The organism is Nocardia sp. CDC160, from assembly GCF_035818795.1.
In the GTDB taxonomy this organism is placed as follows: Bacteria; Actinomycetota; Actinomycetes; order Mycobacteriales; family Mycobacteriaceae; genus Nocardia.
In genome coordinates, this window is the sequence record NZ_JAYKYT010000004.1 from 959,266 (window position 1) to 1,014,938 (window position 55,673).

At 68.5% G+C, this 55,673-nt stretch carries 58 protein-coding genes (2 of these 58 only partly in view); 28 read left to right on the forward strand and 30 right to left on the reverse strand.

Annotated elements, in window-relative coordinates:
* The 5 genes in view from nagB to VMT40_RS25765 are tightly spaced (each overlapping or abutting the next) and all read right to left on the reverse strand, a layout consistent with a single transcriptional unit that may run on beyond the window.
* A protein-coding gene (gene nagB, locus VMT40_RS25745) for a glucosamine-6-phosphate deaminase (protein ID WP_326361362.1) crosses the window boundary here: on the reverse strand, positions 1-126 show its beginning. The gene continues 657 nt to the left of window position 1, outside the view; only the first 126 of its 783 coding nucleotides appear in the window; its start codon is at positions 124-126; the stop codon falls past the left edge of the window.
* Complete coding sequence (nagA, locus tag VMT40_RS25750) at positions 114-1,280, reverse strand: N-acetylglucosamine-6-phosphate deacetylase (RefSeq protein WP_326361363.1); 1,167 nt, start codon at positions 1,278-1,280, stop codon at positions 114-116. The genes nagB and nagA overlap by 13 nt, the downstream gene beginning before the upstream one ends.
* Entirely contained in the window at positions 1,277-2,932 is a 1,656-nt protein-coding gene (gene ptsP, locus VMT40_RS25755; protein ID WP_326361364.1) for a phosphoenolpyruvate--protein phosphotransferase, read from the reverse strand. Before ptsP ends, nagA begins: the two co-directional genes overlap by 4 nt.
* Positions 2,922-3,185, reverse strand: a complete 264-nt coding sequence (locus tag VMT40_RS25760; protein WP_326361365.1) for an HPr family phosphocarrier protein — start codon at positions 3,183-3,185, stop codon at positions 2,922-2,924. Before VMT40_RS25760 ends, ptsP begins: the two co-directional genes overlap by 11 nt.
* Positions 3,182-4,417 (reverse strand): PTS transporter subunit EIIC, encoded by a 1,236-nt coding sequence (locus VMT40_RS25765; protein ID WP_326361366.1) that lies wholly within the window; start codon positions 4,415-4,417, stop codon positions 3,182-3,184. Before VMT40_RS25765 ends, VMT40_RS25760 begins: the two co-directional genes overlap by 4 nt.
* A gap of 124 nt (positions 4,418-4,541) precedes the next feature.
* On the opposite strand from VMT40_RS25765, the gene VMT40_RS25770 reads away from it, so the two are divergent.
* Positions 4,542-4,772 (forward strand): PTS glucose/sucrose transporter subunit IIB, encoded by a 231-nt coding sequence (locus VMT40_RS25770; protein ID WP_326361367.1) that lies wholly within the window; start codon positions 4,542-4,544, stop codon positions 4,770-4,772.
* A gap of 5 nt (positions 4,773-4,777) precedes the next feature.
* Positions 4,778-5,227 (forward strand): PTS sugar transporter subunit IIA, encoded by a 450-nt coding sequence (locus tag VMT40_RS25775; protein ID WP_326361368.1) that lies wholly within the window; start codon positions 4,778-4,780, stop codon positions 5,225-5,227.
* Positions 5,228-5,299: 72 nt separating this feature from the next.
* Here the strand turns inward: VMT40_RS25775 and VMT40_RS25780 are convergent, their stop codons facing one another.
* Positions 5,300-5,998 carry a GntR family transcriptional regulator gene (locus VMT40_RS25780; RefSeq protein WP_326361369.1) on the reverse strand — a complete coding sequence of 233 codons (699 nt, stop codon included), beginning with the start codon at positions 5,996-5,998 and terminating at the stop codon, positions 5,300-5,302.
* A 53-nt stretch (positions 5,999-6,051) separates the two neighbouring features.
* Positions 6,052-6,402, reverse strand: coding sequence for a hypothetical protein (locus VMT40_RS25785; RefSeq protein WP_326361370.1), 351 nt, complete (start codon positions 6,400-6,402; stop codon positions 6,052-6,054).
* A gap of 109 nt (positions 6,403-6,511) precedes the next feature.
* Here VMT40_RS25785 and VMT40_RS25790 point away from each other — a divergent pair, with 109 nt between their 5' ends.
* Positions 6,512-7,477: a quinone oxidoreductase family protein gene (locus VMT40_RS25790; RefSeq protein ID WP_326361371.1), complete on the forward strand. Its 966-nt coding sequence runs from the start codon at positions 6,512-6,514 to the stop codon at positions 7,475-7,477.
* Positions 7,478-7,537: 60 nt separating this feature from the next.
* On the opposite strand, the gene VMT40_RS25795 is transcribed toward VMT40_RS25790, so the two are convergent.
* Complete coding sequence (locus tag VMT40_RS25795) at positions 7,538-8,146, reverse strand: TetR/AcrR family transcriptional regulator (RefSeq protein ID WP_326361372.1); 609 nt, start codon at positions 8,144-8,146, stop codon at positions 7,538-7,540.
* Between the two features lie 80 nt (positions 8,147-8,226).
* Between VMT40_RS25795 and VMT40_RS25800 the strand changes: the two genes are divergently transcribed.
* Complete coding sequence (locus tag VMT40_RS25800; RefSeq protein ID WP_326361373.1) at positions 8,227-9,681, forward strand: FAD-dependent monooxygenase; 1,455 nt, start codon at positions 8,227-8,229, stop codon at positions 9,679-9,681.
* 299 nt (positions 9,682-9,980) lie between these two features.
* Complete coding sequence (locus VMT40_RS25805) at positions 9,981-11,405, forward strand: hypothetical protein (protein WP_326361374.1); 1,425 nt, start codon at positions 9,981-9,983, stop codon at positions 11,403-11,405.
* Between the two features lie 19 nt (positions 11,406-11,424).
* Here VMT40_RS25805 and VMT40_RS25810 read toward each other — a convergent pair whose 3' ends face one another.
* Positions 11,425-12,693, reverse strand: coding sequence for an outer membrane protein assembly factor BamB family protein (locus VMT40_RS25810; protein ID WP_326361375.1), 1,269 nt, complete (start codon positions 12,691-12,693; stop codon positions 11,425-11,427).
* Positions 12,694-12,782: 89 nt separating this feature from the next.
* Between VMT40_RS25810 and VMT40_RS25815 the strand changes: the two genes are divergently transcribed.
* Positions 12,783-13,649, forward strand: coding sequence for an alpha/beta fold hydrolase (locus tag VMT40_RS25815; protein WP_326361376.1), 867 nt, complete (start codon positions 12,783-12,785; stop codon positions 13,647-13,649).
* A 196-nt stretch (positions 13,650-13,845) separates the two neighbouring features.
* On the forward strand, positions 13,846-14,706 hold the full coding sequence (locus tag VMT40_RS25820; protein ID WP_326361377.1) for a P1 family peptidase: 861 nt from the start codon (positions 13,846-13,848) through the stop codon (positions 14,704-14,706).
* Between the two features lie 4 nt (positions 14,707-14,710).
* On the opposite strand, the gene VMT40_RS25825 is transcribed toward VMT40_RS25820, so the two are convergent.
* Positions 14,711-15,352: a dihydrofolate reductase family protein gene (locus VMT40_RS25825; RefSeq protein ID WP_326361378.1), complete on the reverse strand. Its 642-nt coding sequence runs from the start codon at positions 15,350-15,352 to the stop codon at positions 14,711-14,713.
* Positions 15,353-15,433: 81 nt separating this feature from the next.
* A complete protein-coding gene (locus tag VMT40_RS25830; protein ID WP_442790044.1) occupies positions 15,434-16,426 on the reverse strand; it encodes a heme o synthase in 993 nt (330 codons plus the stop codon).
* A 401-nt stretch (positions 16,427-16,827) separates the two neighbouring features.
* Between VMT40_RS25830 and tkt the strand changes: the two genes are divergently transcribed.
* The 6 genes from tkt to VMT40_RS25860 all read left to right on the forward strand — a co-directional run bounded on the left by tkt (position 16,828) and on the right by VMT40_RS25860 (position 24,289).
* Positions 16,828-18,972, forward strand: a complete 2,145-nt coding sequence (gene tkt / locus VMT40_RS25835; RefSeq protein ID WP_326361379.1) for a transketolase — start codon at positions 16,828-16,830, stop codon at positions 18,970-18,972.
* A 5-nt stretch (positions 18,973-18,977) separates the two neighbouring features.
* Positions 18,978-20,111 carry a transaldolase gene (gene tal, locus VMT40_RS25840; protein ID WP_326361380.1) on the forward strand — a complete coding sequence of 378 codons (1,134 nt, stop codon included), beginning with the start codon at positions 18,978-18,980 and terminating at the stop codon, positions 20,109-20,111.
* Positions 20,112-20,113: 2 nt separating this feature from the next.
* Entirely contained in the window at positions 20,114-21,676 is a 1,563-nt protein-coding gene (zwf, locus tag VMT40_RS25845; RefSeq protein WP_326361381.1) for a glucose-6-phosphate dehydrogenase, read from the forward strand.
* Positions 21,677-21,701: 25 nt separating this feature from the next.
* The gene (gene opcA / locus VMT40_RS25850) at positions 21,702-22,610 is read left to right on the forward strand and encodes a glucose-6-phosphate dehydrogenase assembly protein OpcA (protein ID WP_326361382.1); all 909 of its coding nucleotides are present in this window, start codon (positions 21,702-21,704) and stop codon (positions 22,608-22,610) included.
* Entirely contained in the window at positions 22,603-23,337 is a 735-nt protein-coding gene (gene pgl, locus VMT40_RS25855; RefSeq protein WP_326361383.1) for a 6-phosphogluconolactonase, read from the forward strand. The genes opcA and pgl overlap by 8 nt, the downstream gene beginning before the upstream one ends.
* A gap of 157 nt (positions 23,338-23,494) precedes the next feature.
* Positions 23,495-24,289, forward strand: coding sequence for a hypothetical protein (locus VMT40_RS25860; RefSeq protein ID WP_326361384.1), 795 nt, complete (start codon positions 23,495-23,497; stop codon positions 24,287-24,289).
* 20 nt (positions 24,290-24,309) lie between these two features.
* Here VMT40_RS25860 and VMT40_RS25865 read toward each other — a convergent pair whose 3' ends face one another.
* Together VMT40_RS25865 and VMT40_RS25870 are read right to left on the reverse strand one after the other, a co-directional pair.
* On the reverse strand, positions 24,310-24,477 hold the full coding sequence (locus VMT40_RS25865) for a hypothetical protein (RefSeq protein WP_326361385.1): 168 nt from the start codon (positions 24,475-24,477) through the stop codon (positions 24,310-24,312).
* Between the two features lie 35 nt (positions 24,478-24,512).
* Positions 24,513-25,553, reverse strand: a complete 1,041-nt coding sequence (locus VMT40_RS25870) for an Lrp/AsnC family transcriptional regulator (protein ID WP_326361386.1) — start codon at positions 25,551-25,553, stop codon at positions 24,513-24,515.
* Positions 25,554-25,658: 105 nt separating this feature from the next.
* On the opposite strand from VMT40_RS25870, the gene VMT40_RS25875 reads away from it, so the two are divergent.
* Entirely contained in the window at positions 25,659-26,822 is a 1,164-nt protein-coding gene (locus VMT40_RS25875) for a lactate 2-monooxygenase (RefSeq protein WP_326361387.1), read from the forward strand.
* Between the two features lie 23 nt (positions 26,823-26,845).
* Here the strand turns inward: VMT40_RS25875 and VMT40_RS25880 are convergent, their stop codons facing one another.
* Both VMT40_RS25880 and VMT40_RS25885 read right to left on the reverse strand, forming a co-directional pair.
* Positions 26,846-27,274: an SRPBCC family protein gene (locus VMT40_RS25880; RefSeq protein WP_326361388.1), complete on the reverse strand. Its 429-nt coding sequence runs from the start codon at positions 27,272-27,274 to the stop codon at positions 26,846-26,848.
* Between the two features lie 24 nt (positions 27,275-27,298).
* The gene (locus VMT40_RS25885) at positions 27,299-27,709 is read right to left on the reverse strand and encodes a DUF732 domain-containing protein (RefSeq protein ID WP_326361389.1); all 411 of its coding nucleotides are present in this window, start codon (positions 27,707-27,709) and stop codon (positions 27,299-27,301) included.
* 199 nt (positions 27,710-27,908) lie between these two features.
* Here VMT40_RS25885 and VMT40_RS25890 point away from each other — a divergent pair, with 199 nt between their 5' ends.
* The gene (locus tag VMT40_RS25890; protein ID WP_326361390.1) at positions 27,909-29,054 is read left to right on the forward strand and encodes an FG-GAP repeat domain-containing protein; all 1,146 of its coding nucleotides are present in this window, start codon (positions 27,909-27,911) and stop codon (positions 29,052-29,054) included.
* Here VMT40_RS25890 and VMT40_RS25895 read toward each other — a convergent pair.
* On the reverse strand, positions 29,051-30,460 hold the full coding sequence (locus tag VMT40_RS25895; RefSeq protein WP_326361391.1) for an amidase: 1,410 nt from the start codon (positions 30,458-30,460) through the stop codon (positions 29,051-29,053). The genes VMT40_RS25890 and VMT40_RS25895 overlap by 4 nt on opposite strands.
* A gap of 140 nt (positions 30,461-30,600) precedes the next feature.
* Between VMT40_RS25895 and VMT40_RS25900 the strand changes: the two genes are divergently transcribed.
* A complete protein-coding gene (locus VMT40_RS25900; protein ID WP_326361392.1) occupies positions 30,601-31,725 on the forward strand; it encodes a serine/threonine-protein kinase in 1,125 nt (374 codons plus the stop codon).
* 72 nt (positions 31,726-31,797) lie between these two features.
* Entirely contained in the window at positions 31,798-32,697 is a 900-nt protein-coding gene (locus tag VMT40_RS25905; protein WP_326361393.1) for a hypothetical protein, read from the forward strand.
* Between the two features lie 36 nt (positions 32,698-32,733).
* On the opposite strand, the gene VMT40_RS25910 is transcribed toward VMT40_RS25905, so the two are convergent.
* A complete protein-coding gene (locus VMT40_RS25910) occupies positions 32,734-33,699 on the reverse strand; it encodes an alpha/beta fold hydrolase (RefSeq protein WP_326361394.1) in 966 nt (321 codons plus the stop codon).
* 53 nt (positions 33,700-33,752) lie between these two features.
* Between VMT40_RS25910 and VMT40_RS25915 the strand changes: the two genes are divergently transcribed.
* The 3 genes from VMT40_RS25915 to fadD8 are packed head-to-tail and all read left to right on the forward strand — an operon-like array spanning position 33,753 to position 37,471.
* Positions 33,753-34,601, forward strand: coding sequence for an SDR family NAD(P)-dependent oxidoreductase (locus VMT40_RS25915; RefSeq protein ID WP_326361395.1), 849 nt, complete (start codon positions 33,753-33,755; stop codon positions 34,599-34,601).
* A 41-nt stretch (positions 34,602-34,642) separates the two neighbouring features.
* Positions 34,643-35,836, forward strand: a complete 1,194-nt coding sequence (locus tag VMT40_RS25920) for a thiolase C-terminal domain-containing protein (protein WP_326361396.1) — start codon at positions 34,643-34,645, stop codon at positions 35,834-35,836.
* A gap of 24 nt (positions 35,837-35,860) precedes the next feature.
* The gene (gene fadD8, locus VMT40_RS25925; protein ID WP_326361397.1) at positions 35,861-37,471 is read left to right on the forward strand and encodes a fatty-acid--CoA ligase FadD8; all 1,611 of its coding nucleotides are present in this window, start codon (positions 35,861-35,863) and stop codon (positions 37,469-37,471) included.
* Between the two features lie 18 nt (positions 37,472-37,489).
* Here the strand turns inward: fadD8 and VMT40_RS25930 are convergent, their stop codons facing one another.
* The gene (locus VMT40_RS25930; RefSeq protein ID WP_326361398.1) at positions 37,490-38,155 is read right to left on the reverse strand and encodes a DUF1361 domain-containing protein; all 666 of its coding nucleotides are present in this window, start codon (positions 38,153-38,155) and stop codon (positions 37,490-37,492) included.
* Between the two features lie 149 nt (positions 38,156-38,304).
* Between VMT40_RS25930 and VMT40_RS25935 the strand changes: the two genes are divergently transcribed.
* Both VMT40_RS25935 and VMT40_RS25940 read left to right on the forward strand, forming a co-directional pair.
* Positions 38,305-38,592 (forward strand): hypothetical protein, encoded by a 288-nt coding sequence (locus VMT40_RS25935; protein WP_326361399.1) that lies wholly within the window; start codon positions 38,305-38,307, stop codon positions 38,590-38,592.
* Positions 38,585-38,926, forward strand: coding sequence for a hypothetical protein (locus VMT40_RS25940; protein ID WP_326361400.1), 342 nt, complete (start codon positions 38,585-38,587; stop codon positions 38,924-38,926). The genes VMT40_RS25935 and VMT40_RS25940 overlap by 8 nt, the downstream gene beginning before the upstream one ends.
* Positions 38,927-38,999: 73 nt before the next feature.
* Here the strand turns inward: VMT40_RS25940 and secG are convergent, their stop codons facing one another.
* The 4 genes from secG to VMT40_RS25960 all read right to left on the reverse strand — a co-directional run bounded on the left by secG (position 39,000) and on the right by VMT40_RS25960 (position 41,263).
* A complete protein-coding gene (gene secG / locus VMT40_RS25945) occupies positions 39,000-39,233 on the reverse strand; it encodes a preprotein translocase subunit SecG (RefSeq protein WP_040858416.1) in 234 nt (77 codons plus the stop codon).
* 114 nt (positions 39,234-39,347) lie between these two features.
* Positions 39,348-40,103 carry a MerR family transcriptional regulator gene (locus VMT40_RS25950; protein ID WP_326361401.1) on the reverse strand — a complete coding sequence of 252 codons (756 nt, stop codon included), beginning with the start codon at positions 40,101-40,103 and terminating at the stop codon, positions 39,348-39,350.
* Between the two features lie 19 nt (positions 40,104-40,122).
* Positions 40,123-40,593, reverse strand: coding sequence for a VOC family protein (locus tag VMT40_RS25955; RefSeq protein ID WP_326361402.1), 471 nt, complete (start codon positions 40,591-40,593; stop codon positions 40,123-40,125).
* Positions 40,594-40,627: 34 nt separating this feature from the next.
* Positions 40,628-41,263 carry a TetR/AcrR family transcriptional regulator gene (locus VMT40_RS25960; RefSeq protein ID WP_326361403.1) on the reverse strand — a complete coding sequence of 212 codons (636 nt, stop codon included), beginning with the start codon at positions 41,261-41,263 and terminating at the stop codon, positions 40,628-40,630.
* A 170-nt stretch (positions 41,264-41,433) separates the two neighbouring features.
* Between VMT40_RS25960 and VMT40_RS25965 the strand changes: the two genes are divergently transcribed.
* From VMT40_RS25965 to VMT40_RS25980, 4 genes are all read left to right on the forward strand, one after another.
* Complete coding sequence (locus tag VMT40_RS25965; protein WP_326361404.1) at positions 41,434-42,837, forward strand: lipase family protein; 1,404 nt, start codon at positions 41,434-41,436, stop codon at positions 42,835-42,837.
* 19 nt (positions 42,838-42,856) lie between these two features.
* A complete protein-coding gene (locus VMT40_RS25970; protein ID WP_326361405.1) occupies positions 42,857-43,636 on the forward strand; it encodes an META domain-containing protein in 780 nt (259 codons plus the stop codon).
* Positions 43,637-43,745: 109 nt separating this feature from the next.
* On the forward strand, positions 43,746-46,046 hold the full coding sequence (locus VMT40_RS25975) for a thiamine pyrophosphate-dependent enzyme (RefSeq protein ID WP_442790061.1): 2,301 nt from the start codon (positions 43,746-43,748) through the stop codon (positions 46,044-46,046).
* A gap of 288 nt (positions 46,047-46,334) precedes the next feature.
* Complete coding sequence (locus tag VMT40_RS25980) at positions 46,335-47,276, forward strand: M56 family metallopeptidase (protein WP_326361406.1); 942 nt, start codon at positions 46,335-46,337, stop codon at positions 47,274-47,276.
* 28 nt (positions 47,277-47,304) lie between these two features.
* Here the strand turns inward: VMT40_RS25980 and VMT40_RS25985 are convergent, their stop codons facing one another.
* Both VMT40_RS25985 and VMT40_RS25990 read right to left on the reverse strand, forming a co-directional pair.
* Positions 47,305-47,679 (reverse strand): BlaI/MecI/CopY family transcriptional regulator, encoded by a 375-nt coding sequence (locus VMT40_RS25985; protein WP_326361407.1) that lies wholly within the window; start codon positions 47,677-47,679, stop codon positions 47,305-47,307.
* Positions 47,680-47,736: 57 nt separating this feature from the next.
* Positions 47,737-48,099 carry an ACT domain-containing protein gene (locus VMT40_RS25990; RefSeq protein ID WP_326361408.1) on the reverse strand — a complete coding sequence of 121 codons (363 nt, stop codon included), beginning with the start codon at positions 48,097-48,099 and terminating at the stop codon, positions 47,737-47,739.
* Between the two features lie 118 nt (positions 48,100-48,217).
* Between VMT40_RS25990 and VMT40_RS25995 the strand changes: the two genes are divergently transcribed.
* Positions 48,218-49,042, forward strand: coding sequence for a TIGR02452 family protein (locus VMT40_RS25995; protein WP_326361409.1), 825 nt, complete (start codon positions 48,218-48,220; stop codon positions 49,040-49,042).
* A gap of 143 nt (positions 49,043-49,185) precedes the next feature.
* On the opposite strand, the gene VMT40_RS26000 is transcribed toward VMT40_RS25995, so the two are convergent.
* The 5 genes from VMT40_RS26000 to VMT40_RS26020 form a co-directional block, all read right to left on the reverse strand.
* Positions 49,186-49,842: a response regulator transcription factor gene (locus VMT40_RS26000; protein WP_326361410.1), complete on the reverse strand. Its 657-nt coding sequence runs from the start codon at positions 49,840-49,842 to the stop codon at positions 49,186-49,188.
* Complete coding sequence (locus VMT40_RS26005) at positions 49,809-50,924, reverse strand: histidine kinase (RefSeq protein ID WP_326361411.1); 1,116 nt, start codon at positions 50,922-50,924, stop codon at positions 49,809-49,811. Before VMT40_RS26005 ends, VMT40_RS26000 begins: the two co-directional genes overlap by 34 nt.
* Positions 50,925-50,929: 5 nt before the next feature.
* Positions 50,930-51,418, reverse strand: a complete 489-nt coding sequence (locus tag VMT40_RS26010; RefSeq protein ID WP_326361412.1) for a hypothetical protein — start codon at positions 51,416-51,418, stop codon at positions 50,930-50,932.
* Between the two features lie 63 nt (positions 51,419-51,481).
* The gene (locus VMT40_RS26015) at positions 51,482-52,255 is read right to left on the reverse strand and encodes an enoyl-CoA hydratase-related protein (RefSeq protein WP_326361413.1); all 774 of its coding nucleotides are present in this window, start codon (positions 52,253-52,255) and stop codon (positions 51,482-51,484) included.
* 64 nt (positions 52,256-52,319) lie between these two features.
* Positions 52,320-54,671 (reverse strand): galactose oxidase-like domain-containing protein, encoded by a 2,352-nt coding sequence (locus VMT40_RS26020; protein ID WP_326361414.1) that lies wholly within the window; start codon positions 54,669-54,671, stop codon positions 52,320-52,322.
* Positions 54,672-54,825: 154 nt separating this feature from the next.
* Between VMT40_RS26020 and VMT40_RS26025 the strand changes: the two genes are divergently transcribed.
* Positions 54,826-55,251 carry a hypothetical protein gene (locus VMT40_RS26025; protein WP_326361415.1) on the forward strand — a complete coding sequence of 142 codons (426 nt, stop codon included), beginning with the start codon at positions 54,826-54,828 and terminating at the stop codon, positions 55,249-55,251.
* A 110-nt stretch (positions 55,252-55,361) separates the two neighbouring features.
* On the opposite strand, the gene VMT40_RS26030 is transcribed toward VMT40_RS26025, so the two are convergent.
* Positions 55,362-55,673, reverse strand: the final stretch of a protein-coding gene (locus VMT40_RS26030) for a DUF5685 family protein (protein WP_326361416.1). The gene runs 792 nt beyond the window's last position; only the last 312 of its 1,104 coding nucleotides appear in the window; the start codon falls outside the window, past its right edge — the gene reads right to left on this strand; the stop codon is at positions 55,362-55,364.

Here is a 55,673-nt window from a genome sequence, read left to right on the forward strand (position 1 = left end):
CGCCCCCAGCGGCGAGGACCCCGTGGCCAACCCGATGGCGCGGGCACCCCGGCGCACATGGTCGGCCATGATGCGACCGGCCAGTACACCGGCCTCGGCCGCGTTATCGGTGATCACGAGTTCCATTGGGCTCCATCCTTGTAGACGTTCACGGGATTCAGGTGGTGGTCGGTGACGAGCACGTCGGCCCGCATCCCCGCGTGCAACGCGCCGATCTCGTCGGCCATGCCCAGCAGGCGCGCGGGGGTGGCGCAGGCGGCGGTGGCGGCGGAGGTCAGGTCGACTCCGGCGTGGAAGACGGTGCGCCGCAGCACATCCACGGCCGTGGCGGTGCCACCGGCGATGGGGCCCTCGCCGTGCGGGTCGTAGATGCGCGAGACACCGTCGGTGACCACGACGTCGAGGCTACCGAGCTGGTAGCGGCCGTCGGGTTGCCCGGCGGCGGCCATGGCGTCGGTAATGAGGGCCAGGTTGTCGGGGCCGAGGGTGTCGAAGACCATGCGCACGGTGCCGTCGGCCAGGTGCACGCCGTCGGCAATGACCTCGGCCACCACGTCGCCGCGCCCGGCGGCGGCCATGGCGGCGGTGAGGAAGTTGGCGTCGCGGTGGGCCAGTTCGGGCATGGCGTTGAACAGGTGGGTGATCGACACCCGCCAGCCGCGGCGCATGGCGTGCACGGACCGTTCATAGTCGGCGACCGTGTGTCCCAGGGACAGAATCACATTCGCCTCGGCGAGCACATCGGCGAGGGCATCGAAATTGGCGGTTTCCGGGGCGATGGTCACCGACACGATGCGTCCGCCCGCATAGTCGATGAGACGCTCCAGCAAATCCGGATCGCCGGGCAGGATGCGTTCGGGGTCGTGGGCGCCGCGCCGGTGCTCGCTGATGAACGGGCCTTCGAGGTGGATACCTGCCAGCAGACCGTCATCGATGGCCTTGCCCAAGACGTCTATCCGCTCGCGCAATTCGGCCTCGGTGGCCGAGACCAGGGAGGCGAGCAGGGTGGTGGTGCCGTGCGCGCGATGGAATTTCGCGGCAATCGCCACCCCCTCGGGATCGGTTTCGGGGAAGCCGTATCCGCCGCCGCCGTGGCAGTGCACATCGATCAGACCGGGCAGGATGATCGGCGGCGGCCCGACCACTTCGGGCAGTTCACCACCGAATTCGCTTGCCGGGCCGACATAGTCGAGTCGCGGGCCGTCGAACGAAACCACCCCGTCGGCGAGTTCGCCCGCCTCGGTGAGGGTGACGACCCGGCCGCGCAGGGTGATCGTCACTTATCTCGCCCCAACGCTTGTCGTGCCGCGCGCAGCGCGTCGTCCGCGGTGCGGGCCGACAGCACCGCGGCCGCGGCGGCCTTGCACTGCTCGAGGGTCACCTCGGCGAGCTGGGCTCGCACTCCGGCAATCGAACGCGGTGCCATCGACAGCGTCTCGACCCCGAGACCCACCAGCACACAGGCGAATTCGGGATTGGAGGCGGACTCGCCGCACACCCCCACCCTCACCCCGTGCTTGGCTGCCCCCGACACCACCATGGCGATGGCCGCCGCGAGCGCGGGCTGCCACGGATTGTGCAGCGCCGCCAGCGCGGACGACATGCGGTCCGCGCCGAACAGGTACTGCGACAGGTCGTTGGTGCCGATGGAGAAGAAGTCGACTTCCGCACCCATTTGCTCGGAACGGATTGCGGCGGCCGGGATTTCGATCATCACACCGCGGGTGTCGAGTCCGGCCGCGCGGGCCTTGCCCGCGAAGTATCCGGCCTCCTCGACGGTGGCGACCATCGGGGCCATGACCTTGACCGGGGTCCCGGTCTGCCGTGCGGCGTCGGCGATCGCGGTGAGCTGGTCGAGCAGCGTCCCCTCATCGACGCTGCTCAACCGCAGGCCGCGCACTCCCAGCGCCGGATTCTCTTCCTCCGGCAGATTCAGGAACGGCAGCGGCTTGTCCGATCCGGCGTCGAGGGTGCGCACGGTGACCGGGCGCTGCCCCATGACGCGGAAGATCTCGGCGTACTGGTCCGTCTGCTCGGCCACCGTGGGCGCGGATTTGCGGTCCAGGAAAAGGAATTCGGTCCGGAACAGGCCGACGCCCTCGGCACCGAGTTCGACGGCCAGGCGCGCATCGGCCGCGGAGCCCACATTGGCCAGCAGCGGCACGGCGTGCCCATCGGCGGTGCGGCACGGACCGGTCGGGGCGTCGGCCTGGCGTGCGCGCAGGGCGAGCACCTCCTCCCGACGCGCCGGGGTCGGCTCCAGCTCGACCACACCGGCGCTGCCGTCGAGGACCACCTCGGTGTCCTCGGCGATCCCCGCCGCGTCCGGTGCGGCCACGACGGCCGGAATGCCCAGCGCCTTGGCCAGAATCGCGGTGTGCGAGGTCGGTCCGCCCGCCACGGTCAGCAGGCCCACCACCTTCGCCGGATCCAGGGTGGCGGTGTCGGCGGGGGCCAGATCGTGGGCTGCCAGCACGAAAGGTGTTGCGCTGTCCGGGATTCCGGGCGGATCAACACCCAGCAGCTCGGCCACCACCCGCTGCCCAACATCCTTCAGATCCGAGGCGCGTTCGGCCATCATCCCGCCGAGGGCGGCCAGCTGCGCACCGAAGTGCGCCACCGCCTGCGTGACCGCGTGCGCGGTCGGCGTCCCGCCCCGGATCTCGGTGCGCACCTGATCCAGCAGGGCCGGATCGGCGGCCAGCGCCGAGGTCATGAACAGAATGTCGGCCGCGGGCCCGGTGGCGTCGAGCGCCTGGGCCGAGTAGCGCGCGGCGACCGTCTCGAAAGCGGCTTCCGCGCGGGCGATTTCGGCCTCGACGTCGCTCCCGGGGGCGTCGGCGGCGCTGGTGACCGGCGCGGGCGCCAGCCACTTCACCGATCCGAGCGCGATCCCGGGAGCGGCGGCGACACCGCGCACCTCACGCGTCAAGATCTGTCTCCAGCATCCCGACCAGCTTATCGAGGGCCGCGTCCGCGCCGTCCTCGGCGTGCAGGGTGACGGTGTCGCCCTGCTTGGCGCCCAGGGTCATCACCTGCAGCAGGCTGTTGGCGGCGACCGGATCCTTGCCCGCCACCGAGATCTGCACCGGCACACCGGCTTCCCCGGCGGCCTTGGCGAACAGCGCGGCGGGCCGGGCGTGCAAACCGGTCTTGGACGCGACGACTGCGGTGCGGGTGATCATGCGGCGATGTTCTCCTTTTCGGTTTCGGCCTCATCGTCTTCGCGACCGGGGGTCTTCAGGTTCCAGCGCTTGATGATGAAGCTGAAGGTGACGTAGTACAGGGCGGCGTAGCCCAGACCCACCAGAAGCAGCAGCAGCGGATGGGTCGCCTTGCCGAAGTTGAGCAGGTAGTCGATGGCACCGGCGGAGAAGGTGAACCCGTCGTGAATGCCGAGCGCATTGGTCAGCGCCAGCGAGGTGCCGGTGAAGATGGCGTGGATCAGCAGCAGCGGCCAGGCCACGAAGATGAACGAGAATTCCAGCGGCTCGGTGATGCCGGTCAGGAACGCGGTCAGACCGGTCGAGAGCATGATGCCGCCGATCATCTTCTTGTTCTCCGGCTTGGCGTGGCGCCAGATGGCCAGCGCGGCGGCGGGCAGACCGAACATCATGATCGGGAAGAAGCCGGTCATGAAGGTGCCCGCGTGCGGGTCGCCGTGCAGGAACATGGCGATGTCGCCGTGGTAGGTCTGGCCGTTGCTGGTGTAGTCGCCGAGGACGAACCAGACCACCGAGTTGATGATGTGATGCAGGCCCAGCGGCAGCAGCATCCGGTTGGCAAATCCGAAGATTCCGCCACCCACGACCGAGTGGTCGGCGACGAAGTTACCCAGCGAGGTCAGCGCGGAGTTGAAGGCCGGGTAGATGAACGACATCACCACACCGAGGACCACGGCCGCGCAGGCGGTCAGAATCGGCACCAGGCGACGGCCGGAGAAGAAGCCGAGATAGTCCGGCAGTTGGGTGCGGTGGAAGCGCTGCCACAGCATCGCGGCGGTCAGGCCGATGATGATGCCGCCCAGGACACCGAAATTGACCAGCGCCTGAGCGCCTTTCGCGTCGGTCTTGCCCGCGAGCACGACCGGCGCCATGGCCTTGGTGACGCCATTGAAGGCGAGATAGCCGACGACCGCGGCGAGCGCGGTGGAGCCGTCGGCCTTCTTGGCCCAGCCGATGGCGATACCGACGGCGAAGAGCAGGGGCAGGTTGTCGATGAGTGCGCCGCCCGCGCCCGCGAGGACGTCGGCGACGGTCTTCATTGCCGACCAGCGGCCGAGCATGTCGTCCTGTCCTAGTCGCAGCAACAGTCCAGCAGCGGGTAGCGTGGCGATCGGCAGCATCAAGCTGCGGCCGAGCTTCTGCAGTCCGGATAGATCGAGCTTCTTACGGGAGCTCTCGACGGCATCGGCCATGGGTGGTCCTCAGTCTGTGAATGGAGTCACGAGTACTGTTCAGCGTCAGTTACCGTGACTGGTTATAACCAGACATATACTGGTTATAACCAGTTTTGTCTACTCGACACGCTCGGAGGAAATCATGTCGAAAGCGAATCAAATCGTCGCTGGCCTGGGTGGTCTCGACAACATTGTCGAGGTAGAGGGGTGTATCACCCGCCTGCGCTGTGAGATCAAGGACGCAAGCCTGGTCGACGAAAAGGCGCTCAAGGCCGCGGGCGCGCACGGCGTCGTCAAGGCCGGTACCGCGGTCCAGGTCGTGGTCGGGCCGACCGCCGACGCCCTGGCCGAAGACATCAACGACATGCTCTGAACGCCATGAGCATCGATATCCTCGCGCCGCTGGACGGCCGCGCCATGCCCCTGTCCGAAGTCCCCGATCCGGTCTTCTCCGCGGAGATGGTCGGCGCGGGCGTGGCCATCGAACCCCTCGACACCGACGAGGCCACCACCGTGGTCGCCCCGGTCGCCGGGTCCATCGTGAAACTGCACCCGCACGCCGCGGTCATCGTCACCGAGGAGGGCACCGGCGTGCTGCTGCACGTCGGCATCGACACCGTCGGCAAGGCCGACATCTTCGAGCTGAAGGCCGCCGAAGGCGACAAGGTCGCCGCCGGTGATCCGCTGATCACCTTCTCCCCCAACGCCGTTCGCCGTCTCGGCCTGAGCGCGGCGGTGCCGGTGGTGGTCATGGACAGCGCGCCGGGCTCGGCGCAGAACCCGGTGACCGGTTCCGTCACCACCGGTTCGGTGCTGTTCAGCATGTGATCGTCGGGTAGAACGACTTGAGCCGCCGCCCCAATCGGGCGGCGGCTCAATCGTTTTCGAAGTAGAACGAGATCAGCTGTCCTCTGCCGAGACGGTCATGTACACCTGGTACCGGTCGGCGCGATACCAGGACTGCGCGTGCTCAACCGCGCGATCGCGCGAGTAGGAGATGCGGTCGAAAGCCAGGAGCGGCGAACCGGTTTCGGTGCCCAGCCAGCCCGCGTGGCGCTCATCGGCGGCCACGGCGCGCACGCTCTGTTCGGCGCGGTCGATGGGGCAGTCGTATTCGCGCGAGAACAGCGCATACAGCGACTGGGTCAGTTCCTTGTCCAGCAGGTCCGGCAGCAGATCGGCGCGGTACCAGCCATCGTCGATGGACATGGGCAGCCCGTCGGCCAACCGCAGTCGGACCAGGTGAAAGGCCTTGGTATTGGCCGCCAGTCCGAGCGCGGTCACCGAACCCGGCGGCGGCACAGCGTAGTCGGTGTGCAGCACGACGGTGCTGGGGGTGCGGCCCAGGCGGCGCATGTCATCGGAGAACGAGGCCATGTGCAGGCGCGAGCGGGCGACCCGCTCGGCCACGAAGGTGCCCTTGCCGGGAATGCGGGTGATGACGCCCTCGGATTCGAGCTGGCCCAGCACCTCGCGCACGGTCATGCGGCTGACCCGGTAGTCGTCGCACAGTTGGCGTTCGCTGGGCAGCATTTCGCCGGGACGCAGGTTGGCGCACAGGGTGGTCAGCGCAGAACGCAGCTGCGCTTGCTTGGTCACGCGCCCTGACACGTCGATCCGGTCCTTTCCGCCCCCGCCGACTGCGGGCGCGGTCACTTCTCGTTGCGCGCCTTGGGGAATCGCTTCTGGTGCGCCACCCAGCCTGCCATCTTGGCCCAGTGTCCCTTCGCGGGGGTGACCTTCGAGACGAGCTCGCGGTCCCACTCCTCGGTCTCGGCCAGGCCGTCGACGGTCTCGACCAGGGCCTTGGCGGCGGCCAGCGAACCGACCACCCGGTCACCCAGGACGCCGTCGGCGCCGACCAGGGTGACGCGAACACCGACGCGCCCGATGGGCTGCAGCACCGCGGTGGCGGAACCCCCGTGCTCGGCCACGAACCCCTTCACGGAATCCACGACGGACGGCGACACTTTCTCGGATGCCGGGGCGGCAGTAGCGCTCATGGGCAGCAGTTTACCCACGGGTAATTCAGGGTCCATGAACCACGGCACAACTCACAGTCGGTGAGCCGCCCGACACTCGGTCCCGGGGTCGGGTGTAAGACTGGAAGTCATGCGCGCCATCCAGGTTTCCGAGCACGGCGGTCCCGAGGTTCTGCGGTTGGTGGAGGTGCCCGACCCCGAGGTGGGTGCCGGGCAGTTGCTGGTGCAGACCGAGGCCATTGGAATCAACTTCATCGACACCTACATTCGGACCGGTCGGTATCCGACGCAGGTGCCGTACATCCCGGGCTCGGAGGGTAGCGGTGTCGTGACCGCGGTCGGGCCGGACGTCACCGACTTCCAGGTCGGGGATCGGGTGGCGTGGGCGGCGGCTCCCGGCAGCTACGCCGAGCTGGTGGTTGCGCCTGCGGCCGTGGCGATTCCGGTGCCCGACGGGGTGAACGCGCAGATCGCGGCGTCGGCGCTGTTGCAGGGGATGACCGCGCACTATCTGATCGAGTCGATCTACAAGCCGCAGCCGGGTGAGGCGGTGTTGGTGCACGCGGGCGCGGGCGGGGTGGGGCTGATCCTGACGCAGTTGCTGTCCGCGCGCGGGATTCGGGTGATCACCACGGTGTCCACCGATGACAAGGAGAAGCTCTCCCGCGATGCCGGGGCCTCGGAGGTGCTGCGCTACGAGGAGGACATCGCCGCGCGGGTGCGTGAACTGACCGGTGGGGTGGGTGTGGCCGCGGCCTACGACGGCGTCGGCGCGTCGACCTTCGAGGCCAGCCTGGCCTCGACCCGCATTCGCGGCACGGTAGCCCTCTTCGGCGCGGCCAGCGGACCGGTCCCGCCGTTCGACCTGCAACGCCTCAACGCGCTCGGCTCGCTGTTCGTCACCCGCCCGACGCTGGCGCACTACACCCGCGACCGCGCCGAATTGCTGTGGCGCGCAAACGACATCATGAACGCCATCGCCGACGGCACCCTGCACCTGCGCATCGGCGGCAGCTACCCGCTCGCCGACGCCGAGCAGGCCCATCGAGACCTGGAGAGCCGCAAGACCACCGGCTCGATCGTGCTGATGCCCTGAGTTTTTCGGCTCGCTTCCCTGGGCTCGATCTGGTTCGCGCCCAGGGTTTTTCGTCAGCCGTCAGTCGATGTCGCGGCCGGTGAGGCCGCGGTAGGCGAAGCGGGTGATGGCGTCGATGGCCTGCTCGTCGGTCATGTCCAGGCCACCCTCCTCGACGGCCTGCAGCAGTCCGGTGGCCGACTGGAACATCAGGGCGAGGCTCACGTCGGGTGGGCCGGGCAGGCGTAGCCCGGCGGGGCCGAAGCCGTCGAGGTGGTTGGCCACCTCTTCGCGTTGTTCGGTGGCGAAATCCGCTGCGATGCGGGCGAAGTCGTCGTTGACCAGAGCCGCCTGCTGGACGGCGCGCAGGACCGGCCAGTTCTTGCGGGCGAAGTGCCAGTAGGCGGCGATGTGGTAGCGCACCGATTCCGGTTGCGTGAAGTCGGCGATGTGGGCCGGATCCTCAGCGGAGGTGTCGCTTTCGTCGGCAAGGTCTTTCAGCAGGGCCTGGAGTAGTTCTTCCTTGCTGGCGAAGTGGTTGTAGAACGAGCCCGCGGCGCGTCCGGCGGCCGCGGTGATGTCGGTGATCTTGGTATTGAGGTAGCCGCGCTCGGCGAACAATCGCCGGGCGGCGTGCTTGAGCGCCTGTTCGGTCTCGGCCGATTTCTCACTGCGGCGGGCTGCCACCATCCACCTCCTTGACAGCGGAACCTATCACCCACAATACTGAATCCACATTCAGTGAATTTGGATTCAGTTGAGGAGTTGCCATGAATGCGCAGGTCATCGTCGCGGGAGCGGGGCCGACCGGGCTCACACTGGCCATCGATCTGGCGCGTCGCGGCATCGGGGTGCGCATTGTCGATCAGGCCGAGGAGTTCTTCGCCGGGTCGCGCGGGGACGGGCTGCAGCCGCGCACCCTCGAGGTGTTCGAGGACATGGGCGTGCTCGACGCGGTACTGGCCCAGGGGATGCCGCAGAAGCCGCTGCGGGTGCATCTGGACGGGACGTTCGTCATGGAGCGGCGGATGAGTGCCTGGCGCGAGCCGACTTCCGAAGTGCCGCATCCGAATCCGTGGGTGCTCGCCCAGGCCGACACCGAGGCGATCCTGCGCGATCGGTTGGCCGAATTCGGGGTACGGGTCGAATCCGGTACGGCCCTGGTGGAATTCAGCGCCGACGACGCCGGAGTGAGCGTCACCCTCGAGCACGCGGGCGTGACCGAGACCGTGCGGGCGGATTACCTGGTCGGCGCCGATGGCGGACGCAGTACGGTGCGCAAGGCCCTCGGCATCGCGTTCGAGGGCACCACCGACGAGTCGATTCGGATGCTGCTCGGCGATGTGTGCGCCGATGTGCTCGATCATTCGGTGGGCTACTGGTTCGCCGACTCGGCCGCGCCACTGGACGGCATCGCGTTGATGCCGTTGAACGGCGGGCGCAAGTTCCAGTTCGCCACCGGGTTGCAGGCCGATGCCGAGCCGAGTCTGGAAGTCCTGCAGGACTACGTGACCCGCCGCTCGGGCCGCGACGACATCGTGCTCAGCGAGATGACCTGGTCGACGGTGTGGCGGCCGAATATCCGCCTGGCCCAGCGGTTTCGGGAGGGTCGAGTGTTCCTGGCCGGGGACGCCGCGCACGTGCATCCGCCGACCGGCGGGCAGGGCCTCAACACCGGCGTGCAGGACGCCTATAACCTGGGCTGGAAACTCGAAGCCGCACTGCGCAATCCGGGTCCGGCCAGCGAGGCACTGCTCGACAGCTACGAGACCGAACGCCGCGGTGTCGCCGCCCGCATCCTGGGATTGAGCAGCGAACTGCTGGACAAGACAGTCAAGGGTGATCCGGATGCCATGGATCGCGAGGGCACCCATCAGCTCGATATCGGCTACCGCGACAGCGCGAACACCGCGCCCGGGCTCCAGGTCGGCGACCGCGCACCGGATTCGCCGCTGCTGGACGCGCACGGTAAGACGGTGCGACTGTTCGATCTCTTCCGCGGCCCGCACGCCACGGTGCTGTCGTTCGGTCCCGACACCACCACCGATTCGGTTGAATCGGGCGCGGTGGAGACCCGGGCCGTGCGTATCCTGCGCGCGGAATCGGTTTCCGGCCAGGGCGAATTCGCCGATCCGACCGGCACCGTCGCTCGCGCGTACAACGCGGTCGACGGCGCGCGAATCCTGGTTCGCCCGGACGGATATGTCGGCTTCGTCGGGCGCTGAACCGGCCATCGCGCCCCCGCGCAGACCGGCGCGAAGGCCCCGTATTTCGCACGCTGGGACCGAAATGTCGGATCCGCTGGCCGTCGAATACCCGTGTTGTCCCCACTAGGGGTTTCGTGGGAAGCCCTGCCCGTACGGTAGTTGTCCGCGACGTGCAGAATGATCTTGCTGCCGCGCAAGACGATTCGCCCCGACCGAACATTTTCGGCCACGCGATGACGCCGTGACCCCGTAAGGTGGTCGCGGCGACGGGTTCGGGCGGCCTGGCAGGTAGAGGCATCGGTCAGAGGTGGTCTGGGATGTTGGTGAAGGTCCGTAACGACGACCCGTCGCGGCTGTCGAGCACCGAACGCACCGTGGTGAACTGGCTCAAATCCTGGAGCGGACCGCATGCCGTGCCCGGGATCGCGGTGGTGCAGTGCCAGGACGCGGACGTGGTGGTGTGGACGCCGCAGACCTGCGTGGTGGTGGGTGTGCACGGGTTCACCGAGCGGGTCGCCGGGACGCTGTCGTGCGCGCAGGATCAGCCGTGGACCGTGGACGGCAAACCCGCGCCCCTGGACGGTGATGCCGATCCGCTCGAGCGCGTGCGCCGCCAGACCGTCGATTTGGCGGGGCAATTGCGGTCCGCGCCGGGGCGCGAGCATGTGCCGGTGTCGGGGCTGGTGCTGTTGGTGCCGCAGCTGGGCAGTCGCGTGAAGTTGGACAAGGGTGCGTTGCCCGCCGGAATCGATGTGCTCATCGGCGATGGCCCCTCCTCGCTGCGTGCCTATTTCACCAAGCTGGCCGAGGGTGCGGCGCCGTCGTGGAATGCCGCGCAGGTCGGGCAGGCGTTGGGGGCGCTCGGGTTCGCCGCGGCCGCAACCTATTCCGATCTGGTGGCCGAGGGGTTCCCGGTGCCGGACTCGGCACAGGACGCGCCGCTGCCGTTCGCCAGCCGCCAGACCGAGGTGATGGTGCCGTCGGTGCCGACGAGCTATCCGACCGAGGAACTCACCGCTCCGGGCCGACCCGGCCGGTCCGACCAACCGGAGGGCGGTCAAGGCTCGCCGCGACCGGGTGCCGCCGGTTCGACCGAAGAGGGCCGTCCGGTCGCGGTGACACAGGGACCTTCGGTGCCCTCCAAAGGGGCGGGGGCGACGGCGAAGTCGGCGATCCCCGCGGCTTCCTCGGCCGCGGCGGCGGCCGCGGCCTATGCGGCGGTGACCGGGATGTCGTCGCAGGCTCCGAGCTCGCAGGGGCCCGGTCGGGCGGGCCCGCCGCCGCCGACGCCGATTCCGGGCGCGCGCCAACCCCAGCCGAGTACCGCGCCCCTCGGTCCCGCGCAGCGCCCACCCGCGCCCGGATTCGGTCCCGGACCGCAATCCGGCCCGCAATCAAGCCCGCAGTCGGGCGGTTTCGCGCCCGGACCGCAATCGGCCGGTTTCGCGCAGCAGCAGCAACAACCGGGTCCGGGATTCCCGCTGTGGCGGGGCCAGCCCACGACCGTGGCCGGGCGGCCGCGCCGACGCAAGGATGTGCCGATCATCGGCGCGCTCATTCTGATCGTGGTCATCCTGGTGATCGCGATCGCGTGTACCGGCGGGAGCACGCGGGTGCCGAGCAAGGAGTCACCGCAGCACTCGGCGGTCGTAGACACGACCACGACGACACACAGCACCGATCCGACCTTGCCGCACACCACGATTCCGCCCGCCTGCTTCCCCTTGCAACCGTGTAACTGACCTGGGCAGCCCAAGCCCACTAGGGAAGTCGGAAGTACTCGATCCCCGACAGGGTGCCCACGACGAGGACGCCGTTGGCGAGCACCGGTGTGGCGAAGTGCGGGAGTGCGCCGGTCCCGTACTGGGCCAGGACATTTCCGGTCGCGGGATCGAGGGCGTAGAGGGTTCCGGTGTGCCAGTCGGTGGCCCATACGCGCCCGGCGGCCACCAGGGGCGGACCGTTGGCGGGGGCGGTGGTGTGCCAGAGCACCGTGGCCGCGCCGGTGTCGGAGACGCGCACGGCCGTGGTGCCCTTGGTGCAGGGCAGGTAGGCGACATCGGCGTCGACCGCCGCGGGTCCGAAGGCCTTGCAGCCGGTGAATGCCGATGCCCCGCTGGAGATTCCACCCAGGTGCGCGGGGTCGAGAACGTAACCATCGCCGGATTTCCCGGCCATGACGAGATGTCGGTTGACCAGGACCGGGTTCATGGTGCCGAGATCGCGGTCGGCGGCATTGTCCTGGGCCCATGTGGTGGGTGCGAAGAAGTCGGCGCGGCGCAGATCGGGGGTGAGGGCGATCACCGAATCGGTGTCGTCGTAAGGTGATCCGGGTTCGGCGTCGCCGTTGCCGACCGAATAGAACAGCAGCCCATCGACTTCCGCCGCCGGTCCCGGAGCCCAGACTCCGCCCTTGCCGCTGGTCGAGGCGCGATACCAGGTCACGGCGCTGGTGGAAACATCCACGGCCGCAATGGCTCCGGTGTAGTTGCCGCAGTCTCCGTAATTGCCGCCGAAGGCCGCGTACACGTGACCGTCGCGGACGGTGAGCGCGGGCCGTTGCAGGTAGGCGGGCGCGTCACCGAAGGGCGGATCGACCGGTACCCGCAGCGTCACAGACCCGGTGTCGGAGTCGAGTCCGTACAGGGTTTTGTGCGCGCCAGCGGATTCGGCGACGACATAGACGCGGTGCGCGGAGGCGTCGTAGGCGGGCGCGCCGGTGATGCCGACCGGATCGATGTTTCCGCATGGCAGTTGCGATCCGGGCATCGGGTCGGCCACGTGGGTGCGCCAGCGTACGGTGTCCCCGGCAACCGCATAGATCGATCCATTCTCGGTGGCGGCGATCACGGTGTCGCCCACGGCGATCGGACGCCCGTACACGGCTCCGTCCAAGGTGATGACCGTCCCCGACGGCGGCGCCTCGCGCGTGGGCGGCACGTCGGTGGACCCGCCGCATCCACTCATCGCGACGACCACACCGCACGCGCCGATCGCCGCGAGCAGTGTCCGCCTCCCGTGTGCCGTCATTGCCGCCCACCTGCCGGTCGCCCCTCCCCCCGACATGGTGGCACACATCCCACCGATGAATTCAGTTCCGCCGTACCGTCTACGACGTTATGAGCGAACACACCCTGGAAACCCCCGAGGTCGATCTCGTCTACGACGTGCTGGGACCCGCGCCCGCCGACAGCGCGCATCGCCCGCTGCTCATGATCGGTCAGCCGATGACCGCCTCCGGGTTCTATACGCTGGCTTCGTATTTCCCGGAGCGCACGGTCATCACCTATGACCCGCGCGGACTGGGCCGCAGCGTCCGCAAGGACGGGCGCACCGACAACTCCCCCACCGTGCAGGCCGAGGACGTGCACGCCCTGATCACCGCGCTGGGCGTGGGCCCGGTCGATATGTTCGCCAGCAGCGGTGGCGCGGTCACCGCGCTGGCGCTGGTCGCCGCCCACCCCGACGATGTCGCCACCCTGGTGGCCCACGAGCCGCCGATCATCCCGCTGCTGCCCGACGCCGAGGCCGCCCAGCGCGCCAATGCCCTGGTCGGCGAGGCGTACCGGGCCAAGGGGTCGTTCGCGGGCATGGCCGCCTTCATCGGTCTGACCTCGTGGCGGGGCGAGTTCACCGACGCGTATTTCGCGCAGCCACCGGCGGATCCGGCCATGTTCGGCATGCCCAGCGAGGACGACGGCACCCGCGACGACCCGCTGCTGTCGGGCAGCTCCGCGGCCGTCACCGCCTACACCCCCGATGCCGCGGCCTTGCGCGCGGCCAGCACCCGCGTGCTCATCGGGGTGGGCGAGGAATCCGAGGGTGTGCTCACCGGCCGCACCGCCGAGGCCACCGCGGCCCTGCTCGGCAGCACACCGGTCGTATTCCCCAGCCACCACGGCGGTTTCACCGGACCCGACTCGGGTTATCCGGGCCAGCCCGAACCCTTCGCCGCGAAACTGCGCGAGGTCCTCGACGGACAGTGAGCCGCGAGATTCTCGATAGGCACTGAACCGCGAGGTTCTCGATGGTCACTGCGCCGCGAGGGGTATCCCGCGCCGTCCGGAAGTAGTTGTCCGACATCCCTCATGGGTGATTTGTCACAGTGCCTTCGCCGCGCCCGGTGGCAGGATCGGTCGAAAGGCACTGTGACGGTGTGGATCAGGCGCGGGAGGTTCGAGGATGAGCATCGGGATCGCCGGAGTTCGGGTGGGGCATTGGACCGATTCGGTCGGGGAGACCGGATGCACGGTCCTCCTGCTGCCGGAGGGCACGACCGGGTCCTATGAGGTGCGCGGTGGCGCACCCGCCAGTCGGGAGCTGGACGCCCTGGACCCGGAGAAGACCGTGCAGACCGTGGATGCCATTGTGCTCAGCGGTGGTTCGGCGTTCGGCCTGGCCAGCGCCGACGGGGTGATGCGGTATCTGGAGGAGCAGGGCCGCGGCGTGCCGACGCCGGGCGGCCGGGTGCCGATCGTTCCGACACTGTCGCTGTTCGATCTGAGCGTCGGGGATCCGGCCGCGCGCCCGACCGCCGAGCACGGGTACGCGGCCGCGCGCGCCGCCGCCGGGGACCAGGTGCTGAGCGGTCGAGTGGGGGCCGGGGCGGGTGCGTATGTCGGGCATTGGCGCGGCCCGGACGCCCGGGTGCCCGGTGGAATCGGTTACGCGGAAAAGCGATTGGGTGAGGTCGTGGTCGCGGCCGTCTGCGCGGTCAACGCCTTCGGCGATATCGACGACGGTTCCCCGGAGATCTCCTTCGACGCCGTGGCCATGCTGCAACAGCTCGCAGTCACCGAGTCGCGCTCCCACACCACCATCGGCGCGGTCGTGACCAACGCGCGCCTGGACAAAATCGGCTGCCGCATCGTCGCCCAGGGCGCGCACGACGGCCTCTCCCGTGCGCTGACTCCACCCCACACCCGCTTCGACGGCGACGGTTTCATCACCGCCGCCACCGGAGCGGTCGAAGCCAATATCGATGTCGTACGCCTGCTGGCATTGGCCGCGGTGACCGACGCGATCCGCTCGGTCCCGCACTGACGTTCTACTGCTTGGTCATCCACACGTGGGTGACCGATTTGGTGCTGAGCATGTCGGCGACGCGGTAGCCGGGCAGGTCTCCCAGGTTGTCGAACAGCCGCTCCCCCGACCCCAGCAGGGTCGGCACGATCGCCAGGTGCAGTTCGTCGACCAGTCCCGCGGCCAGGAATTGGCGCACGGTGCTCGCGCCTCCACCCAAGCGCACATCAGCGCCGTTAGCGGCGTCGAAAGCGCGTTTCAGCACCGATTCTGGAGTGTCGGCGACGAAGTGGAAGGTGGTGCCGCCCTCCATCGTCAGATCGGGGCGCGAGTAGTGGGTCAACACGAAGGTGTCGTGGTGATACGGCGGATTCGGCCCCCACCAGCCGGTCCAGGAGTGATCGGGCCAGTCCCCGCGCACGGGCCCGAACATATTGCGGCCCATGATGGTCGCCCCGATCCCGTGGTCCCCCGCCGCGAGCAGTTCGTCGTCGGCCCCGACCTCGCCGCCGTCACGCCCGAGCATGGTGTGCCCGTAGCGGGTGCGGAAGGCCCACTCGTGCAGTCGTTCTCCCCCTACTCCCAGGGGCGCGTCGGGCCCTTGATCGGGTCCGGCGACGAAACCGTCCAGGGAGGTGGACAGGTTGTGGACTCGCAGTTTCGGCATGGCGCGTTCCTCTCGACCGAGCGGGCGGCGTATCCGCCCTACTCAGTCCTCGAACGGCGATGCCTCAAATCGACAAGCGGGTCAGGCCCAGCCGAACAGGGTGTGGCCCAGCGTGTGCCAGCCCAGCACCGAGTCCACGGCCAGCCCGCAGAACACGACGGCCAGATAGTTGTTGGACTGCAGGAACAGTCGCAGGGGCTTGACCGATTCGCCGCGACGCACACCGGAGTAGAGCTGGTGGGCCATGAGCAGGAACCACGCGCCCGCGACCAGCGCGACGGCGGCGTAGATGGGGCCCGCGGCGGGCACGAGGGCGAGGGTGGCCAGGACGGTGGCCCAGGTGTAGAGGACGATCTGCTTCGTGACGGTCTGCTCGGTGGCCACCACCGGCAGCATCGGCACACCCGCGGCCTTGTAGTCCTCCTTGTAGCGCATCGCCAATGCCCAGGTGTGCGGCGGGGTCCAGAAGAAGATGACCAGGAACAGCACGATCGAGGGCCACCCGATGGTCCCGGTCACCGCGGACCAGCCGACGAGCACGGGCATGCATCCGGCCGCGCCGCCCCACACCACGTTCTGGGAGGTGCGGCGCTTGAGGCCGAGGGTGTAGACGAAGACGTAGAACAGGATGGTCGCCACCACCAGCGCGCCCGAGAGCAGGTTGGCCTGCCACCACAGCCACGCGAACGACGCCAAGCCGAGGGTGACACCGAACACGAACGCGTTGCGGGTGGGCACGGCCTCGCGGGCCAGCGGACGCTTGGAGGTCCGCTTCATCACCTTGTCGATATCGGCGTCGGCGACACAGTTGAGGGTGTTGGCACTGGCCGCGCCCATCCAGCCGCCGAACAGGGTGGCCAGGATCAGGCGGATGTCGACGTGGCCGCGGTCGGCCAGCAGCATGGTGGGAATCGTTGCGACGAGCAGCAATTCGATGACGCGGGGCTTGGTGAGCGCGATGTAGGCCAGCACCCGCCTGGTCGCCGCCGACACCGGGCCACTACCCGTGACACGGTCGGCGAGCATCGCCCCGGAGGAGCCGTGAGCGCCACCCGGCTGTTGCCCAATCCGCACTGTTTCTCCTCGCACGCCGTGCATGTCTGATCCGGTCTGGAACTAGCAGCGCGCTCTGCCGTTCCCCGAACACAGTTCCGTGCGGCGCGGCCACTACTACACAGCATGGTAGACCCACGGCGACCATGCTCCCGACCAGGTCCACCTGTGACGCGCGCCAAGACCGATTCGCCGGGCGTATACCGGGTAGTAACGAACTGGTCCGTGCCCGGGCACTATCGGGCGACACCCGCGCCGGTGAATCCGGGTTACCGTCCGACGACGAAACGCCGACCTTTAGGGTGGACGTAGATCGGTGCGCCACGTGTCCTGCCGCGCGACGCATCACGGATCGAACCGCAGCGAAACATCCCGCCGCCCACAACCGCATCGTTGACGAGAAGGTCAGGAGAACCTCGGTCGTGTCAGTCACAGACGACATCCGCGCGCTCACTCAGCCGAACCACCCCACCGACTGGACCGAACTGGACACCAGAGCCGTCGACACGGCCCGGGTCCTCGCCGCCGATGCGGTGCAGAACGCCGGGAACGGCCACCCGGGCACCGCCATGAGCCTGGCGCCGTTGGCGTACACGCTGTTTCAGCGCGTCATGCGCCTGGACCCGACCGACCCGGAATGGGTGGGCCGCGACCGTTTCGTGCTGTCGTGCGGGCACTCCAGCCTGACCCTCTACATCCAGCTGTATCTGGCGGGCATGGGCCTCGAGCTGACCGATCTCGAGCACCTGCGCAAGTGGGGTTCGCTGACCCCGGGCCACCCGGAGTACCGCCACACCGAGCACGTCGAGATCACCACCGGCCCGCTGGGGCAGGGTCTGGCCTCGGCGGTCGGCATGTCGATGGCCTCGCGGCGTGAGCGCGGCCTGTTCGATCCGCAAGCGGCGCAGGGCAAGTCGGCGTTCGATCACTTCATCTACGTGATCGCCTCCGACGGCGACATGGAGGAGGGCGTCACCTCCGAGGCGTCCTCGCTGGCGGGCACCCAGCAGCTGGGCAACCTGATCGTCTTCTACGACGACAACAAGATCTCCATCGAGGACGACACCCGCATCGCCTTCACCGAGGACACCGCCGCGCGCTACCGCGCCTACGGCTGGCACGTGCAGGTCGTCGAGGGTGGCGAGAACGTGGTGGCCATCGAGCAGGCCATCGCCGAGGCGCAGGCCGTCACCGACAAGCCCTCGATCATCCTGCTGCGCACCATCATCGGCTACCCGGCCCCCAACAAGATGAACACCGGCGCCTCCCACGGTGCGGCGCTGGGCGCGGACGAGGTGGCCGCGACCAAGAAGATCCTCGGCTTCGACCCGGACAAGAGCTTCGAGGTCGATCCCGCGGTCATCGCGCACTCGCGCGGCAATGTGGCCGATCGCGCCAAGGCCGCCCGCGCGGCCTGGCAGGAGCAGTTCGACGCGTGGGCCGCGGCCAACCCGGAGAACAAGGCGCTGTTCGACCGGCTGCAGCAGCGGGCACTGCCCGCGGGCTGGACCGACGCGCTGCCGGTGCACGCCCCGGACCCCAAGGGCATGGCCACCCGCAAGGCGTCGGGCAAGGTCCTGGAAGCGCTCGCGCCGGTGCTGCCGGAGCTGTGGGGCGGCTCGGCCGACCTCGCCGAATCCAACAACACCACCATGCCGGGTGTGCCGTCCTTCGGTCCCGAGGACATCTCCACCAGCCACTGGAAGGCCAACCCGTACGGGCGGACCCTGCACTTCGGTGTGCGTGAGCACGCGATGGGTTCGATCCTCAACGGCATCGCCCTGCACGGCCCGACCCGCCCCTACGGCGGCACCTTCCTGGTGTTCTCCGACTACATGCGGCCCGCGGTGCGGTTGGGCGCGCTCATGCGCACCCCGGTCACCTACGTGTGGACCCACGACTCCATCGGTCTGGGCGAGGACGGCCCCACCCACCAGCCGATCGAGCACCTCGCGGCGCTGCGCGCGATTCCGGGCCTGAACGTGGTCCGGCCCGGCGACGCCAACGAGACCACCTACGCCTGGCGCACCATCCTCGAACGCGATAGCGCCGAACGGCATTCGCATTTCCTGGTCTCCGAGCCCCCGCACCAGGACGGCCCGTCGGCGCTGGCGCTGACCCGTCAGGATCTGCCGATCCAGGAGGGCACCAGCTACGAAGGTGTCAGCAAGGGCGGCTACATCCTGGCCGAATCCTCCACCGCCACACCGCAGGTGATCCTGATCGCCACCGGTTCGGAACTGCAGCTCGCGGTCGAGGCGCGGACTACGCTCGAGGCACAGGGCATCGGCACCCGTGTGGTGTCCATGCCGTGTGTGGAGTGGTTCGACGCGCAGGAGCAGTCCTACCGCGACCAGGTGCTGCCGCCGTCGGTGCGCGCCCGCGTCTCGGTCGAGGCCGGAATCGCCATGCCGTGGCACCGGTTCACCGGTGACCTCGGGGAGAACGTGTCGATCGAGCACTTCGGTGCCTCGGCCGACTACAAGACGCTGTTCCGCGAATTCGGCATCACCGCCGATGCCGTCGTCGCCGCCGCCACCCGCTCGCTTGCCAAGGTGAAGGGATAAGTCTCATGACCCAGAACACGAACACCGCGGCCCTGTCGGCCGCCGGGGTTTCGGTGTGGCTGGACGATCTGTCGCGTGATCGCATCAAGTCCGGAAATCTCAAGGGCCTGATCGACACTCGCAATGTCGTCGGTGTCACCACCAACCCGACCATCTTCCAGGGCGCCCTGTCCAAGGGCCACGCCTACGACGAGCAGGTCAACGAGCTCGCCGCCCGCGGCGCGGACGTGGATTCGGCGATCCGCACCATCACCACCGATGACGTGCGCGCCGCCTGCGACGTGTTCGCCGATGTCTTCGCCGCCTCCAAGGGCGTCGACGGGCGGGTGTCCATCGAGGTGGATCCGCGTCTGGCCTTCGACACCGACGGCACGGTCGCCCAGGCGATCGAGCTGTGGAAGATCGTGGACCGGCCCAACCTGTTCATCAAGATCCCGGCCACCGAGGCCGGTCTGCCCGCGATCACCCGCGTCATCGCCGAGGGCATCAGCGTGAACGTGACGCTGATCTTCTCGGTCAAGCGCTACATCGCGGTCATGGGCGCCTACCTCGACGGGCTGCGCAACGCGCTCACCGCCGGGCACGACATCGCCAAGATCCAGTCGGTGGCCTCGTTCTTCGTCTCCCGCGTGGACACCGAGATCGACAAGCGCCTGGAAGCCATCGGCACCCCCGAGGCCCTCGAACTGCGCGGCAAGGCCGGAATCGCCAACGCGCAGTTGGCCTATGCCGCCTACCAGGATGTGTTCGACGGCGGCAAGCACACCGATGTTTTCGCCAAGCTGGCCGCGTCCGGCGGGGCGAACCGGCAGCGTCCGCTGTGGGCCTCGACCGGTGTGAAGAACCCGGAGTACTCCGATGTCATGTACGTCACCGAACTGGTCGCCCCGAACACGGTGAACACGCTGCCGGAGAAGACCCTCGAGGCGGTCGCCGACCACGCCGAGATCGTGCCGAACACGGCCGTCGGCAAGGCGGAGGCGGCGCAGGCCGTCTTCGACCAGCTCGTCGCGGTCGGCATCGACCTGGACGACGTGTTCGGCGTCCTCGAGACCGAGGGTGTGGACAAGTTCGTGGCCTCCTGGAACGAATTGCTCGTGGCCACCACCGAAAAGCTGCAGGTGGCGGGAGGCAACTGACAGTGGCTCGCGCGGCGACAACGGTCGCGACGCCGAATCCGCTGCGCGACAATCGCGACAGCCGGGTTCCGCGTATCGCTGGACCATGCAATGTGGTGATATTCGGCGCAACCGGTGACCTCGCGCGGCGCAAAGTGCTGCCAGCGATCTACGACCTGGCGAACCGGGGGCTGCTGCCCCCGGGCTTCTCGCTGGTCGGTTTCGCGCGCCGGGACTGGACCGACGAGGATTTCGCCAACCACGTCCACGAATCGGTGACGGCCTCCTCGCGGACCCCGTTCCGCGAGGAGGTGTGGCAGCAGCTGAAGGAGGGATTGCGTTTCGTCCGAGGCACTTTCGAGGACGACGCGGCCTTCCACAAGCTGGCCACCACCCTCAAGGATCTGGATCGCGATCGCGGAACGGGCGGCAATACCGCCTTCTACCTGTCGATTCCGCCCGACGACTTCCCGATCGTGCTGGAACAGCTGTCCAAGAACGGGTTGGCCAAGGCCACGGACGCCCCTGCGGGGCAACCGGATCCGTGGCGGCGTGTGGTCATCGAGAAGCCCTTCGGGCACGATCTGAAGAGCGCTCAGGAACTGAACGCGTTGGTCAACACCGTGTTTCCGGAGCGGTCGGTGTTCCGCATCGACCACTACCTGGGCAAGGAGACGGTGCAGAACATTCTGGCGCTGCGCTTCGCCAACCAGCTCTGGGATCCGATCTGGAACGCCAACTATGTCGATCACGTCCAGATCACCATGGCCGAGGACATCGGATTGGGCGGGCGCGCGGGCTATTACGACGGCATCGGCGCGGCCCGCGACGTCATCCAGAACCATCTGCTGCAGCTGCTGGCCTTGACGGCGATGGAGGAGCCGGTCAGCTTCCAGCCCAAGCAGTTGCAGATCGAGAAGATCAAGGTGCTCTCGGCCACCAAACTCGTCGAGCCCCTCGACGAGACGACCGCGCGCGGGCAGTACACGGCGGGCTGGCAGGGCAGCGAGCCGGTGGTGGGTCTGTTGCAGGAGGAGGGTTTCGACCCGAACTCGCGCACCGAGACCTACGCGGCGATCACCCTGGCGGTCGAGACTCGCCGGTGGGCGGGCGTGCCGTTCTATCTGCGCACCGGAAAACGGTTGGGACGCCGCGTCACCGAGATCGCGGTGGTGTTCAAACGCGCCCCGCACCTGCCCTTCGACCAGACCATGACCGAGGAACTCGGGCAGAACGCGCTGGTCATCCGGGTGCAACCGGACGAAGGCATCACCATGCGATTCGGGTCCAAGGTGCCCGGGTCGTCGATGGAGGTGCGCGATGTGAACATGGACTTCAGCTACGGCGAGGCGTTCACCGAGGACTCCCCCGAGGCCTACGAGCGGCTCATCCTGGATGTGCTGCTGGGGGTGCCGTCGCTGTTCCCGGTGAACGAGGAAGTCGAATTGTCGTGGCGCATCCTGGATCCCGCGCTCGAGCATTGGGCCGAGACCGGTAAGCCCGACCCGTACGAGGCGGGCGGTTGGGGCCCGGATTCCGCCGACGAGATGCTCGCGCGCAGCGGGCGGGAATGGCGGCGACCGTGACCTCACCCACCCAGGAGCCCACCCGATGATCATCGACATGCCCGACACCGACACCCGCGAGGTGTCGAAACGTCTTGTGCAGCTGCGCGAATCCAATGGCGTGGTCACCATGGGCCGGGTGCTGACCCTGGTGGTGTGCACCCTGGATTCCTCCGAGGCCGAGGACGCCATCGACGCCGCCAATGACGCCAGCCGCGAACACCCCTGCCGGGTGATCGTGTTGGCGCGCGGTGACCGCATGGCCCCGACCCGGCTGGACGCGCAGATCCGCGTCGGCGGCGACGCCGGGGCCGCGGAGGTGATAGTGCTTCGGCTGCAAGGGGATCTGGTGCCCCACGAGTCGAGTGTGGTCATCCCGTTCCTGCTGCCCGACACCCCGGTGGTGGCGTGGTGGCCGCGGGGCGCGCCGGAGTTCCCGTCCAAGGATTCGGTGGGCCGCCTGGCGACCCGCCGCATCACCGACGCGACCTTCGCCCCGGATCCGCAGGCGACCATCAAGGCGCGGCGGGGGTCCTACGCGCCCGGTGACACCGATCTGGCGTGGAGCCGGGTCACCTATTGGCGGGCGCTGCTGGCGGCGGCCTTGGACGAGGCCCCGTTCGAACCCGTCGAGTCCGTGACGGTGTCGGGTTTGAAGGAGGAACCGGCGCTGGACATGCTGGCGGGGTGGCTGGCCGCGCGGCTGGACTGCCCGGTGGTGCGGCGCACCGGCGAGTTGAAGGTGGAGATGCGCCGGTCCTCGGTGTCGATCTCCATCGCGCGCCCGCAGCACGGGCGCACCGCGACCCTGACCCGCACCGGCGAACCCGATCAGCGGTTCGCGCTCGCGCGGCGCGAGACCAAGGACTGCCTGGCCGAGGAGCTGCGGCATCTGGACGCCGATGACATCTATGCCGAGGCGCTCACCGGCATCGAAAGGGTGACCTATGAGTAAGCCGCAGGTCGAAACCTTCTCCGGCACCGAGGAATTGGTGGCGGCCGCGGCCGCGCGGTTCGTCACCGAGGTGGTGGAGGCGCAGCGGTTGCGCGGGTCGGCGTCGGTGGTGCTCACCGGCGGCGGCACCGGGATCAAGCTGCTGGAGTTGGTGCGCCAGGCCCCCGGCGACATCGACTGGGCCAACCTGGACGTGTTCTGGGGTGACGAGCGGTTCGTCCCGACCGGCGACGCGGACCGTAATGAACTCCAGGCCCGGCAGGCGCTGCTGGATCACGTGCCGGTCGATCCGGCCCGGGTGCATCCGACCGAATCCTCCAGCGGCGACTACCCGGACCCTCTGGAGGCCGCGGGCGAGTATCAGGCCACCGTGCACGCCTACCTGGCCGAACACGGCGCATTCGATCTGCACCTGCTCGGTATGGGCGGCGAGGGCCACATCAATTCCCTGTTCCCGCACACGGACGCCACCCGTGAGGAACACGAACTGGTTGTCGCCGAAACCAATTCGCCCAAGCCCCCGGCGGTGCGCATCACCTTGACGCTGCCCGCGGTGCGCAAGTCGCGGCACGTGATGCTGATCGTCTCCGGCGAGGCCAAGGCCGCCGCGGTGGCCGCTGCCCTCAATGGCGCGTCCCCGCTGGATGTTCCGGCCGCGGGCGCGATCGGCATCGAATCCACCACGTGGCTGCTGGACGAGGCCGCCGCCGCGGACCTGCCCCGCTAGCCACCCGCATCACCCGCGAGAGGGCGGGCCCGGCACGTGCCGCCGGGCCCGCCCTCTCGGTGTAAACGGGTAGTTCACTACTCGCGATTCACCCTGTACACCGTCCTAGCGTCGGGGCAGGCGTCGAAAGGTTCGGCGCGCGGAGGGGGAATCCGACATGATCGACATCATCACGTTGCGCGGCACCGGGGAACAACGCACGGCCGACGGCACACCCGCGGGCATGCTGCACGACGTCACCAAACTGCTCGACACCGACAAATTCCGCTGTTTCGAACCGGATTGGCCCGCCTCCATCGGCCCCGACCCCAACACCTGGGGCCCGTCCCTGGACACCTCGGTGCGATTGGGGGTCGCGGCCGGTGTCAAGGCGCTGCAGGATTCACCGAATGTCTGTGGCCTGCTGAGCTATTCACTGGGCGGCATCGTGGCGAGCACGATCCTGGAGGGCGTACGCGCGGGCGTCTACACCAACACCGACGACTCCCCCCTCGAGATCGCGTTCGTCATCAATATCGCCAACCCGATGCGCCGCGCAGGCCAGTCGGTCGCAAACCTCTGCCCCGCAACAACCTACGGCCTCCACGGCCAACGCGGCCCCTGGCCCCACACCATCGACGTGCGCGAATACGCCAACCCCGACGACATCATCACCTCCTCCCCCGCCGACTCGCCCCTACGCGCCCTCGACACCGCCATCTCCCCCTTCTCCCTGGTCGAAGGCGCCCGCATCGGCAACCTGACCCCAATCCTCTTCCACGAACTCCTCGAATTCCTCCTCCAGAACCCCGCCCAAAACCTCGACCGCTACGCGGCAGCCATCCGCGGCCTCCTCGGCTACCTCACCCCCTGGCCCGACGGCCAACACGTCCTCTACTCCGGCCACCCCATGCCCAACACCGACGTCCTCTGGACCACCCACGCCGCCGACTACCTCAACACCCACTACTGACCCCGGCGCTCGATCCCCATTCAGCCCCGCTCGGCCTCGCGCCGGGCCAGTAGCTGCTGGAGGTAGTTGGCCTGCCGCTCGGCCCAGGCGACCGCGCTGGCATTTTGTCGGTCGGCGGCGATCCTGGCCTCCCAGGCCAGCCGGTTGCGTTCCTGTTGGGACTCGTTCTCGGCCATGCGCACAAGCATGCGTCAAGGGTTCGGGTTGTGTCGTGTTTCTCGAATTACTCGACGCCGGAGTGGGTTTCGAGCCAAATGTCCGGGGGCACGACGGTGCGGGAGCGGCCGTGGTGGTCGAGGATGCGGCCGAGGAGTTTTTCGTGGCGCAGGGTGATGGTGCGTTCGGTGACGGTGAGTGCGGGATGCAGGGTGGCGAGCTGGTTTTCGAAGCGGGTCACCTCGGCGACGGAGTGGAGGCCCGCCTGGAGGATGAGGTTGTGGGTGCCGCTGACGGCGGCGCAGTTGCGGGTCTGGGGTAGGCGGATGAGGTCGTACCCGATGTCGGGGAGGGCGGCGGTGGGCGCGGTGGCCGAGTAGGTGACCGCGACCGGCCAGCCGCCGAGGGGGCGGGCGAAGTCGCAGCGGAAGCTGAGCAGGCCCAGGCGAATCAGTTCGTCGAGGCGGCGTTTGACGGTGGAGGCGCTGGTGGCGAGGGTGTTGGCGAGGGCGCTGTGGGTGGCGCGACCGTCGCGGGAGAGCTCGCCGAGCAGGGCTCGGTCCAATGCGGTGATGCGTCGACCGCGGTCGTCGGCGGCCACGGCCTGCGGGGTGCGCAGTTGTTCGCGTTGGCCGGGGGCGAGGGCGTCGATGCGCCAGCTGCCGCCCTCGGCGAACCAGTGCGTCACGATCTGGGTGCGCAGGGCTGCGATGTGCGCGACGGCGGGCAGCACATCGAGGGTGTAGCGCGACATCTGCGCGAAGTCGCCGGTGGCGACGGTGGCGAAGATGCGGTTGCTGCCGCCCGCTCGTTCCAGGGTCAGCATGTGCGGGTGGGCGGCGAGTGCGGCCACGACATCGTCGGTTTTGCCTGCGGCGCAATCGATATCGACGTAGGCGGCGCAGACCTGGTCGAACAGGGCCGGGCCCGGTGAGACGCCGATCCAGGCCTCGCCGCGCTCGCTGAGCCGCTGCCAGCGGCGCGCGACCGTCACCGGGTCGACGCCGAGCACCCGGCCCAGGTCGGTCCAGGAGGCGCGCGGCCGCAGTTGCAGGGCGTGGATGAGCGCGAGGTCGTCCTCACTCAGCAGCCTGACGTCATCCTGCACGTTGCGATACCTCCTGCGCGAATCCTGCGATTTACTGCCTCATGGTGCTCAGTCTCGCACAATCGGGAGGACACTTCGGTCGAGCACGAAACTGGAGAGCGCATCGTGGCATTCGGGGATTTTCAGAACGAGATCTACTTCAACGGGTTGCGCGGGGTGGTGCCGAACTATCCGGTGAGCTTCGCGGAGCTGGCCGAGAAGGCTCAGGCCGCGATGCCGCCGTCGGTGTGGTCGTATGTCGCGGGCGGGGCCGGTGACGAGCGCACCCAGGAGGCGAACGTGCGCGCGTTCGATCGGTGGGGGGTGATTCCGCGGATGTTCGTGGGGGCCAAGCAGCGGGATTTGTCGGTGGAATTGTTCGGGATGACTTGGCCTGCACCGGTTTTCATGGCTCCGGTAGGGGTGATCGGGTTGTGTGCGCAGGATGGGCACGGGGATGTGGCGACCGCGAAGGCGGCGGCGCGTACGGGAGTGCCGATGGTGGCGTCCACGCTGACCGTCGATCCGATGGAAGAAGTGGCGGCCGAATTCGGGGATACGCCAGGGTTTTTCCAGCTCTACACGCCGACCGATCGGGAGCTGGCGGCCAGTCTGGTCGAGCGGGCGGAGAAGGCGGGGTTCAAGGGGATCGTCGTGACCCTCGATACCTGGGTCACCGGGTGGCGGCCGCGGGATCTGTCGACCGGTAACTTCCCGCAGCTGCGCGGGCACTGCCTGGCCAACTACTTCACCGATCCGGTTTTCCGGGCGGGGCTGGCGCAACCGCCCGAGCAGGATCCGCAGTCGGCGATCCTGAAATGGATTCAGGTGTTCGGCAATCCGCTCACCTGGGATGACCTGCCGTGGTTGCGATCGTTGACGACGCTGCCGCTGATCGTGAAGGGCATCTGCCATCCCGAGGACGCGCGCCGGGCCAAGGATTTGGGCGTGGACGGCATCTACTGCTCCAATCACGGTGGGCGACAAGCCAATGGCGGACTCCCAGCCCTGGACATGCTCCCCGAAGTGGTCGCGGCCGCCGACGGACTGCCGGTGCTGTTCGACTCCGGGGTGCGCTCGGGCGCGGACATCATCAAGGCCCTCGCCCTGGGTGCCACCGCGGTCGGCATCGGCCGCCCCTACGCCTACGGGCTGGCGCTGGGCGGGGTGGACGGCATCGTGCACGTGCTGCGCACGCTGCTCGCCGAGGCCGACCTGATCATGGCGGTCGACGGGTATCCGACACTGAAAGACCTGACCCCCGAAGCGCTTCGCCCGGTCTCGGTCTGAATCTCGGTGGCTCGCGCCGAATCTCACTGGCTCGCACCGAGGCGTTCGGCCAGAATCCCGGCGCGGGCCAACTGGACCTTGCGGGCCTGGCCTGAGGCGAAGCCCAACAACCCGAACGGGGTACGCAGGTGCAGTTCGTCGTCCACGCGGGTGCCTTCAGGCGTGCCGGTGAGGTCGAATCGATACGCCATGCGCACGCCGCCGGGGCTGTTCACCTCGCCCCAGACGGCCTTGCCGGGTGTGCCCAGTAGCGATACCCGAATGTGGTTGTCGTACTTCAGGCCCAGGAACCGGAATCGCTCCACCGCCACATACGAATCGGGCTGGATGTCGTGCACGGCGACGACCAGCGGCGACAGCCCGATGTAACTCTCGGGCCGGATCAGGTGCTCGTACACCGCCTGCGCGGGGGCCGGAACGGTGAAGGTATTGCGGAGTATCTTCGCGGGCACCCCCGCACCTTAACCGCCCGGTATTCAATTCCCCAGATAGGAGAACTCCGGGCAGAAAGCGCCGATGGACGCCCCAATGATGACACCGGATTGATCGGCGGTGAACTCCGTGCCTTTGGTGAGCCGATCGGAAATATGATCCAGGGATTGCGTATTCGCCGTCACGCCCAGCACCGCATTGGTTTGCAGGGACGCGCACACCGTGCGCCCCATGGTGATCGTCTTGTCGCGGTCGGCGAATCGGATTCCGGCCCGCTGCAGGGTGGAGATGAACCGATTCTCCGCCTCGGGGCCGTTGGGGAGATCGGTGAGGGTGGGAACGACCGGTTTGATCGGGCCGTGGGAGGGGGTGGCCGGAAGGTTTTGGGCGTCTTCGGTTCTGCCGCAACCCGATACCAGGATCAGAAAGATAATTCCAATCGAAAGCTTTCGCATCTTCGCGACCGTACTCGCGGGCCCATCATGAACCGATCACGCGCCGATCACCGGGGTGTACGACACTGTGCACGAGCCGCGGTCGCACGGTTCCGACAATCGGCCGAATTGCGTGGAAGATCAACGTTTGCTGTGACGCGGTGTCCTAGAGTCCGTGCCCACCACCGTTTCGTGGTGTCACCCCGACTCAGGAATATCTATGCACGCACGCGTTTTTCGTCGTCTGTTCCTCACCGCCGCGCTCGCCTCGGCCGCCGTGCTCGCCCTGCCCAGCGCGGCGTGGGCGGCCGGAGCCATCAATTTCGCCCCGGCGGTCAATTCGCCCTCCGGTGGCTCGTTCCCGTCGTGGGGTCCCGGTCCCGCCCCCAGCGGCATGGTCGCCGCGGACTTCGACGGTGACGGGAACCTGGATATCGCGGTCGCCGACTTCCAGGGCGCGGGACCGGTGCTCATGAAGGGCAAGGGCGATGGCACCTTCGCGACCGGCACCCGCATCGGCTCGGTCGGCAACGGGTTCGGCGCGTTGGCGGTCGGTGACCTCAATGGCGACGGCAAACCCGATCTGGTCGCCCAGTCCTGGACCCAGATCGTGGTGTTCCTCAACAACGGCGACGGCACCTTCACAACGGGCCAGACCTACACCACCGTCGAAGGCGCGCAACAGGAGCTGACGGTCGCCGACGTGAACGGCGACGGCAAGGCCGATGTGCTGAGCCTGCTGCCGACCGGGGTGCAGACCTGGATCGGCAAGGGCGACGGCACGCTGACCGCGGGCCCGGTCACGACCATTGCGGGCACCCCCGCCGCCTTCACCACCGGCAAGTTCCACGCCGGGGGCAAGGTCGACATGGCGGTCAACAATGACGTGACCCAGCAGGTCGAGGTGTTCTTCGGCAACGGCGACGGCAGCTTCACCCGCAAGGGCGCGAGCACCAGCGGCCTGATCACCGAGGACGTGCGCGCCGCCGACTTCGACGGCGACGGCATCGACGACATCGTCACCGCCGACTCGTTCTCCTTCAGCACCACCGTGCTCATCTCCGACGGTCAGGGCGGGTTCAAGAAGACCAACCGCATCAACCTCTCGGGCCTGGGCCCCGACAGCATCGCCGTCGGCGACTTCAACCACGACGGCAAGATGGACGCCGCTATGTCGGCGGTGCTGAATTCGAAGATCGTCATCTTCACCGGCAATGGCGACGGAACCCTCACCAAGACCGGCGAATTCGACGTCACCACCCAGCCGCAGACGCCGGTGGTGGCCGACTTCAACAAGGACGGTAAGCCCGATATCGCGGTGGCCGGTGACGCCAACGCGGTGTCGTTCCTGAAGAACATCTCCTAGCCGGTGGGCGCATCCTGGATGCGGCGCGGGGGACGCGCCGCCTCCAGGGTGTAGGCCAATTCCAGCAGGGTGCGTTCGTCGCCGTGGGCCGCGGAGAAAAGCATGCCGATCGGCAGGCCCGCGGCGGAGGCCCCCATCGGGAACGAAAGGGCCGGGGCGCCGGTGACATTGGCCAGCGGGGTGTAGGTGACGTAGGCGAGCAGGCGGTCGAAGACCTCGTCGAAGGGCTGGTCGGGGCTCAGGTAGCCCAGGCGCGGTGTGGGCGATGCCAGGACCGGGGAGACCACGAGATCGACGTCGCGGAAGGAGGCCGCGTAGGCGTGGCGGGTGCGGGCGAGGCGATACAGCAGCGCCGGTGAGCGCAGCATCGAACCGCGGAAGCGTCCGGCCAGACCCCGGGTGAAGGTGTCGAGGTGGGCGGCGTCGAAAGACCGGTCCAGGGTGAGCTTTCCGGTGAGACCCAGCAGGTAGGCCAGCATGGCCCAGTAGGTGGCGAAGTCGTCGGCGAACCCGGGGTCGACCGGGTAGTCGATGGGACGGACCTCGTGGCCGAGGCCTTCGAGGAGTTTGACGGTGTCGTCGAGGACGGCGCGGATCTGCGGGTCCAAGGGTGCGCCGGTGATCGGTTCGGACAGCACCCCGATGCGTAGCTTGCGCTGGGCCGGGCCTTCCACCAGGCCGACCGGCGGCAGCGCCGGATTACGCCAGAACCGTTCGGCCGCCGCGAAATACGTGGCGGTGTCGCGCACTGTGCAGGTGAGCACGCCCTCGGAGACCAGGTTGATCGGCATGGATTTCGCCTGCGGGCCATCGAGATGCCGACCGCGCGTCGGCTTCAACCCGACCAGACCGCAGCAGGCGGCGGGGATGCGGATCGAGCCGCCACCGTCATTGCCGTGCGCGATGGGCACCACGCCCGCCGCGACCAGTGCGGCCGAACCGCCCGAGGACGCACCGGAGGAGAACTCGGTATCCCAGGGATTGCGAGTGGGCGCTGCCCCAACGAATTCCGTGGAGGCGTTCAACCCGAATTCGGGCAGGGTGGTCTTGCCGAGCACGGTCATTCCGCTGGCCAAAAACTGTTTCGCGTAGGGACCGTCGCCCTTGGCCGGTCGCGCCCGAAACGCCGCGCTGCCGTGCTGGGTCGGCAGTCCCGCCAGATCGGTGTTGTCCTTGACATAAGTCGGCACCCCGAACAGCAGGGCCTCACGATCGGTGGACACGAACGGCGACTCCGGTTCGCACACAATCGCGTTCAGCTCCGGATTCACCCGCGCGGCACGTTCACGCGCGGCCTTGGCGACCTCGGCGGCACTCAACTCTCCGCGCCGAATCAGCCCGGCGATCGCCACCCCGTCGTGTTCGCCGAGGGCGTCATCGGTGAAGGCGTGAACTCGCACAGCCATGATTCGGGCCTCCTCCATGAAACTCGTGCCCCGACCCTACACAAACTGGACGAGCGAACAGAAGGGTTCGTGGCGCGCGATCGCCCGCGCAACCGCCGGGAAACTCCGCGGTGGGACCCGCGACCGACCACACTGTGCGCATGGTGTTGGTGCCGGGCACGGTCTTCGCCGGATTCACGATCGAGGCGCTGCTGGGCCGCGGCGGCATGGGCGAGGTTTATCGGGCCCGGCATCCGCGCCTACCGCGCCGGGTGGCGATCAAGGTCCTCACCGACGCGGCCGCCCAGGACCGCGCCTTCCGCACCTACTTCGACCGCGAAGCCGATCTGGCCGCCCGCGCCCACCACCGCAATATCGTGACCGTCTTCGACCGCGGCATCGAGGACGGCCGTCCCTGGATCTGCATGGAATTCATCGACGGCACCGACGTGGCCGCACTGTTGCGCCACCACCGATCCGGCCTACCCCTGCCCCAGGCCCTGCACATCCTGACCCAAGCCGCCGCGGGCATCGACCACGCGCACCGCCAGGGCCTCCTGCACCGCGACATCAAACCCGCGAACATCCTGCTCGCCCCCGGTGATCCGGGCGAGCCCGACCGAGTCCTGGTGTCGGACTTCGGCATTGCCCGCCTGCTGGATCAATCCACGGCCCTGACCGCCACCGGCTCGTTCCTGGCCACCCTCGCCTACGCCCCACCCGAGACCTACACCGACACCCCCGTCGGCCGACCCGGCGACCTCTATTCGTTGGGTGCGACCCTGTTCGAAATGCTCACCGGCTCGGTCCCTTTCCCGCGCGCGAACCCGGCGGCCATCATGCACGCCCACCTCTTCGACCCGCCGCCCAAACCCTCCGACCTGCGCGCGGGCCTACCCCTCCCGTTCGACGCCGTGCTCGCCACCGCGCTGGCCAAGAATCCGGCCGACCGCTTCCCCACCGCCCGCGCCTTGGCAGCGGCCGCGACCGCCGCGCTGCCACCGAGCGCACCCACCACGACACTCGCCCGGCCCGTGGCGACGCGACCGAATCGGTCGCACGGGCGGCAGCTGGTCGGCTGGGGGCTGGCGATCACCGCGGTGGCCGGAATCGCACTCGCCTACAACACTCTTCGCACCCACCCCACCGACCTCCCGCCCTGTCCGACCACCGAAACCCAGCCCACGCCGACCGACTACCCGGCACAGCCCACGGCCCCACCCCTGGGCGTACCCGCGGCCACCACCACACCCGTACCCGGCGTGAACTGCCGCGTTGTCCACTGACTCCGCACCCGACGAACTCGGCACCACCAACCTGCGAGGTGGGTGGCGGGGGTGCCCGTAGGGTAGGGCGGCATGACGCTCGAGCAGGTTGTGGCGGAACTGTATGGGCTTGCGCCCGGGGAGTTCGTGGCCGCTCGGACCGAGTGGGTGCGGCGGGCTCGCGAGAGTGGGGACAAGGCTTTGGCCGAAGCCATTGCGAAGCTGCGGCGGCCGACGGTCGCGGCGTGGGCATTGAATGTGCTGGCTCGCGAGGCCAGCGAGGATGTGGCCGCGCTGTTGGAGGTGGGTGAGGCGCTGCGGGATGCGCAGCGGCGGCTGTCGGGTGAGCAGTTGCGTGCCCTGGGTGCACAGCGGCAGAAGGTGGTCAACGCGGTCGTCGGCAAGGCTGTGGAGTTGGCCGCGGGGCGGGGGCAGCGGCTGAGTGAGGCCGTCGTGCGCGAGATCGGCGCGAGTTTGCAGGCGGCGCTGGCGGATCCGCAGGTTGCCGAGGAGCTGCGCGCCGGGACGCTCACCGCCGCGGCTACTTACGAGGGCTTCGGGCCTGCCGCGCTGTCCGCGGTTCCCAGCGTCGAAACACGTTCGACGACAGCCGATTCCACCGAGGAGCACGGTGCGGAATCGGGCGCGCGGACCCGTCGGCGCGCCGATGCCACGACGGCCGACGAGCCAGCATCCGATCCGCAGGCCGAGGTGCGGCGTGCGCTCGAGGAGATGCTCGCCGAGGTCGAATCCGCGCGCGCCGCTGTGGCTTCCGCCCAATCCGAGCACGACCGGGCGGCCGCCGAGCTCGCCGATCTCGACGACCGCATTCACGCCCTGCGTGCCGAGTTGACCGAGGCCGAACACCGCCGCCGGTTCACCGCCGCCGCCGAGCGTTCTGCCCGCGAGGGCCTCCAGCGAGCGCAGAAACACCTCGACGCGGTCGAACGCCGCGTCGAACGAACCCGCAAGCAATTGACTCCCGACGACTGAGCGGTCTTCACCCCACGTTCCCTGGATCGAATTCGGTTACAGATCCAGGGATTTCAGGCTCGACAGCAGGAATGCGTTGACCGCCTCGGTCTGCTCGAGCTGGACGAGGTGTCCGGCGTGCGGAACCTCCACCACCTCGCGCAGATCGGTGACATTCGCCCGCAAGGTGGCCAGGGGGTCGCGGCCGCTGAAACCTTCCATGTCCGGATCGTTTTCGCCGTACAGAAAGAAGGTCGGAACCTCCACCTTGGCGTCGGCGTAGGCGGCGGTGAGCTCCCAGTTGCGATCCAGGTTGCGGTACCAGTTGAGGCCGCCGGTGAAGCCGGTGCGTTCGAAATCGGCGGCCAGAGTGTCGAATTCGGATTGAGAGAGCCAAGGCCAGGGCAGGGCGGGGGCCTGGGGCAGGGCGTCGAGATAGCCGATGCCGGGCGGGTTCTTCCAGGTGTCGAGGTAGTGGTAGTCGCCGGAGAGGGAGTAGTAGACGCGGGCCAGGAAGCCGCGGGGGTCGGCGGCGAGTTCGGCGTCGGCGACGCCGGGCTCCTGGAAGTAGGACAGGTGCAGGAAGTGACGCTCGGCCGCGCGGGTCCAGAAGGCCGAGGGGGCTTTCGGGGGGCGGGGGGCGAACGGGTTGTTCAGGACCATGGCCGCGGCCACGCGGTCGGGGTGGCGCAGGCTCAACTCCCACACCAGTTGCGCGCCGAAGTCCAGGCCGACGAACACGGCACGTTCGGCGTCGATGTCGTCGAGCAGGGCCAGCAGATCGCCGATGACGGCGGCGTTGGTGTAGGCCGCGGGGTCGGCGGGGATGTCGGTGCGGCCGTATCCGCGCAGGTCGGGCGCGATGGCCCGGTATCCGGCGGCGGCCAGGGCGTCGAGTTGGCGATGCCACATGAACCAGGTGTGCGGGAACCCGTGACAGAACACGACCGGGTGGCCCGCCCCGATGTCCGCGACGTGCATGCGGACCTCCCCGGTGTCGATCGTCCGATGCGTCAGTTCCACTCCGCCTCCAATTTCTAGAACACGTTCCTATTTCAAGGTAGTGTCCAGAGGTCGTGAGCGAAATACCCAAGATTCTCGCCGGAAAGGTCGCGGTGGTGACCGGGGCCAGCCGAGGCATCGGCAAGGGCATCGCCCTGGAGCTGGGCGCGGCCGGGGCGACCGTGTACGTCACCGGGCGCACCGTCACGCCCGGACACCTGCCGGGCACGGTGGCCGCCACCGCCGCCGAGATCGACGAGCTCGGCGGCACCGGCATCGCGGTGGTGTGCGATCACCGCGACGACGCCGCGGTGGAGAAACTCTTCGCGCGGATCGGCGACGAGCAGGGCCGCCTGGACGTGCTGGTCAACAATGTCTACGACGCCCCGGGCTCGGCGCGCTGGATCGGCCGCAAGTTCTGGGAGGTGCCGCCCAAGGCGTGGGACGCGGGCTTCGACATCGGTGTGCGATCGCATTACGTGGCAAGCGTTTTCGCCGCGCCGCTGATCATCGAATCCCAGGGCCTGATCGTGAGCGTCTCCTCCCCCGGCGCGATCCGCCAGATGCACAATGCCGTCTACGGTGTGGCCAAGGCGGCGGTGGATCGACTCACCGCCGAGATGGCTCACGACCTCGCGGGCACCGGCGCGACCGCGGTGTCGATCTGGCCGGGCATCGTGAACACCGAACTGCTGCAAATGGTTCCGCCGGACAAGGACGGCCGCCGCCTGGTCACCCTGCCCGGTGAGGGCACCTTCGATCTGGATCAGGCCGAGACCCCGCACTTCCCCGGCCGCGCGGTGGTGGCCTTGGCCGCAGACCCGAATCGCCTGGCGCGCACCGGAAAAGCCTGGAAGGTCGCCGATCTGGCCGAGGCGTACGGCTTCACCGACCTCGACGGCCGCGTTCCGCGCGCCGACTGAACCTCGAATTGCGTTCCCGAAGAACAGGAGTGGACAACCCTATGCGACGCGTTTTCGTCGTCGGCGTGAACATGACGCCGTTCGTCAAGATCGGTTCCCGCGAGTGGACCTACCCGGAGATGGTCGCCGAGGCGGTCAACGGTGCGTTGAAGGACGCGGGCGTCACCTACGACCAGGTGCAGCGCGCCGCGGTCGGCTACGTCTTCCAGCCCTCCGCGGCCGGGCAGCGCGCCCTCTACGACATCGGTTTGACCGGCATCCCGATCGTGAACGTGAACAACAACTGCGCCACCGGATCCACCGCGCTCATGTTCGCCCGCGAATGGGTCGCCTCCGGCCTCACGGAGGTGGCGTTGGCGGTGGGCTTCGAGCAGATGACCAAGGAGGCCATGGCCGGTCCGGCCACCAAGCCCAAGGTCACCACCGTCGACGCGCACCTGAAGGTCAACCGCGAGCATTTCGAGTTCTCGGCCGCCCCGATCACCACCCAGTTCTTCGGCAATGCCGCCCTCGAACATATGAAGCGCTACGGCACCACGCCCGAGCAGCTGGCGGCGGTCGCGGTCAAGAACCACGAGCACTCGACCCGAAATCCCCTGGCCCAGTTCCAGGATGCCTACACCCTCGAGCAGGTTCTCGCCGACAAGCCGGTGCACGGTCCGCTGACGCGCTCGCAGTGCTCGCCCATGTCCGACGGCGCGGCCGCGGCGGTCGTGGTGAGCGAGGAGTTCGTCAAGGCCCACGGCCTCGAGGCCCAGGCCATCGAGATCCTGGCCCAGGAGCTGGCCACCGACGACGGCAGCGCCTTCGCCACCGGATCCATGATCGACGTGGTGGGCGCGCCCATGACCCGGGCCGCGTCGTCGAAAGTGTTCTCCCGCGCGGGGATCGGCGTGCACGATGTGGACGTGATCGAGTTGCACGACTGCTTCTCCATCAACGAGCTCATCACCTACGAGGCGCTGGGCCTGTGCGGCGAGGGCGAATCCGGTGCCCTGGTGGAGTCCGGTGCGACGACCTACGGCGGCACCTGGGTGGTCAACCCCTCGGGCGGGCTCATCTCCAAGGGCCACCCCCTGGGCGCGACCGGCCTGGCCCAGTGCACCGAATTGTCCTGGCAGCTGCGCGGACTCGCGGGCGAACGCCAGGTGGCGGGCGCGCGCACCGCGCTGGCACACAATCTGGGCCTCGGTGGCGCGGTCGTCGTCACCCTGTACGCGGCCCACACGGCATGAGATATCGGACGGAATGAGGAAGCCATGACAACACTCGATCCCGACACCCTGCTGCGGCTGCCCGTACACAATGGCCACGCCCTGGTGGCCGGTCTCAAACGGCACAAGAACCGGCCCGTGCTCACCTTGGGCGACCACATCCTCACCGGCGGTGAGGTTCTCGACGGGATGAGCCGCTATATCGACGCCTTCGCCGAGCACGGCGTCACCACCGGCACCCCGGTCGGCGTGCTGGCCCTCAACCGCCCCGAGGTGCTGTTCACCATTGGCGCGGGCCAGATCGTGGGCTCGCGCCGCACCGCCCTGCATCCGATCGGCGGGCTCGACGATCACGCGTATGTGCTTGCCGACGCCGGTATTTCGACGCTCATCCTGGATCCGGTGCCCGCGTTCGTGCAGCGCGCCCGCGAACTGGTGGACATGGTGCCGACACTGACCAAGGTGCTGGTGCTGGGTCCGGTGCCCGAACTGCTCGCCGATGTGGGCGTCGACCTGCTGGCCACCGCCGAGAAGTTCGAGCCGCGCGAGGTCAAGGCGGTCGAGTTGCTGCCCAGCGATGTCATCTCGATCAGCTACACCGGCGGTACCACCGGCAAGCCCAAGGGCGTGGTCGGCACGGCGCTGACCATGAACACCATGACCCAGATCCAGCTCTCGGAATGGGAGTGGCCGCGGCATCCGAAATTCCTGATCTGCACCCCGCTCTCGCACGCGGGCGCGGCGTTCTTCCTGCCGACGGTGCTGCTGGGCGGCCAATGCGTGGTGCTGCCGCGCTTCGACGCCGGAGAAGTGTTGCGCGCCATCGAGGAACACAAGATCTCCGCGACCATGCTGGTGCCGTCGATGCTGTACGCGCTGCTGGATCACCCCGACTCCCACACCCGCGACCTGTCCTCGCTCGAGACCGTCTACTACGGTGCCTCGGCGATCGACCCGAATCGGTTGCAGGAGGCCATCGATCGGTTCGGGCCGATCTTCGCCCAGTACTTCGGCCAGTCCGAGGCCCCGATGGCGATCAGCTATCTGGCCAAGGACGAGCACGACAAGGCGCGGCTCACCTCCTGCGGGCGGCCCTCGGTGGCGGTGCGGGTCGCGCTGCTCGACGCCGAGGACAACGAGGTGCCCCAGGGCGAGGTCGGCGAAATCTGTGTCTCCGGACCGCTGTTGGCGGCCGGATACCTGAATCTGCCCGAGGTGACCGCGGAGACGTTCAAGAACGGGTGGCTGCGCACCGGCGATCTGGCCCGCCAGGACGAGGACGGGTTCCTGTTCATCGTCGGGCGCTCCAAGGACATGGTGGTCACCGGCGGATTCAATGTGTTCCCGCGCGAGGTGGAAGACGTTGTCTCCGAACACCCGAAGGTGCTCACCGTCGCCGTGGTCGGTGTGCCGGACCCGCACTGGGGTGAGGCCGTGACCGCGGTGCTGGTGCTCGAGGCCGCCACCGCCGCCGACCCGGCCGCCGTCGAGACGGTGACCGCCGAGATCCAGGCCGCGGTCAAGCAGCGCAAGGGCTCTGTGCAGGTGCCCAAGCATGTGATCGTGATCGAGGAACTGCCGTTGACCGGGCTCGGCAAGCCGGACAAGAAGGCGATCCGGGTGCTCGCGCAGGAGCGCCTGGGCCTGGCCCGATAGTGCGCGAGAGGCGCTCGGCTAGGCGAACTTTCGGGTTCGCCACAGCCGGGCGCCTCGGCGCAGGCTCTCGATTCCGGCCTCGATGACCGCGCGGGTCACGAAGTGCCCCAGCGCGGTTGCCACGAACACCGCCGCGATCAGCACCGGCGCCCAGTTCCAGCTCAGCGCCAACATCATCCGATCGAAGGTGCCGCGCGGCTGCACGACCGGCTCCCAACTGTTCAACCGCACCCAGCGGCCCAGGAAAACCCCGATCGCGCACAGCAAATGGATCGCGAGCGTCACCGGGGTGCGCCACGCGCCCAGGCCGCGCGCCGCCAGAAACCGGGCGAGCTCGGCCAGCACCAGGTAGTAGGCCACGAATCCCGAGGCGATGAACCCGGCGTACACCGGCAGGATCGTCGTCACCACCGGCCCGTTGCCCGCCGCGCGAATGTCGTAGCGCAGATGCACGAGATCGGTCACCACATAGGGCGCGTTCGGCAGGAACAACAGCAGCAGCGCGACCCCGCCCCACCAGATCGGCGAAATCGGCAGCCGCCGTTCGTCTTCCCTGCCACCGCGAAACACCAGCAGCGCCAAAGCCACCGGCACCCAAGCCAATACGGTGTTCCAGCCCATCCAGAACAAATTACGGTCCAGCACCCCCGCCAGGCTCGGCGCGACCGTCTTCACCGGGTCCATCCGTTCATGATGCAGACCGGTTGCCACGCCGTCACGACAGTCGCGCGCACCTTCACCGAATCCACACATTTACCCCGTATCACCCAGGTTCCCGACCGGCCCTGGTCGACAGGTGGCGACCAGCTGTTTTACGATCGTATTATGCGGCCGTGGGATATGAGATTCCCGAATGGGCCCTGGACGTCGCGGCACGACTCGGCATCGCACCCGAGGAGATCCTGCGGGTCCTGACCGGTCCCGGCCGACGCTGGCCGCGACCGGTGCGCGGAACGGGCGGGCTGCCCGCCCTGATGATCATCGGCCGTTCCAGCGCCGGGCGGCCGCTGGCGGTGGTGCTACGACCGCTGTCGCAGTGGGACCAGCAGGTCGTCGGTGTCACGCCGGTGACCGGCCAGCTCCTCGCCCAGTTCGAACAATGGGAGGCGGACCATGAATGATTACCCCGATCAGGGCTACCCGCACACGGCCGAGGAGGCCCGCGACTTCCTCGACAGTCTGACCTTCGACGAGGACGCCCCCACCCCCGAGCTGCCGGGCCCCGACACCCCGGTCACGGTGCTGCGCACGGTCCGGCTGCCCTACGCCATGGATCAACGCATTCGTGCCGAGGCCGACCATCGCGGGGTGAGCATGTCGGATCTGATCCGCGACTTCCTCACCATCGAACTGGCCGCCCTCGACGACGACACCCCCATCAGCCGCGCCGACGCCCGCCGCGCCCTCACCGCCGCGTTGGCGAGTCTGGTTCCGGTGCACCAGCATCCGGCCTGACCCTCCCCCGGCGCACACGACGAATCGCCCGGGCACCTTGCCGGTGCCCGGGCGATTGCAGTGAACCGGGGAGCTAGGAGAACTTGATCTCGAGGCCGATGCCGAGGATGGAGATCAGCCAGATCAGACCGAGGAAGATGGTGATGCGGTCGAGGTTCTTCTCGACGACGGTCGAACCCGACAGGCTCGACTGCACGCCACCACCGAAGAGGCTGGACAGACCTCCGCCCTTGGCGCGGTGCAGCAGCACCAGCAGCACCAGCAGCACGCTGGTGATAACGAGGAGGATATCCAGGAACATCCGCATGGCCGACAGTCTAAGCGGTTGGTACCGAAGTACCCGAATCAGGCCATGCCCGGCCCGGCCCGAGACCACGCCCGCCCCGCCCAATGCCCGCGCACAGGTCGCGGCCGCGACCGATCACAGCGTGCGCCGCACGTATTCGAGCAGGGCGTCGCGGACGAAGGCCGCGCCGACGGGGCCGCCGTAGGTGGCGGCGAAGTTCTCGTCTTCGACATACGTCTCGGCCACACAGGTGAGCATGGCGATCGAGCGCTCGCGGTCGCCGTCGAACAGCGGGGTGCCCGGCACCGCGCGCAACCAGTCGACGTGGCGGGCGGCCAGGGTCTGGGCCCGCTCGGAGTCGGGGGCGTGGCCGTCTTTCCACGCCGCGATCCATGCCGCGATGAGATCGTCGGTGTCGCGTTTCCAGTCCCGTTGCTGGGCCAGGGTTTTGCCGTGCCACCAGGCGTTGCTCTCGGTGTAGGCGCGCTCGCCCCAGCGTGCGATGACCTCGTCGCGGTAGGGGTCGTTGAAGCCTTCGAGCAGCATCTGCAGGGAGCCCTCGGCGGCTTCGCGGGCGTCGAGGCTGTGGCGCAGGGCGCGGATGCGGTCGTCGAGGCGGGCGCGTTCGGCCTCGAGCAGTTGCAGATGCGCGCCCAGCGCCTTGTGCTCGTCGCGTTGGCGGTCGAGGACCTCGGCGATGACGGGCAGGCTCAAGCCGAGGTCGCGCAGCAGCAGGATGCGCTGCAGCCGCGCGACGGAGTCGGCGTCGTAGAAGCGGTAGCCGTTGTGGCCGACCCGGGCGGGCGGGAGCAGGCCGATCTCGTCGTAGTGGCGCAGCGTGCGGCTGGTGACGCCGGCGCTGTCGGCCAACTGCTGGATCGTCCACTCCACGAAGCCCTCCCGGATCTGCTCAGTTCTTACCGACCCAGTCACCCTCGAAGGTCTTGGCCCACTGCTTGGCCTGATCGATCTCGGCCATGCGGGGCGCGGTGAGGATGACGCGATTGCCGTCGGGATCATCAATGGTGACATCGCTGGTGTACCAGGCGGTGTCGGCGGGGCCTTCGATGCGGGCTCCCGGGAAGTCGCGCTCGCGCAGCGACTTCGCGCGCTCGGCGAGGTCCTCGCCACCGGCGGAGAAGCTGACGGTGGTGGACCCGGTCTTCGCCTGTCCCGGGACCAGCAGCAGGTCCTGGTATTTCATCCGGCGCAGGTGCACCACGACCGGCGTGCCGTCGGGTCCGGGAATGGTTGCCAGCGCGATGAATCCGACGGCCTCGTAGAAGGCGGTGGCCGCGGCGATGTCGGTCACCGCGAAGTTGGCGAACATGGGCATGGGGTAGATGGTCCGGTCGATGGCCGGTGTCGTGTTCTCGCTCATGGGAGCGACGCTAAGAGTTGACGTAACGGCAAGGTCAATTCTCGGGTTCGGGGTGTGCGGCACGACCGGAGTAAACAGCCAGCATGTCCTCCACCAGCCGCAGCACCGAGGCGTCCAGATCGGGTCGCTGATAGACCCCGCGCACCACAGCCTCGCCCGAGAACACGTGCAGCAGCAGGAAGAACAGCGGTTCGCGCACCGGTTCGGGGAAGTCGGCGAGCAGTCCGCTGCGTTCGAGGGTGGCCACGATCTGGCGGTAGTAGTTGTCGGCGATGGGCGCGATGCGTTCGCGTAGCTCGGTGTCGGAGCGGGCGGCCAGGAAGATCTCGCGCAGCGCGTGGGTGAGATTGGACTGTTGGGCCTGCCGCAGGAACCGCAAGGCCACATCGAGTGGATTGTCCTGCGCCCCAAGATGTTCCATGGTAACTGTGTAGCCGACCAGTTGCCGGGCGAAGACCTCCTCGGCGGTGCGCACGATGAGGTCGAGGCGGGTGTCGAACTGGCGGAACATGGCCCCGGCCGAGAGTCCGGCGCGCCCGCAGATCTCCTGCACGGTGGTGCGCTGATAGCCGACCTCCCCGATGGCGGCGATGGTGGCGTCGACGAGTTTGGCCACGGTGGCCGCCCGGCGCTCCTGCTGAGTGCGCCGCGGGCGCGAAACTTCGCTCACGACCGACCATCCTGCCCGCTGCCGAGCAGGCAGCAAACATCCGGCCCGACGTGACCGTTGACACATTCCACCTGGCCATCCTATTGTCTGAGACGCAACTTAGAAAACATCTGCTCTCTAAATATCGGGGGCGGGCGCTCGGCCGCCGCAGCGGCAGCGAGGAGTTCGACATGACAGCGGGGACCAGGGCGATCGCCCAGGCATGCGCGGCGGTGGCGGCGGGGCTGACCGTCGCGGTCTGCCCGGGGCTGACCGGCACGGCCGCGGCCGACCCGGTGCCGGTGCAACCGGCCCTGCCCTTCCCGGTGCCACCCGCACCGCCGTATTTGGATCCCGGCTTCTACCAACCCGATCCGGCCCGGGTGGCCGCCGCCCAGCCCGGGGAGATCCTGGCCGCCCGCCAGGTCAATCTCGCCAATGTGTGGCTGCTGCCGCTCAATGCCAATGCCTGGCAGCTGTCCTACCGCAGCACCAACACCCGCGGGGAGCCGATCGCGGCGGTGGCCACGCTGGTGGTGCCGCATCGCGCCGCGCCGAGCGGGCAGCGCGGGCTGGTGTCGTTCCAGATGGCCGAGGATTCCTTGTCGGTCAACTGCGCGCCCTCCTACACCTTGCAGATGGGATCGCTGCCCAATCCCTTGAATCCGGTGATGGAGGCCGAATTCGTCGAGGTGCAGGCCATGCTGCAACTCGGGCACGCGGTCGTCATCCCCGATCACGAGGGACCCAACGCGGCGTACGCGGCCGGACCGCTGGGCGGGCGCATCACCCTCGACGGGATTCGCGCCGCGGAGGCCTTCGATCCAGCGGGACTGCCGGGCACCGACACTCGCGTGACCATGTGGGGCTACTCCGGTGGCGCGATTCCGACCGCGCACGCCGCCGAGCTGCAGCCGAGCTACGCGCCCGAGATCAACCTCGTCGGCTCGGCGGCCGGTGGGCTGCTGGCCGACATCCGCGCCTCGCTCAACTACAACAACGCGACCTCGACCTTCGGCGGCGCGGTACTGGGCGGGTTGTTCGGCGTGGCCCACGAATACCCGCAGCTGAACCAGTTCATCGACGAGCACATGAACCCGCTGGGCAAGGGGCTGCGGCTGATCCATGAAAACCAGTGCGTGGCCTTGCAGTTCGCGGCCTTCCCGTTCGTGAACATCAAGGGCCTGTTCGACTATCCGGGCGATCCCATGCAGGCCCCGGAATTGCAGCCGGTGCTCGACGACATCAGCCTGGGCCACCGCGGCACCCCGACCTCACCGCTCTACATCTACGAGGGCACCTTCGACGAAGTGATGCCGCTCAACGCGGTGAACAACACCTACGACATCTACTGTCGGGACCCGAACGCGCGCGTGCAGTACACCCGCGACCTGCTCAGCGAGCACGGCATCGCCGCGGTCTCGAACACCGCGAGCGCGGCCCTGTGGCTCAACGACCGCCTCAACGGGATTCCCGCGCCGAGCGGCTGCCACAATCGCGACGTCTACTCCGGCATTCTCGACCCGGGCGCGATCGGCGCGTTCGTCAACGCGATCGGGCAGACCCTCGCGTCGGCACTCGGGATGCCGGTCTAGTCGCCGTACGATCGGGCCTATGCCAGCAACTCGTGGATGGGTTCTGCTCGCGCTCGCCACCGTCGCCGCCGCCGGATGTTCCTCCAGCGGCGAGCAGGCCGGTACCCCGCCCGCCGCGCTCATGGGCCATTCGTTCGTGTCGACGGCGGTGTCGGGGACACCCATTCCCGGCGGCGGCCCCCTCACCCTGACCTTCACCGACGGTCGGGTCAGCGCCACCTCGGGCTGCAATACCGCCACCGGACCCGTTGACCTGCAAGGCAATACGCTGCAGGTCGGCGAGCTGGCCAGCACCCTGATGGCCTGTCCGGGCGAGGTGGGGGGCGCGGACGGCTGGCAGGAGGGGCTGCTGCGCTCCCAACCCACCTGGACGCTGGTCGGCGACACCCTCACCCTGAAGGGCAACGGCTCGACGGTGACCCTGCGCGACCGCAAGGCCCTGCACCCCGACAAACCGCTCGTCGGCACCACCTGGATCGTCACCGCGCTGCTGCACACCGACGCCGAGGTCCACTCGGTCACCATCGACGAAGTCCGTCCCGCCCTGACCATCTCCCCCGACGGCACGGTCTCCGGCAGCGCGGGCTGCAACACCATGACCGGCACCGCCCACATCGACGGCGCCGAGGTCACCTTCGCCATCGCCACCACCCGCATGATGTGCGACCCCCAGGTCATGGAGGTCGAGCAGGCGGTGCTGCAGACCCTGGACGGAAAGACCACGGCCAGCATCGATTCCGACGACCTCACCCTGCGCAATGTCGGCAACAACACCGGGCTGAAACTGCGCGCCGAATGAGACCGCCCGGTTGGACTGGCCGAGCGATCGGAAGTTGCCGCGAGAAGCGGCCTTTCAGATCTACGCTGAGCCCGGTGTACGCGACAAACGCGACATATGGGAGGGCGTCATCAACGACCGGGAAGCCGACCTGGACCAGTGGTTTCGCGCGGAACTCGCCGCGACGACACCGGGACCCGCACGCCCTCCGCACGAAACGATCGACGCCGCCTCCGGACTCACCGGACAGTTTTGCCTGGACCTGTTCGACGCGCAGGCCGCCTCCAGACACCTGGACCTGGCCGCACGCCGCCTGACCCGGGAAGGCCACGGCTACTACAGCATCGGATCCTCCGGACACGAGAGCAATGTCGCGGTCGCGGCGGCACTGCGGGTCACCGATCCGGCACTGCTGCACTATCGATCCGGGGCGTTCTTCGTGCATCGGGCCCGGCAGGTGCCCGGCCTGGACCCCATCCGCGATGTCATGCTCGGCGTCGCCGCGGCAGCCGCGGACCCGATATCCGGTGGACGGCACAAGGTTTTCGGCTCCCAGCCCGCCCATGTCATCCCGCAGACCTCCACCATCGCCTCGCACCTGCCGCGCGCGGTCGGACTGGCCTTCGCCATCGAACGCGCCGCACAGCTGCGACTGACCTCGCCCTGGCCCGGGGACTCGGTGGTGGTGTGCAGCTTCGGCGACGCCTCGGCCAATCACTCGACCGCGGCGGGGGCCATCAATACCGCCATCCACACCGCGCATCAGAACGTGCCCATGCCGATCCTGTTCGTGTGCGAGGACAATGGACTCGGCATCAGCGTGCCCACCCCGCGCACCTGGATCGAACAGGCCTACGGCTCCCGACCCGGCCTGGCCTGGTTCGACGCCGACGGCGCGGACCTGCCCGCCGCCCTGACCGCCGCGCGCGCGGCCGCCGACCACGTCCGCACCCACCGCAAACCCGCCTTCCTGCACCTGCGCACGGTGCGCCTGCTCGGCCACGCGGGCTCCGATGTCGAATCGGCCTACCGCCGCCCCGCCGAAATCGCCGCCGACCTGCGCCGCGACCCCGTCACCGCCACCGCCCGGCTGCTCGTCACCGCGGGCGTGGCCACCCCCGCCGACGTCGCCGCCAGATACGACGCCATCGCCGAACAGGTCGCCGCCGCGGCCGAAAGCGCCTGGAACGAACCGAAACTCACCTCCGCGGCCGCCGTGGTCGCCACCCTCGCCCCCGCCCGACCCACCGTGGTCCGCACCGACGCACTGCGCGCCATGCCCGAGGGCGACAGAAACGGCGACAGAAATGGCACGAGCCCCACGTCCACACCGAACGCCGCCGGTGCCGACACGGCGAACGCGCAGCACGGCGGGACCGATTCGCCAGCCTCCCCCGCCTCCGCCGGTGACCCGCTGACCCTGGCCCAAGCGCTCAATCAGACACTGGCGCACCTGCTCACCCGCGATCCGGACGTCCTGGTGTTCGGCGAGGACGTCGGCCGCAAGGGCGGGGTGTACGGCGTCACCAAGGGACTGCAGCAAAGCTTCGGTGTGCGACGGGTTTTCGACACCCTCCTCGATGAGCAGAGCGTGCTGGGCACCGCGCTCGGGGCGGCGCTGGCCGGGTTCGTGCCGATTCCGGAGATCCAGTATCTGGCCTACGTGCACAATGCCGAGGATCAACTGCGCGGGGAGGCGGCGACGCTGTCGTTCTTCTCCGGCGGCCGCTACCGCAACCCGGTGGTGGTGCGCATTGCCGGGCTGGCCTACCAGAAGGGCTTCGGCGGGCATTTCCACAATGACAATTCCATTGCCGCGCTGCGGGACATCCCGGGCGTGGTGATCGCGACACCCTCGCGCGCCGACGACGCGGCGGCCATGCTGCGCACCTGCGTGTCGGCCGCGCGCGTGGATGGGCGGGTCTGTATCTTCCTCGAGCCGATCGCGCTCTATCACACCCGCGACCTGTACCGCGCCGGGGACGGGGCGTGGCTGGCCCCGATTTCCGGTGTGCGCCATGCCGATATCGGTCGCGCCCGCGTCCACGGGACAGGCTCGCATCTGACCATTGTCAGCTTCGCCAATGGCGTGCCCATGAGCCTGCGGGTGGCGCGGCGACTGGCCGCGGACGGCATCCACGCGCGGGTGCTGGATCTGCGATGGCTCGCGCCGCTGCCGATGGAGGACCTGCTCGACAATGCCCGCGCGACCGGGCGGGTGCTCATCGCCGACGAAACCCGCCGCAGCGGAGGCGTTTCCGAGGCGGTGTGCACCGCCTTGCTCGACGCCGGATTCGACGGTCCCCTCGCCCGCGTCACCAGTGCCGACAGCTTCGTACCGCTGGGGCCCGCGGCCTCGACGGTGCTGCTCGACGAGGCGGCCATCGAATCGGCCGCCCGCAAGCTCCTCGCCGCGCCACCGGCTCGCTGACCGTTGTGACGACAGGTGGGGTCGGGCTTGCTCGCGGAAAACACCCGGCCCCACCTGCCCTCGACGCCGGTCCGGTCGGCGTCCCGGTGCCGTTGAGGGGACGACACCCGGCTTATCTACGTATCAACTACGTAGGTACGTAATACCGCACGGTCCGGGCCGAACGCAAGCGAATCGTGCCGTCCACCACAACCCAGATTTAGTAAGCCTGCCCTCAGTTTTGGTCTCTACACTCGAGGACCAATCCAAGGGAGGACCTCCAATGCGAGCGCGAACGCGGGTGCGGCCATGAGCGTCGCCCTCTGCCTGCTGCTCTACGGCTTCGCCGTCGCCGTCCTGGCACCGCGACTGCTCCGCAGACTAAGCATCGAGGGCACGGCACCGCGCATCGCCATCGCCGCCTGGCTCGCCGCCATGGCCTCCACCGTCCTCGCCTGGACGGTCACCCTGGCCATCCTCCTCATCGACATTGCCACCCACCAGATTTCCCTGTTCCCGGTCCGCTTCATGGACGGCTGCCTGCTGCACCTGCACGACGCCGCCGTCGGCGACTACGGCCACCCCGTCCAGACCGGACTGCTGGCGCTGTCCGGATTCGCCACGCTCGCGGGCATTCTCGTCGCCTACCGGCTCGCTACCACCCTGCTGCGCTCGCGCCGCCGCACCCTCGAACACGCACGCATGGCCCGCCTGGCCGGACGCCACCACCCCGACCTCGACGCCGTCGTTCTCGACGTCGACCACCCGGCCGCCTATTGCGTTGCGGGCAAACCCCATACGATCGTGCTCAGCCGCGGCGTGCTCACCGCTCTCGAGGACCACCACCTCGACGCGGTCCTCGCCCACGAGCGCGCCCACCTCGACGGCCGCCACCACCTGCTGCTCACCCTCACCCGCGGATTGGCCAGCGTACTGCCCCGCCTGGACCTGTTCACCGTCGGCGCGGCCGAGGTGGCCCGGCTCCTGGAAATGCTCGCCGACGACGCCGCCGCCCGAAAACACGGACCCGACACCGTCTTACAGGCACTGCTGACACTGTCCGCACTGCCGAGCCCGCCCGCCACCGCGCAAGCCGCACTGCTGCCGCGCGTGCGCCGACTCTCGGCACCGACGACTCCGCCACGGTGGTACGCCCGCGCCATGGCCACCGCGGTCGCCTTGCTGGCGGTGTCGATTCCGGTGGCCGCCATCATCACCGCGGGCATCGGCATCCGAGTCTGCGCGGTCTAGCAGCAGTCCCGCACCGGCACGCCGGGATTCAGCGTGACTTGGACCGCGAGAGCTTGCGCAGCGCCGCGCGCAGCCCCTCGGACTCCTCGGAGCTCATCTGCTCGACGAAATGCGCCAGCACCACATCCGAACGGCCACCGCTGCCGAGCGCCTCACGCATCAACCGCGCGCTGTACTCCTCGCGACTGAGCGTCGGCCAATACCGGTACGCCTTGCCGACGCGCTCCCGTTCGAGCCAGCCCTTGCGATGCAGATTGTCCATGGTGGACATGACCGTCGTGTACGCGATATCGCGTTCGCGCGCCAGCTCGTCGAACAGCTCACGGACGGTCGTCTTCTCGGAGCGATCCCAGATGCGTTCGATGACGACCGCTTCCAAATCCCCGAAGCCCCGCGCACTCACCTGTGACGTCTCCTTACCGGGACGCGCCCTTCATACGTTCTACGTACGTAGACAGTATCACTCCGCGATCCGGTGTCCAGCGTCCTTCAGCGCCGCCGACGCCTCCTCCAGCCGATGCGCCGGAACCAGCACCAAATCGGCGTGAAATGTCGATGCCACGAACACCGGAATCGACGACTCGGCCAGCGGACCGATCAACGCCGCGAGCGTGCCGGGCGTATTCAGACCACCCGCATCGATACCGTAGAAACCCTTCCAGATCTCGCCCTCCGCCCACCCGGGCGCTTCGCGCACCACGGTCAAACCCTCCGGCGCACGCACCAGGGCGATCCACTCGTCATCCTCCGGGAACGTCGAATTCGGCAGATGGTCGAGGGCGAACTGCGACGGGACGATCCGCAAGCGCTGGGAGCCGGTCATGGCCACATCCTAGGCGGCACGGGCGACACCAAAGACCTTCTGAACACCCCAAACTCGAATTAGTCGATGCAACTAAAATAGGATGCCGTCCGGGCCGCCGACCCGTATGGTCTGTGAAATGAGAAGTAGCCCAAAGCAAATCGCCGAACAGAACGAACTCATCGCCGACACAGGTCGATACCGCACCGTCGACGGGACGCCCGTCGACATCAGTGCCGCACTCGCGGCCGCACGCGCCGGAACCATCTCCTACACCCCCGACGCCGAAGTCAGCGGCGGGGCACGCGGCCCCTTCACCGGGACCCTCGAGATCACCGCCGAAGGCAGCGTCCAGGCCGCGCGCCGACTGCACGCCGAAGGCGGAAAAGCCATCGCCGTGCTGAATTTCGCCTCCGCGCGCAATCCCGGCGGCGGCTACCTGCGCGGTGCGCGCGCCCAGGAAGAGGACCTCTGCCGCAGCGCGCTGCTGTACCGGTGTCTGCTCGAAGCCCCCGATTACTATGCGGCACACCGCGCCTCGGACGACCTGCGCTACAGCCACCGGGTGATCTACTCCCCCGACGTGCCGGTGATCCGCGACGACCACGGCCACCTGAGCCCCGAACCGATCACCGTGTCGTTCCTGACCTCACCCGCGCCGAATGCCGGTGCGCTGGCGGACCGTTCGGGTCACCCCATCCCCGTGCGCGAAATTCTCGACGAACGTGCCGACCGGGTGCTGGCCATCGCCGCCAGGCACGGGGTCCGCGAACTCGTGCTCGGCGCGTGGGGATGCGGTGTGTTCCGCAATGATCCCGCCGAAGTCGCTGCGGCCTTCGACCTCGCCCTGAGCAAACACGGCGCGGCCTTCGACCGCGTGGTCTTCGCGATCTGGGACCGCTCCCCGATCTCGGCCAACCGCACCGCCTTCGAAGCCCGCTTCACCCAGCCCTCCTTGTCCTAGCGCTTTTCTGCTGACGGGACCCGGCGCTGGGTTTCGCGGCAGCGCTGGCAGGTTCGCAATCCATGTTTAGATTGCAATATCTACAGATTCGGATAGCCGTGGCTTGGACTGTGCCTGCTCGGCGCGATATTCGTGCCCTACCCTCAGCGAGCCAGTCCTGTGCGGTGCGCGTAGGCGATGGCCTGGCCGCGATCGCGCACCCCGAGCTTGCCGAACAGCGAATTGATGTGCGTCTTCACCGTGCTCACGCCGATGAACAGCGCCTTGGCGATCTCGGTGTTGTTGTGCCCCTGGGCCATCAGCCGGAGCACATCTCGCTCCCGGTCGGTGAGATCGACCGGCGGTTCCTGTGGCGCGTCGAGACCGGAGAGCACACGGCGGCCCACCTCGGCGGCCAAGGTGGTGTGACCGCTGGCCACCGAGCGAATGGCGGCGGCGATCTCGGCGCGACCCGCATCCTTGGTGAGATAGCCGCGCGCACCCGCGCGCAGCGCACCGGCGATGGAGGCGTCATCGGCGTAGGTGGTCAGCACCAGGACGGCGGTCTCGGGATGCTGGGCCGTGATGGCGGCGGTGGCCGCGACGCCGTCGATGCCGGGCATGCGCAGATCCATCAGCACCACCCGAGGTTTCACGCGGCGGACCAGATCGACGGCCTCCGCACCGTCGCGGGCCTCCCCCACCACCCGCATGTCGGGCAGCAGGGACAGCACCGTGGTGAGACCGTCGCGCACCGTGGTCTGATCGTCGGCCACCACCACGGTGATCACTTCTGCGGCAGCAGGATTCGCACCGTCCACCGATCACCCTCCTTCCCGGCGGCCAGGCTGCCGCCCGCCGCTTCGATACGCTCCCGCATGCCGAGCAGACCCGCGCCGGATCCGCTGCCGCCGAGCGATAGCCGGTGCGCGGCAACGGGATTGGAGATCACCGCCTCGACCTGACCAGCACTGTCACGGAGACTGAGCGTAACCGGTTGCCCGGGAGCGTGTTTGCGGGCATTGGTCAGCGCTTCCTGCACCGAACGGGTGAGCGCCACCGCCACCTGTTCATTGGCCGGATTGACGGCGATATCCACGCGCTCCGCCAATGCACCACCGGCACTGCGATGTTCGTCGATGACGCGACGCAGCTCGGCAGCGGTGTCGAAGCGTTCCGAACGCAGCGCTCCCACCACCCGCCGAGCGTCGGCCAACCCGGACACCGCCAGCTCGTGCGAGGCCTTGACCCGTTCGGCGGCCCGGTCCACCTCCCCCGCCTCGAGCAGCGCGTCGGCGGCATCCAGTTGGAGGACCAGCCCGCCGAGCGTGTGGGCCAGCACATCGTGAATATCCCGGGCGATGCGACCGCGTTCGGCCAAGGCGGCGGCGCGGTCGCGTTCGGCGCGAATGATCCGATTCTGTTCCACCAGTAGCCGATTGCGTTCGGCGACCGCACGCGCCTGTCGTCGGCTCCAGCCCGCCAGGCCGATCACGATCGCGCCGACTATCAGCCCGAAGAGGGCGCGACCGTTGCCGCTCAGCAGTATCGAGATACCCATGAGCACGGTGGTGCCCAACGCCAGCAGCGGCCCGAACCACAGCGGTTCGGTCACCAGGCTGATGGCGATGAAAATGGCCGCCAGCGCGCTGATCGCGGATCCGGCCGTCTGGGTGACGGTCAATCCCCCGCCGATCGCCATGGCACTCAGCGAGATTCGTTCCAGCGCGGACTGCAGCGGCGAGACGAGCCAGCCCGCCCAGCCCAGCCACGACAGCACCACCAGGGCCGCCACCCAGGGCCGATGGAACAGCTCCGCGCTCGCCGAGGACGACACCACGGCAATGAGCCCGACCAGGCGCAGCAGCCTGGACAGGCTCGAGGTGGGATCGAGGGCCGACATCGGTCTCAGTGTGCCGCAACCATGCGCGCCTGTTCCGCCCGCCGGGCCAACACCAGCGCGCGCCCGGCCCGATTCAGCGCCACCACCAGCAGGATCGCGCCGATCGAGGTCACCGCCTCGGCACCGGACATTCGGGCCACCACATCCACCCCGATGCGCACCGCCAGCAGCACGATCCACAGCGCCGACCCGATCCACCCGGTCCGCGCCTCCAGGCCCTCGGCACCGGTTCGGACCTGGGAGAGCAGACCCATCACCAGACCGAATCCGAGACCCAGCGCCGCCGACAGGGCCAAGAGCGCCACGGCCGTCACGCTCGGGCTCCCGCCCGCGAGCACGGATTTCATCTGCAGAAATCCGACCAACCCGAGAATGATCGGCCCCCGCCACAACCGGGTTGGATCCAACACCTGCCACTGCGTCTGCCGGTACATGATCCACCCGATCACCAGCACCGCGACCAGACCTTCGACCACCGCGTTCTGCAAGTTCATGCCTCTACGGTCGCGGTCGAGCGCCGCTGAACCCACCACCTCAGGGTGGAGGCCGGGTGGAAACTAATCGGGCCACACCGGCTGACGCTTCTCCAAGAACGCGGCCATTCCCTCACGCGCGCCGGGCAATTGGGAGGCGGCGGCCATGACCTCGCGGGCGAGGGTGTAGGCGTCGGCCTCGGGGCGGTCGAGTTGGGCGTAGAGGGTGCGTTTGCCGAGGGCCTTGCTGGCGCGGCTGCCGCGGGTGGCCCGGGCGAGGAGGTCGGCGACGGCGGTGTCGAGTTCCGCGTCGGGGACGGCGTAGTTGATCAGGCCCCAGTCGACGGCCGTACGGGCATCGATGACATCGCCGGTGAGGGCCAGTTCCATCAGACGTTTGCGACCGATGGACCGGGCGACCGGGACGGCCGGGGTGTGGCAGAACCACCCGCCCTTGCCGCCGGGGAGGGCGAAACCCGCGGATTCGGCGGCGACGGCCAGGTCGCAGGAGGCGACCAGTTGGCATCCGGCAGCGGTGGCCAGGCCGTGCACGCGGGCGATCACCACCTGTGGGAGCGCCTCGAGGGTGGTCATCACCTGCTGGCAGAGGGTGAGCAGCTCACGCACCTCGAGCAGGTACCGGGCGGAGACGTCGGCGAAATCGTGCCCGGCGCTGAAAACCGGTCCGGTGGCGGCCAGCACCACGCCGGTGGCGTCGGTCTCACCGGCCGCCTCGAAGGCGGCGAGCAGTTCGGCGAGATGGTCGGCGGACAGCGCGTTGCGGCGGTCCGGGCGATTCATGGTGACGGTGATGGTGTCGCCGTCGCGCTTCACGAGCAGGTGCCGGTACTCGGTCATGAATCCACCGTAGTGCGAGTCACCGCATGCCAACCCGGATTTCGGACCGGACCGGGCTCGGGGGTCAGACCGGGGAAGGCGTCGACTCGAGCCGCAGCCAGCGACCGGTGGAAGGGATGCCGTTGGTGTCCACCACAACGACGAGGTACCAGCCGGGTGGGGCGAGGGCCGGATTGGACGGCATGGCGACGGTGAGGGTCCCGGCGTCGGTGTGGGTGATGGGCAGGTCGACGATGCGCTGGTTGTTGTCGCAGGAATGGGTGCAGGAGGTGGGGTGCATGAGGTTGACCTCGCGGATGGTGGCCGCGGTGGTCAGGGTGAGGGTCGCGCCGTATTCGACCGTGCCGCTGGATATTTCGAGGTCTGGTCGAGCGCCCTTGAAAAGGTAGGGCGGCCAGAACACTTCGATGCGCAGCTCCTCGGTCTTGCGCATCGGATTCGATCCCGCCGTGATCACCTTGCCGTCCGGGGTCAGCAGCGCCACCGAATGATAGAGGCGCGCCACGCGTTCCGGCGCGGTCGGTGCCCAGGTTCCGGCGACCGGGTCGTAGATCTCGCCATGGGGCGGAACCGAATCCGCCATCTCCTCCATGCCGGAGCCGCCCGCCACCAGCACGGTCCGGTCGGGCAGCAGCACCGCGCACACGTGCATGCGCGGGTAGGTCATCGCCGGTCCCATCCGATAAGCGGGTGCGGCGGCGCTCAGATCCACGATTTGGGTGTCGGCCGAGGCCATTCCGGGGCCGTGCGGGTCGACCGACCCGCCGCCGATGAGCATCACGCGCTGTGCCTGCGCGGGTGGCAGCAGCACACTGGTCGACTGGCTGCGGGTTTCGGGGTCGTAGAGTCCCGGAACCTCGGTGACGGCACCGGTGGCGGTGTCCCAGATCGAGGGACGCATGCCATTGTCGGTGCCGAACTGCCCGCCGGTGTAGAACACCCGGTCGTCGGCGAGCAGGATCAGGTGCGCGTAGGTCGGGATCGGTCCGGGCACCGGCAGTGTGGACCAGGTGAGCGTGGTCGGATCGAACACCTCCGGCGTCTCCGACAGGAAGCCGTCCGCACCCAGTCCCGAGACCGCCACCACCGCGCCCGTTTTCAGTGCGGCGAGCGTGGGATACCAACGGCCGAAGGTCATATCGGGCTGTGTTTCCCACGTCAGGGTCTGCGGATCGAAGAGCATGGCGTCCTTCAGGCCGAAGAACGGGTCATACTGTCCGGTGCCGCCCGCGGCCAGCAGGCGACCGTCGGGCAGGAACGCCTGCCCCGAGCAGAACAGGTCGATCGGCGTGGCGGGCGCGGACAGCCCCGGGTTCGGGTAATGCCAGACGCGCGTGCGAAAGTCGTGGGCATTCAAGCGATCCGGATCATTGCCCGATCCGGCGAAGAACAGCACGTCACCGGTGTGCAGCAGGGCCGCGTGCACCGGGTTGATCTCGGTGCCGAAATCCAGGATGCGCCAGGTGCCTTCGGTGGCGGCGGTGGCCAGATCGGTGTCGAGGTCGAGCACCCGCAGGTATCCCGCGTTGCCGCCCTGGGGATGGTCGATGACACAGACGACCAGCTGCGGCAGCCCGCCCGTGCCCGGCAGCAAAGCAATTGCCGCGCCCTCGTTTTCCCAGAATCCCCAGTCCGGGACGTGCGACCACCGACTCCACCCGTCCACGCAGTGCCCGCTGCCGTCCAGTCCCCAGCCGATGGTGTAAAGCCCGGCATTGCCGTTCTGCGGGTGATCGATGGTGAAGACGATCAGTTCCGGTCGCCCGTCCCCGTCCAGGTCGGCGACGGTCATGCCCGCGCCCTGGTTCTCCCAGCCCCACCAGTCCGGAATCGCCACCCACGGTGTCCATTCCGCCACCGAGCCGTCCGCGCCGAGCCCCTTGGCGAGCCGGAACTGGCCGCTGTTCTGGCCGTCCGGATTGTCGACGGTCATGACCGCCAGCACCGGCCGACCGTCGAGGTGGGTCAGACAGATGTCCGCGCCCTGGTTCTCCCAGCCGTACCAGTCCGGAATCTGTTGCCACGCGGTCCATCCGCCGGTGACCGCGCCGTCGGCGTCGAGATCGCGGCCGATGCGGTAGTAGCCCTGGTTCTGCCCGGCGGGATTGTCGACGACCAAGACCACCAGATCCGGGCGGCCATTGCCGTTCAGGTCACCGAGCGCGATGCCCGCGCCTTGGTTCTCCCAACCCCACCAGTCGGGCACCTGCTGCCACGGTCCCCAGTCGCGGACCGTCCCGTCGGCGGCCAGGGCGTGTCCGACGCGGTAGTTGCCGGTGTTCTGACCTGGCGGATTGTCGACCATCAGGACCACCGCGTCGAGCGTCCCGTCCCCGCTCAGATCGGCGACGGCCAGCCCGCAGTCCTGGTTGTCCTGGGAGAACCAATCCGGAATGGGAACGAATTGTGGTGCCACACAGGCAATCATGATCGCCCAGGGCGGGTTCCGGCGTCCGTTGTCCGAATTCCTCCGGCGGCGGATTTCGCCAGGTTGGTGGAAACGCCCCCGGCGAGCCTTCCCAGCCACTACCCTCCGAAACGCTCTCGTTTCACACAGCTCGAGGAATCTCATGAAGAAAACCGTCTGGGCCAACGGCCTCGCCCTCACCGCCGCCGCGCTGCTCGCGACCACCGGGACCGCGAACGCCGCCCTCCCCACCACCATGGGCAGCGACTCCACCTTCAAGGTCGGCATCGACATCCAGCCGGGCGTCTACAAGACCACGACCGCCGTGAGCGCGTGCGTCTGGGCACGACTGTCGGCCATCACCCCCGACGCCAGCGCCACCATCCAGACCGGCGGCGCGATCAATGGCACGGCCACCGTCGAGATCAAGCCCACCGATGTCGCGTTCTTCACCAGCGGCTGCGGCACCTGGACCCTGCAGACCACCACCACGACCTCGGGGTCCTCGGGCTCGAGCAATGGCTCCAGCAGCGGCAGCGCGGGCAACCTGATCGGCAGCCTGCTGTCCTCGGGATCCAGCAACCACTGACGGTCGAACCGCCGACCCGGAGAAGGCGGATTCGATGTACCGGCTGAGCCGGGAAATCGACACCGGCGGGGCCGGGTATCCGAGTATGCCCGGCCCCTCGCGGTGAGATCTCAACAGTCGCAGCAGGATTCCTCGCAGCAGCAACAGCCCTCTTCGCAACAGCAGCAACCCTCGCCGCAGCAGACGCAGCCCTCGCAACAGGGCAGGCAGCCCATGCCGCGGCGGCGCGGGGCACCGTAGTAGCCGGGACCCGGGCCGTAGCCCGGCGGCGGGCCGTAGCCGGGCGGCGGCGGTGGGCCCCAGGGGCCTTGGCCGCGACGCCGCCAGCGGCTCACGGGCGCGGTGTGGGTCGAGCAGACGGTGCCGCCGCCGAAGGTGCGGGTCACCGAACGGCCCAGCTCGTGCTTCAGCAGCTTGTGAAT

Bases quoted from the DNA above. Each gene is read 5' to 3' on its own strand.
- VMT40_RS25760 (WP_326361365.1), bottom strand. From the start codon at position 3,185: ATGATCACCCGCACCGCAGTCGTCGCGTCCAAGACCGGTTTGCACGCC.
- VMT40_RS25765 (WP_326361366.1), bottom strand. From the start codon at position 4,417: ATGGCCGATGCCGTCGAGAGCTCCCGTAAGAAGCTCGATCTATCCGGA.
- VMT40_RS25770 (WP_326361367.1), top strand. From the start codon at position 4,542: ATGTCGAAAGCGAATCAAATCGTCGCTGGCCTGGGTGGTCTCGACAAC.
- VMT40_RS25775 (WP_326361368.1), top strand. From the start codon at position 4,778: ATGAGCATCGATATCCTCGCGCCGCTGGACGGCCGCGCCATGCCCCTG.
- VMT40_RS25785 (WP_326361370.1), bottom strand. From the start codon at position 6,402: ATGAGCGCTACTGCCGCCCCGGCATCCGAGAAAGTGTCGCCGTCCGTC.
- VMT40_RS25790 (WP_326361371.1), top strand. From the start codon at position 6,512: ATGCGCGCCATCCAGGTTTCCGAGCACGGCGGTCCCGAGGTTCTGCGG.
- VMT40_RS25795 (WP_326361372.1), bottom strand. From the start codon at position 8,146: ATGGTGGCAGCCCGCCGCAGTGAGAAATCGGCCGAGACCGAACAGGCG.
- VMT40_RS25800 (WP_326361373.1), top strand. From the start codon at position 8,227: ATGAATGCGCAGGTCATCGTCGCGGGAGCGGGGCCGACCGGGCTCACA.
- VMT40_RS25805 (WP_326361374.1), top strand. From the start codon at position 9,981: ATGTTGGTGAAGGTCCGTAACGACGACCCGTCGCGGCTGTCGAGCACC.
- VMT40_RS25810 (WP_326361375.1), bottom strand. From the start codon at position 12,693: ATGACGGCACACGGGAGGCGGACACTGCTCGCGGCGATCGGCGCGTGC.
- VMT40_RS25815 (WP_326361376.1), top strand. From the start codon at position 12,783: ATGAGCGAACACACCCTGGAAACCCCCGAGGTCGATCTCGTCTACGAC.
- VMT40_RS25820 (WP_326361377.1), top strand. From the start codon at position 13,846: ATGAGCATCGGGATCGCCGGAGTTCGGGTGGGGCATTGGACCGATTCG.
- VMT40_RS25825 (WP_326361378.1), bottom strand. From the start codon at position 15,352: ATGCCGAAACTGCGAGTCCACAACCTGTCCACCTCCCTGGACGGTTTC.
- tal (WP_326361380.1), top strand. From the start codon at position 18,978: ATGACCCAGAACACGAACACCGCGGCCCTGTCGGCCGCCGGGGTTTCG.
- opcA (WP_326361382.1), top strand. From the start codon at position 21,702: ATGATCATCGACATGCCCGACACCGACACCCGCGAGGTGTCGAAACGT.
- pgl (WP_326361383.1), top strand. From the start codon at position 22,603: ATGAGTAAGCCGCAGGTCGAAACCTTCTCCGGCACCGAGGAATTGGTG.
- VMT40_RS25860 (WP_326361384.1), top strand. From the start codon at position 23,495: ATGATCGACATCATCACGTTGCGCGGCACCGGGGAACAACGCACGGCC.
- VMT40_RS25865 (WP_326361385.1), bottom strand. From the start codon at position 24,477: ATGCTTGTGCGCATGGCCGAGAACGAGTCCCAACAGGAACGCAACCGG.
- VMT40_RS25885 (WP_326361389.1), bottom strand. From the start codon at position 27,709: ATGCGAAAGCTTTCGATTGGAATTATCTTTCTGATCCTGGTATCGGGT.
- VMT40_RS25890 (WP_326361390.1), top strand. From the start codon at position 27,909: ATGCACGCACGCGTTTTTCGTCGTCTGTTCCTCACCGCCGCGCTCGCC.
- VMT40_RS25895 (WP_326361391.1), bottom strand. From the start codon at position 30,460: ATGGCTGTGCGAGTTCACGCCTTCACCGATGACGCCCTCGGCGAACAC.
- VMT40_RS25900 (WP_326361392.1), top strand. From the start codon at position 30,601: ATGGTGTTGGTGCCGGGCACGGTCTTCGCCGGATTCACGATCGAGGCG.
- VMT40_RS25905 (WP_326361393.1), top strand. From the start codon at position 31,798: ATGACGCTCGAGCAGGTTGTGGCGGAACTGTATGGGCTTGCGCCCGGG.
- VMT40_RS25920 (WP_326361396.1), top strand. From the start codon at position 34,643: ATGCGACGCGTTTTCGTCGTCGGCGTGAACATGACGCCGTTCGTCAAG.
- fadD8 (WP_326361397.1), top strand. From the start codon at position 35,861: ATGACAACACTCGATCCCGACACCCTGCTGCGGCTGCCCGTACACAAT.
- VMT40_RS25930 (WP_326361398.1), bottom strand. From the start codon at position 38,155: ATGGACCCGGTGAAGACGGTCGCGCCGAGCCTGGCGGGGGTGCTGGAC.
- VMT40_RS25940 (WP_326361400.1), top strand. From the start codon at position 38,585: ATGAATGATTACCCCGATCAGGGCTACCCGCACACGGCCGAGGAGGCC.
- secG (WP_040858416.1), bottom strand. From the start codon at position 39,233: ATGCGGATGTTCCTGGATATCCTCCTCGTTATCACCAGCGTGCTGCTG.
- VMT40_RS25955 (WP_326361402.1), bottom strand. From the start codon at position 40,593: ATGAGCGAGAACACGACACCGGCCATCGACCGGACCATCTACCCCATG.
- VMT40_RS25965 (WP_326361404.1), top strand. From the start codon at position 41,434: ATGACAGCGGGGACCAGGGCGATCGCCCAGGCATGCGCGGCGGTGGCG.
- VMT40_RS25970 (WP_326361405.1), top strand. From the start codon at position 42,857: ATGCCAGCAACTCGTGGATGGGTTCTGCTCGCGCTCGCCACCGTCGCC.
- VMT40_RS25980 (WP_326361406.1), top strand. From the start codon at position 46,335: ATGAGCGTCGCCCTCTGCCTGCTGCTCTACGGCTTCGCCGTCGCCGTC.
- VMT40_RS25990 (WP_326361408.1), bottom strand. From the start codon at position 48,099: ATGACCGGCTCCCAGCGCTTGCGGATCGTCCCGTCGCAGTTCGCCCTC.
- VMT40_RS25995 (WP_326361409.1), top strand. From the start codon at position 48,218: ATGAGAAGTAGCCCAAAGCAAATCGCCGAACAGAACGAACTCATCGCC.
- VMT40_RS26005 (WP_326361411.1), bottom strand. From the start codon at position 50,924: ATGTCGGCCCTCGATCCCACCTCGAGCCTGTCCAGGCTGCTGCGCCTG.
- VMT40_RS26010 (WP_326361412.1), bottom strand. From the start codon at position 51,418: ATGAACTTGCAGAACGCGGTGGTCGAAGGTCTGGTCGCGGTGCTGGTG.
- VMT40_RS26015 (WP_326361413.1), bottom strand. From the start codon at position 52,255: ATGACCGAGTACCGGCACCTGCTCGTGAAGCGCGACGGCGACACCATC.
- VMT40_RS26025 (WP_326361415.1), top strand. From the start codon at position 54,826: ATGAAGAAAACCGTCTGGGCCAACGGCCTCGCCCTCACCGCCGCCGCG.